The sequence below is a fragment of the Rhodococcus sp. 06-418-5 genome, assembly GCF_002258285.1.
In the GTDB taxonomy this organism is placed as follows: domain Bacteria; phylum Actinomycetota; class Actinomycetes; order Mycobacteriales; family Mycobacteriaceae; genus Rhodococcoides.
Genome location: NZ_NOYE01000031.1, coordinates 170,586 through 228,256 on the forward strand (window position 1 = coordinate 170,586; position 57,671 = coordinate 228,256).

Below are 57,671 nucleotides of genomic sequence, written 5' to 3' on the forward strand. Positions count from 1 at the left end.
TCAAGAAAAGCGGGGTCGTCGCTATCCGACCAGGCGCGCTTCACCGGTCCGAATCGACCCCGACACGATCTGCAACCCGAAATATGTGCCCGACGGCATCCAGCGACTCAACGTAGGGCCCTTGGCGTCCACCTCGACGCGGGCCACCCTGGCCTTGCCCCTCAGACTCGCGACGGCAACGGCCGATCCGCCGGGCACCGGCTGCGCGAAACCGATCGAGCCGAGCATCGGGAACTGCGGTCCGACGCCGCGGGACGTCGTCCGGACCGACCATTCGTCGCCGCTCGCCCCGGCCTCGCCCAGCACGTCGCCCTCGAATTCGGCCAGCACCTTGGGCAGGTGCCAGTTGGTCCGGCCGCCGTGCACCGACGTCGCGGAATCCACGGCGATGAACGGCACCGCCATCCGCGGAACGCGTCCGACGTCCCGGCGCAGGGCCGGGCTCGCCAGGATCTCGCGGTACGGGCCGACCGGCGAGGTGGTGTAGTCGACGATCATGCACATCGTGATCGGCAGCGTCTTGGCTCCGGCCGGCGCGAACTCCGACGACCGGGCCCGATGCCACCAGATGGTGGCGCGGACATTCGCCGGCCACGGCGCTGCCGGGCTGATCGGCCAATCGGTGCGCTCGGTCTCGGATTCGGTGACACTCCACATCATCGATCCCTCCCCACGACGGTCAGCGGGAGCCGCAGGGCACCGGGGGCCGACACGGGCACCACCGGGTGCACCGGCTGTGTGGGTGCGATCTCCCGATACCCCGATCCCACCGCGGGTCGCCGATCGGCTTCACCCTTGTTGGGCCACAACGCCATTGCGCGCTCGGCCTGGGCGGTGATCGTCAGGGACGGATTGACGCCGAGGTTGGCGCTGACGGCAGAACCGTCGAGCACGTGCAGTCCCTCGTAGCCGTAGACCCGCTGGTACCCGTCGATCACCCCGGTCTGCGGCGAGTCACCGATCGCGCAACCACCGAGGAAGTGCGCGGTCATCGGAATGTTGACGATCTCGGCGATAGATCCGCCCGGGTCGCCGCCGATCTTGTCCGCGAGCAGACGAATGGCCTCGTGCCCCTGCGGAATCCACTGCGGCGGTGGATCACCCGCACCGGGCCTGCTGGTGAGGCGACGCCCGAACGGCCCCTTCTTGGATCCGAGCTCGAGCGAGTTGTCGTCGGTCTGCATCACCAGTGCGATGACGGTGCGCTCCGACCACCGATGGACCGACAGGCTCCGCGCCGCAGCGCCGGGATGACGCAACGCGACGCCGAGGGTCTTGAGGATGCGTGGCATCTTGCCGCCGCCGTCGCTGAGCACGGTCTGCAACAGGCCGATGGCGTTGCTGCCCTTGCCGTATCGCACCGGCTCGATGTGGGTGTGATCGTCGGGATGGAACGACGACGTGATCGCCACACCCTCGTGATAGTCGACCTCGCGGCCCCTGGCGGTCGCGGCGAGCACAGCCTCGGAGTTGGTGCGCACGAGCGAGCCGATCCGCTCCGACAGCCGAGGCAACGAGCCCTTCTCCTTGGCCGCGAGCATCAGCTTCTGGGTGCCGTAGGTGCCGGCCGAGAAGATCACCTGATCGGCGGTGATCGTCTTCTCCTTGCGACGCAGCTTCCCGCCCGTCCGTCGCGTCACCACGTCGTAGCCTGCGCCGTTCGGGCGCACGTCCACGACCGTGGTCAACGGAAGAACATGCGCGCCTGCGTGTTCGGCGAGATACAGGTAGTTCTTGACGAGGGTGTTCTTCGCGCCGACGCGGCAGCCGGTCATGCACGCTCCGCACTCGGTGCACCCGGTGCGCTCGGGGCCTGCACCACCGAAGAACGGGTCGGGTGCAGTCTTGCCGCGGTCACCGAAGTAGACGCCCACCGGGGTCGAGGTGAACGTGTCCCCCACGCCCATGTCCTCCGCCACCTCCTTCATCACCTTGTCCGAGGCGGTGATGGTCGGGTTGGTCTCGACGCCGAGCATCCGGCGGGCCTGGTCGTAGTACGGGTTCAGCTCGCGCTGCCAGTCGGTGATCGAACCCCACTGCGGATCCTCGAAGAACTTCGCCGGCGGTTGGTACAGCGTGTTCGCGTAGTTCAGCGACCCTCCGCCGACGCCGGCCCCCGCCATCACCAGCACATCGGGCAGCAGGTGAATGCGTTGCACCCCATAGCAACCCAGGGCCGGAGCCCACAGGTACTTTCGTAGACGCCAGCTGGTCTTCGGCAGTTCGTCGTCCTCGAATCGGCGACCGGACTCGAGAACCGCCACCCGGTAGCCCTTCTCGACTGCGCGCAAAGCGGCGACACTACCGCCGAAACCGGAGCCGATGATCAATACGTCGTAGTCACTCATGCTGTTACCACCTCGTGGTCGGATTCGAGAGTGTCGGACGCGAGCCGATAGTTCGCGACGTCGAACTCGCGCGTCTTGTTGCGGAACTTGAACGTGTAGGTGGGCCACATCGTCGAGTTGCGGCCGTTGGCGTCGAGGTACCAGCTCGAGCAGCCACCGGCATTCCAGACGGTGCCGTCGAGCGCGGAGTCGACCCACGAATTGTGTTGGCGCTGAGCGGCTTCGTTTACCTCGACGGCCGCGACCCTCCGATGCTTCATCTCGTTCAGCGCGGACACCACGTAATTGGCCTGCGACTCGAGCATGTAGACGATGGAACTGTGCCCGAGGTTGGTGTTGGGGCCGTACATCAGGAACAGGTTCGGAAAGCCTGCGACGGTGGTCCCCAGATGCGCCTGCGGACTACCGCCCCAGTGCTCCGCCAGCGTCCGACCGTCGTTGCCGCGCAACAGATGAGACACCGGCGGCTCGGTGGGGGTGAACCCGGTCGCGAAGATGATCGTGTCCACCTCGTGGTTGCGGCCCGAGGCGTCGACGACGCCGTTCTCGGTCACCGACGCCAGGCCCGACGTCACGAGATCGACATCGGGACGATCCAACGTCCGCAGCCAATCATTGGACAGCAGAAGCCTTTTGCACCCGGGTGCGTAATCGGGGGTGAGAGCGGCCCGCGTCGCGGGATCCTTGACCTGCCGCTTCAAGTTGGCCTTGGCGAACACCTTCACCGCGGGCAGCATCCACGGATTGTCCGCCAGCACCGTGACGTAGGCCTCGCGGTAGCCGTAGATGACACCGCGCACCGCGCGATGGGCCGCGGGAATCTTTTCGTACACTGTTCTTTCGAGCCGGCCGATGGTGCGGTCCAGGCGCGGAATCACCCATGCGGGAGTGCGCTGGAAGACGGTGAGCCGTTCGGCGCGGTCGACGATCTCGGGGACGAACTGCACGGCCGAGGCCCCGGTGCCGATCACGGCGACCCGCTCACCGGTGAGGTCGTGCTCGTGATTCCAGGTGGCGGAGTGGAACACGGTGCCGGCGAACGTGTCGATGCCCGGGACGTCCGGGATCTTCGGAGTGGACAGTGCCCCGGTGGCAGCGACCAACACCCTGGCGCTCGCCGACCCGCGAGACGTCTGCACCGACCATCGCTTGGTCGCCTCGTCCCAGGTCGCGGACCGAAGTTCGCAGTTCGTGACGATGCGATCGTTGAGGTCCAGACGATCCACCACCGAACGCAGGTAGTCGAACAACTCCGGTTGCCGCGCGAAGGTGTGACTCCACTTGGGACTGGGAGCGAACGAGAACGAGTACAGCGAGGTCGGCACGTCGCATGCACACCCGGGGTAGGTGTTGTCGCGCCACGTCCCACCCACGTCGGACGCGCGTTCGATGACGGTCACGTCGGCGCTCGGGTCGGCGGCGAGGATCTTGGCCACCGCGGCCAAGCCCGCGAAACCGGCTCCGACCACCAACACGTCGAGTTGTTCGGGAAGTGTTGCGTTCACGCGTCCATCACCTTTTCGGACCAGATCGGAAGGAGCCGCCCGCGCAGTTGCGCGTCGGCTTCGGGAGTACGGAACAGCGCCGAGACGGCCAGTCCGCGGGCGAGTTCGACACTGAGCTCGATGGATTCGGGAGACATTCGACTACCCATGACGATCTGGGCACCGCCCTGAATGGCCTCGGCGACGCGCCGCTCCAGCGGAATCATCGCCTCGTGGAGGGCCGGATCGGTACGGGCCGCCACCCACAGCTCGAGCGCGGCGTGGAAGAGGGGACCGGAGAATGCGTCGGCGAGGATCTCGGGCCCTCGCTCGGGGTCCGGTTCGGCTTCGAGGATCTCCGAGAGACGACGATCGACCAGGTGCTCGACGGCCGCGATCAGCAGGGATTCCTTGGTCGGGAAGTGGTGCAGCTGTGCACCGCGGGAGACACCGGCACGCCGGGCGATCTCCTGGGTGCTGGTCTTGGCGAAGCCCAGCTCGACCAGGCAGTCGATCGCGGCGTCGAGCAGCTTTGCCCGAGTGCCCGCGGTGCGTTCGGCCTGGGTCCGGCGCTCGGTAGGCGCTGCGCCGTCGAGCCCTGTGTCGGTAGTCACACTTTGCACAGTAGCGCTAAATCAACAAACAGTCCAGCCTGACTTTAAGTTGGTCGAGATCGGCGGGCGCAGCCGTGCCTGAACGCATCCACCCGCCGGTCCTGGCGCTACAGAGCCGTGTTTTCAGGTACTACGCGTTCCGATCTCCGCCATCACAGCAGCGAGCCCGTCCCGCAGATCTCCGACGAAGCCCTGGGGATTCTCGAGCGACGGAAAATGTCCCCCGGACTCGGGTGCGTGCCATCTCGCGATACGCCGGAAGCGGTGCCGAGCCCACGCGCGAGGAGTTTTCTCGATGTCGTGGGGGTAGGTCGTGATCGCCGCCGGAACGTCGACCCGCAGATCCGGATCCAGCGAGTCGTGACTCTCGTAGTAGATCCGAGCCGACGATGCGCCGGTGCGGGTCAGCCAGTACAGGGTGACATTGTCCAGAAGCCGGTCCCTCGAGATCGTCTCGAACGGACTGTCCTCGGTGTCCGTCCACTCCGCGAATTTGTCGAGAATCCAGGCAAGCAGACCGACCGGGGAGTCGACCAGCGAATACCCGACGGTCTGCGGACCGGTGGCCTGCTGCTTCGCGTATGCCGAGCGATGCAGCCGGAAATCTCTCGTGTCCTCGGCCCACCGGCGTTCGTCAGCGGTCAGGCCTTCTGTCGTCATCCCCGGCGTTGCCTGCGCGAGCGTGGTGTGAATCCCGAGGACATGCTCCGGGAAGCGGCCGCCGAGGATGGTGGTGACCACGCCTCCCCAGTCGCCGCCATGGGCCAGGAACTTTCGGTACCCGAGCCGTTGCATCAGCTCGACCCACGCGGCCGCGATCTTTTCGGTTCCCCAACCGGTGGCGCTCGGTCTGCCACTGAAACCGAACCCGGGCAGCGATGGGACGACGACGTGGAACGCAGGCGCGCCGGGGTCATCGGGATTCGCCAAAGCGTCCACTACATCGACGAACTCGGCAATACTGCCCGGCCAGCCGTGCGTCATGATCAGCGGAACGGCGTCCACACGCGCGGATCGACAGTGCATGAAGTGAATTCCCAGGCCGTCGATGATCGTGCGGAACTGACCGACGGCGTCGAGACGGTCCTCGAACTTGTGCCAGTCGTATCCGGTACGCCAATAGCCGACGACCTCCTGGAGGTCCGCCAGCGGAACGCCCTGGCTCCATCGTCGCCGGCCGGATTCACTAAGGGACACCGTCTCCGGTTCCGGTAGCCGTGCGGCGCTCAGCCGTGAGTGGAGATCGTCCAGGTCCGCGTCCGATGCGCGGAACTCGAACGCGTGCACATCCGTCGAGCTCGGTGTCGTCATGAAATCTCCTTCGATGGAACCGGCTAAGCCAGTTCTACCTTTCGCGGTGACCGATGCGCAACCGGCTAAGCTGGTTCGCATGGCTGCAGAGTTCCCCGAGTTCCGACCCGGAAGCGTGCTGAGCACCGCGTTCACCGGGACGTTGACCGAGCGACGCGGCGACCCCGTGGAACGAATTCCGGTTCCTCATCGTTTCGTCGATTGGTTGGCATCGAACGGACTCTCCGTCGATTCCTGCACCTCGGCACAACTGGACCTGGCCGTGGAACTGCGCGAAGCGATACACCTCGCCGCGACAGCGGCGGCAGTCCACGAGGCTCTGCCCGCGTCGGCCGTCCAGGTCGTCAACGACCACAGCGTTCGGGGCAACGCGTCGGCGGTCCTGGCACCCGAGGGCACACGGCGATGGACGTTGAACTCGGAGTCAGCCGTCGAAGACGCCCTGGGCGTCATCGCCAACGACGCCATCGACATCATCTCGGGCGAGCGGGACGGAAAGCTGGCACTGTGCGCATCGCCGACTTGCCGAGCGGCGTTCTTCGACACCAGCCAAAGCCGCAGCCGAAAATGGTGCGACATGAACACCTGCGGAAACCGTCAAAAGAAAGCCCGATTTGCCGCCAGCCGACAAAAGCATTCCCACTGACCGCCGACGGAGTCGCCCTTCTCGAGGCAACCCGAGCAGCATCGGTAGCCACCGCAATCTGGACGACGCCGAACCGGGGCAACGAACTCCGTCGCGGTTCGATCGTTGCGCTGGAATCACGTGTACCACTACGGGCGGCAACCGGACTGCCCGAGATGTCCATTCACCGAATTCGCCATCGACGCAGTTGGTTTGCAGGAAACGACCGTGGGCAATTCTGCGGTCATGCCCCTCGCCTCTCACGGACGCTTCGACTACTCCCCCATCGGCGATCGACCACAGTTCGACTGGCCGGGCGGTGCGCGCCTCGCGGTGTACGTGGCCGTCAATTGCGAGCACTTTCCGTACGACGACGGCGAACCCGGCCTCGGATACACGCCCGGGATGGACCAGCCCAACACCTACAACTGGGGGTGGCGTGAGTACGGCAACCGAGTCGGTGGGTTCCGAATCGCAGAGACGGTGCAGCAGAGCGGCATTCGCCCGACCGTGCTCGTCAACACCGAGGTGTACGAGCATGCCCCGCAACTGATCGAGGCCTTCCGCGCCCTCGATGCCGAGGTCGTCGCGCACGGCCGAACCAACGCCGTACAGCCCAACGATCAGAACGAGGACGACGAACGGCGCTCGATAGACGAGGTCACCTCCGCGATCGAGCGTCACGAGGGTGCCCCGCCTCGGGGTTGGATGAGCCCCGGTGCCAACCCCAGCCGCGTGACCGAGGACCTTCTCGCCGAACGAGGCTACGAGTACACGCTGGACTGGCCCATCGACGATCAGCCGGTGTGGCTGAAGACCCGCGGCGGGCCGTTGCTCAGTGTCCCGTACCCGCACGAGGTGAACGACCTACCGGTGTTCGTCCACCAACACCAGACTGCAACGACGTTCGAGCGCAACATCATCGACAGTTTCGACGAATCGAAGGAGAACGTGGAGCGCCAACCATTGGTGCTCGCGATCTCGCTGCACACCTTCCTCACCGGCCAGCCCTATCGACTTCGACGGTTCCGCGCGGCGCTGCAGCACATGACCGACAACGGCGACGGCGTCTGGTTCACAACACCGGGCGAGATCGCAGCGCACTACCGCAGCCTCGTACCCCCGCAGACGCCGACCGGAGACGAATAGTCGAGTCGAAGGGTCGCAGCTGACGCGTGGTCAGGCTGCGCGGTGTTGTCGTCGGTGGTAGCTGGGGATGGGTTGTCGTGTGGGGTCGACGGATTCGGGTGGGATGGCATAGGGGTGTCCGTCGTCGCCCATGAGCAATTGCCAGTGGCCGTGGTGGACGAGGCGGTGGCATTCGCCGCAGACCAGCGCGAGGTTGCTCAGGTCGGTTCTGCCGCCGTGTTCCCAGAACTTCACGTGGTGGGCGTGGCACCACTGTGCGGGGCGGCCGCACATGACGCAGCATCGGTCGCGGATGGTCAGGGCGATGCGTTGGTCGTCGGTGGCGAGTCTGGTGGTGCGCCCGAGCGCGAGCGGGACGCCGTGGTGGTCGACGATCACCGGGGTGAGGTCTGCGTCGCAGGTGAGAAGTTCGGCGAGGGAGCGACTGATCGGGCCGGTCCAGTCGAGGTGGAACGGCCACTCGGCATCGCCAGTCTCGGGAACGGACTTCTCCCTCGCATCACTACCACCGGCAGCGACACCACCGTCGGTGCTGCGACCGACACGACTCTCGGGAGAGTCACCCGTGCATGAACGGTCGCCGGCACCAGAACTCCCTCTGGCGCGTTGACCGCGGCCGGTGGCTCGATCGGGACCGGCGTCGGTGTCATCGGTTCGTGAACCGTCGCCAACAGCACTCTCGCTGACGCGGCGACCGCCGTCAGCACCGGCGTCGTTATCACCGGATTGGGTAGCGCCGTCGGCACTGTGTGTTGCCGAACCCGTTGCTGCGCCGTCGTTTTGCTTCTCTTCGCGGTCGCTGAGCAGGTCGCGCAGCGGAACGATCAGGTGCACCGACGCCCTCGACCCGCCCGACGCCCCGCGGCTGCCACCGCGTAGGTGCCGGTCGAGAATCCGATCGAGTGCATCGGCCCGCCGCTTCGACGGACTCCGCGAGTCGCGTTCCCCACCCGGGCCCGGCCGCGGAGCCGTCAACGGCGACAGGGCGGTGAGCAGTTTCTCGGCCAGCAGCCGGTCGACGTCGCCGCCGACGCGAAAACGCCCGTTGGCCAGAGGATGGATGTCGAATCGGTTCAGGTTCGGGTTCTCCGACATCGGCACCGGCGGAGGCCCCGACGAAACAGGTTCGGGCCCAGCAGGTTCGGGCCCTGCGGCACCCAAGCCGCCTGCATCACCCGGGCCACCTGCGTCTCCGGAGCCGCCGGCATCATTCGAACCACCAGCATCGGCTCGGCCCGCCTGCTCTTGCTCGCGCTCTCGTTCCTGCTCTAGTCGTTTCTTCTCGGCCTGCTCGTGTCGAGCTCGGGCGTCCTCTGCCGCAGAATGCGCGAGTGCCTGAGCACGGGAGCTGACCTGCCCGGCGGTGCCGCGCATCGCGGTCTCGAGCAGTTCCGCGACGACGGCGTCGCGGCGCCGCTCGTCGAGGGTGGGGTCGGCGACCACCACGGTGGCGTAGCCGTCGGCGATCGCCGACGCGTGCGCAGCATGGATCTCACCACCTGCGAGGGCGTCGAGCACGCTCGGCCACTGGGTGAGCCATTGCCCGAGTTCCATCTGACGCGCCGCGGATCCGTCGGTGATGCGCACCGACCTCGCGTACCAGCGGGTGACGGAGGAGTGCCCGAGTTTCATCGCCAAGCCACGCCGGTCGATCTCGGCGAGCAGCGTCAATCTCGCTGCAGCCAAAGCGTTTTCGTGGGAAGACACGTCGGCGAGCTCGGAGACCAATTCCTGGTCCGCGAGCTCGAACACATCCCCCCATGCCTTCACCCCACGAAAGCTATACCCACCCACCGACAGGTTTCTCGGTGTCTGCGCTACAACGCGCGCATGCTGTTGTTCCGCGCGTTGTGGGTGAGCTCGGCCAGGCCGAGTTCTTCGAGGAGCGGCGGCAGGTACATCCCGAACCTGCCGCGGTATCCGTTCCTGAGCCCGTACCAACCGCCGACCGGGTTGTCCTCTGAGCGCCCCCACGCTTCGACCGTGTCAGCAGCAGCCGTCTTCTTCTCGTCTGCGGCACCGAGCAACACCCAGTCGGCGCGGGCGACGAGCCACGCGTGCAGATCCTCGACCGCCTCGATGCGGTATCGCAGGGTCGTCGACCCCACCTGACATACGAGGGCGGGTGGCTCGTGGTCGGGATCGCGGTACATGGTGTATTCGGAAGTACCGGGGGCGGTGGTGAGTGCCCAGGGCTCGGATTTGGTTCCGCTGGTCATGGCCGAGGTCCGTTCCATTGTCGAGAGCGTGCGGCAGGGTCAGTGTGAGCCGACCGGACGGTGAACGCAACCAACTCCCGGCCCCGGACAGGTTCGGAAAAACTACGTCACGGAGCGACGGTGCGGTACCGCAGCATCATTTCGTGGTCCTCGTGATCGAGCATGTGGCAGTGCCACATGTAGCCCTGCACCTCGCTCGACCCACCCATGTCATGACCGCTCATGTCGTGACCGCTCATGTCGTGACCGCCGTGGTGCGCAGCCGGTCCCGCGAAGGTGGCGTCGGGGTCGAAGCCGAGTTCGTCGGCAGTCGGGAATCGGACCAGGATCTGCGTGACGGTGCCCGGGTAGGTATTGACAGTGTCCTTCCACCCGGCTTCCCACGCCGCCGGCGGCACCGATGGACCGGTGAGGAACCTCTCCACCGGCGGAGCCCATCTCGTACCGAATGTCGGCCGGGGGAAGTCGCGTTGGTACGCGGCCAGGTCGATGGGGATGCGTCCCAATGTCCGAAAGTGCGCCAGGTGCAGGTGAATCGGGTGCGGCTCGACCGTCGTGTTGACGATGTTCCACATCTCCACGGTCCCCTGCTCGGGCATCTCGATGTCCGGGTCCGAGTACCGCAGGTTGTTCAGGTTCATCAGCGTCATGTCCAGGTTCAGCCCACCGGACGGCTGGTTGACCGTGACCGTTCGCGTGAACGTGGGGGTCGGCAACGGCGGCAACACATCCGGCTGTCCCTTTCCACCGCGCAGCAACGACGGCATCCCGCCGCGGAACCCGGCTGCGGACGCGACGCGGAACTGGCAGAACAGTGGCATCGGCACCGCTCCGAGGGACGCGGCCTGCGCCGGTGGCGGCTCGTCGTTGAGCAGCTCGATCAGTGCGCCCGGTTCGACGGCACCGAAGTCGACGAGGATGTCGGCGCGCTCGGCAGGCGCGAGCCGAATGCTGGTGGCTTCCACCGGGGCGTCGAGCAATCCACCGTCGTTCCCGATGACCCAGAAGCGAAGCCTGTTGGTGAAGAACAGGTTCCACACGCTGTACGACCCGGCGTTGACGACTCGTAGACGGTACATACCCCGGGCGACTTCCATCGTCGGCCAGATCTTGCCATTGACGACGCCGACGTCTCCGGTGCCGCCGCCTTCCCATTTGCCTTGCGGCACGGTGATATTGGAGCGGATGCTCATGCTGCCGTCGGGATTCATGATCTTTTCCTGCAGTACCAGTGGCAGCTCGAACTCACCCGAGGGCAGACCGAGCGCATTGTCGGATGTGCCGGTGTCCCACCGATCACGGACGAGGTTCATGCCGAGCAGGCCCGCATAGACGTTGATGCGCGTCATCGACATGGCGTGGTCGTGGTACCACAGTCCCGCGGCGTCGTTGAGTCCCGGGAAGTTGTGCGTCATCGACTCGCCCGGGCGCACCAGCATCTCGGAGTGCCCGTCGCTCGCCGGTTCGGTGATGCTGCCGTGCAGGTGCAGCGACGTCGGCGTCATCGTGCGGTCCATCTCGCTCATCCCGTGCAGCGAGGTGTCGATGTCCGCGGCGAGCGGGTTACCTGCGGTGGTGTTGGAGTACTTCAGCGTCCAGGGCTGGCCGGTCTGCGACTCGATGGTGGGGCCGAGGTAGTCGCATTCGCCGTATCCGAAGGTGGGCGCGGGCCGTAGATCGGCGTGGAAGGCGTGGGTGGAGCTGTGCGCGTCGAGCGAGATCTCCGTGCCGCCGATCAGCGGCAACCGCGGCAGTTCGTCCCGGAACGGCGTCAGCGGCGGTGAATGGAACAGCAGGGGGCTGTGGCCCCGGAGGAAGTCGTCGGCCAGCGCGCGGCGCGTCGTCGACGCCACCGGGAGGGCGGCAGCACCGGCGGCCACTGCGGCCACGGCCAGCCCTCGCAGGGCGGTTCGTCTGGACACAGAGCCGCTCACCCGGCCACCTCTCTCCTCGTTGTGATTGGGGCCATACTATGTGCCCGTCGGCTCCCGCCGTCACCCCACACTCGGATCGTCCGGCACGTTCCTGCCGGTGGAGGGATCTAATTCGTCATGGCAACTATCACGTTCGAGCGTACGACCAGGCTGTTTCCCGGCTCCGACGCCCCCGCGGTGAACGAGCTCGACCTGCACATCGAGGACGGTGAATTCCTCGTTCTGGTCGGTCCGTCCGGCTGTGGCAAGTCGACGTCGCTCCGGATGCTCGCGGGGCTCGAAGAGGTCAACTCCGGCCGCATCCTCATCGGCGGCAAGGACGTCACCAACTCCGAACCCAAGGATCGCGACATCGCGATGGTGTTCCAGAACTACGCGCTGTACCCGCACATGACCGTCGCCGAGAACATGGGGTTCGCCCTCAAGCTGGCGAAGGCGAACAAGGAGGACATTCGTACTCGTGTCGAGGAGGCTGCGAAGCTGCTCGACCTGGAGCCGTACCTCGATCGCAAGCCCAAGGCACTCTCGGGCGGCCAACGTCAGCGAGTTGCCATGGGGCGCGCCATCGTTCGCCAACCCCAGGTGTTCCTGATGGACGAGCCACTGTCCAACCTCGACGCCAAACTTCGGGTGCAGACGCGCACGCAGATCGCTCAGCTGCAGCGCCGGCTCGGGACGACGACGGTGTACGTCACCCACGATCAGGTCGAGGCCATGACGATGGGCGATCGGGTCGCGGTGCTCAAAGGTGGTGTGCTGCAACAGTGCGCCACCCCGCGCGAGCTGTACCGAACCCCGGTCAATGCGTTCGTCGCCGGGTTCATGGGCTCGCCGTCGATGAACCTGTTCCGCGCTCCGGTCACCGACGGCGGTGTCCGCCTGGCCGATCAGGTGGTTCCGGTTCCGCGGCAGACTCTCGGGTCGGCCACGGAGGTGATGTTCGGTATTCGGCCCGAGCACATCGAGATTGCCGACAGCGGAATCTCCCTCGAGATTGACGTGGTGGAGGAGCTCGGCTCCGAGGCGTTCGTGTTCGGCCGCGCAGACATCAACGGTAGGACCGAAACCATTGTGGCTCGGGCCGATTGGCGCAGCCCGCCCGAGAAGGGCGATCGCGTTCACGTCCGCATCGACGAGGCCCACGCCCACATCTTCGACGCCTCGGCCGAGGGCCGTCGCCTGAACTGACCACCCCGTCGTGCGCGTCGTGCGTAGCTCCGGCTGTGCACGACGCGCACGAGGTCAGACCAGCAGTTCGGCGATCTGGATGGTGTTCAGAGCGGCACCCTTGCGCAGGTTGTCGCCCGAGACGAACAGTGCAAGTCCGCGGCCGTCGGGAACGCCCGGGTCCTGACGGATACGACCCACCAGAGAGTCGTCCTTGCCCGCGGCCTGCAGCGGCGTCGGCACGTCGACCAACGACACGCCCGGTGCCGATGCGAGGAGTTCGCGGGCACGCTCCACCGAGAGCGGGTTGGCGAACTCGGCGTTGATCGACAGCGAGTGTCCGGTGAACACGGGTACGCGGACGCAGGTGCCGCTGACGAGCAGGTCGGGCAGGCCGAGGATCTTGCGCGATTCGTTGCGCAGTTTCTGGTCCTCGTCGGTTTCGCCGGATCCGTCGTCGACCAGCGCACCGGCCAGCGGCAGAACGTTGAAGGCGATGGGCGCGACGTACTTGTTCGGGGCCGGGAAATCGACCGACGAGCCGTCGTGCACCAGCTTCTCGGCGTCGCCGATGACGGCGCGGGCCTGGGTGACGAGTTCCTCGACGCCGGCGAGTCCGCTACCGGAGACGGCCTGGTAGCTCGAGACGATCAGCCGCTGCAGGCCGGCTTCGTCGTGCAGCACCTTGAGCACCGGCATGGCGGCCATGGTGGTGCAGTTCGGATTGGCGATGATGCCGCGGGGCGGGTTCTTCGCTGCCTCGGGGTTGACCTCGCTGACCACCAACGGAACATCGGAGTCCTTGCGGAATGCCGACGAGTTGTCGATGACGGTGGCACCAGCTGCGGCGAATCGCGGGGCCTGCTCGCGAGAGAGCGTGGCACCGGCCGAGAACAGCGCGATGTCGATTCCAGTGAGGTCGGCGGTGGACGCGTCCTCGACGATGATCTCCTCGCCCCGGAACGGCAGCTTCTTGCCGGCCGAGCGAGCGGAGGCGAAGAATCGAACGGTGTCGGCGGGGAAGTTGCGCTCCTCCAACAGGGTTCGCATGACGGCACCGACCTGGCCGGTGGCTCCTACGACTGCAACTGTGGTCATCTTCTATCGTCCTGTTCCTGCGTGTACGACGGCTTCTTCGTCGCCACCGAGATCGAAGGCGGCGTGCAGCGCGCGTACTGCTTCGTCGAGCTGAGTGTCGCTGCACAGCACCGAGATACGGATCTCCGAGGTGCTGATCAGGTCGATGTTGATGCCGGCGTCGGCGAGGGCCTCACAGAACGTCGCGGTGACGCCGGGGTGGCTCTTCATGCCGGCACCGACCAGGGAGACCTTGCCGATGTGATCGTCGTAGAGCACCTGCGCGAAGCCGATCTCGGCCTGCAGCTTGGTGAGCTTCTCCACTGCCGTCGGGCCGTCGGCCTTGGGGCAGGTGAAGGTGATGTCGGTCTTGCCGGTGTCGATCTTGGACACGTTCTGCAACACCATGTCGATGTTGATCTCCGAGTCCGCCACGGCGCGAAAGACCTTGGCGGCGTAACCGGGAGTGTCGGGCAAGCCGACGACGGTGACCTTCGCCTCGCTGCGATCGTGTGCGACGCCGGTGAGAATTGCTTCTTCCACTGGAATGTCCTCCATAGATCCGGAGACGATCGTTCCGGGTTTCGTGGTGTACGACGAGCGCACGTGAACGGGAACGTTGTAGCGACGGGCGTATTCGACGCAGCGCAGCATGAGCACCTTCGCGCCGCAGGCAGCCATCTCCAGCATCTCCTCGAACGAGACGGTGTCGAGGTGCCGGGCGTTGGGCACGATCCTCGGGTCTGCGGTGAAGATGCCGTCGACGTCGGTGTAGATCTCGCAGACGTCGGCGTTCAGGGCTGCGGCGAGCGCAACGGCGGTGGTGTCCGAACCTCCGCGACCGAGCGTGGTGACGTCCTTGCTGTCCTGGCTGACGCCCTGGAATCCGGCGACGAGCACGATCGAACCCTCGTCGAGGGCGCTGCGCACGCGTCCCGGGGTGACGTCGATGATCTTGGCGTTGCCGTGCACGCTGGTGGTGACGACGCCCGCCTGGGAGCCGGTGAACGACCGGGCCTCGGCACCGAGCGAGTGGATGGCCATCGCGACCAACGCGTTGGAGATGCGTTCACCCGAGGTGAGCAGCATGTCCATCTCGCGGGCCGGCGGGGCCGGGCACACCTGCTGGGCCAGGTCGAGCAGTTCGTCGGTGGTGTCGCCCATGGCCGACACGACCACGACGACGTCGTTGCCTGCCTTCTTGGTCTCGACGATCCGTTCAGCGACGCGTCGGATGCGTTCGGCGGTCCCCACCGACGATCCACCGTACTTCTGGACGATGAGAGCCACGCGTGTTTACCTCCGCTGGATAGCCGACAATCGGGCGATTGTTCCGGGGTTACCCTACCGATCCGGCACCCCGAGCGGTGGCCCGGGTAGCTCCGAGCTGGGACTTTAGGGGGGCTCGCCTGCGGATACGCCTGTCCTAACATTGTCGGGTGACCCTTCCCGAGCATCACCCGCCGCCACCCCCTCGAGGTCTGCGGGTGCTCTTCGGGCTCCCCGCCGTCGGGCGTCGCTGGCCGGGTGGACTGCGCTCGGCTCTGGCGTTCGGCGTCCCCGCGATCGCGGCGTGGGTTCTCGGGTTCCATACCGAGGCCTTACTGGTGGTCTCGGGCAGTTTCGCCGTCATCTACGGCGAGGGCCGTCCCTACCGTTCACGATGGTGGGTCGTCCTGACCGCGGGCGGCGCCCTGGTGGCATCGGTGTGGCTCGGCGCGACGGCCGGGCAGATGGAGCTCGATCTCGGAAGCACCGGATGGGCGCGGATGATCCCGGTGACCCTGCTCTCGCTCCTCGCTCTCGTCGCGGTCTACGTCATCGCCGCGCTGCGACTGGGACCGCCGGGGGCGTTCTTCTTCGTCCTGGTGTGCGCGGTGTCGTCGTACATTCCCGGAGCCGGCGTCAGCGCCGCTCACGGAGCGGTGTGTGCGGCTGTCGGTGTCGCGTCGGCGCTGGTGGTGTCGATGTCCGGAGTGCTGTGGGATCCACGAGGACCCGAGCGCGAGGCCGTCGGAGCCGCGGTGGGCGCGATCGAGAGATACACGAGTTCGCCGACGGCGTCTGCCGCCGATCGTCATGCGGCGGCGGCGCGTCTGCACGCGGCCTGGGCTGCCGTGTACGACGCGGGTGCCGCACGGTTGTCGTCGAGGCCGGCGCTGGTTCAGAGATTGTTCGATGCGCACCGGGCCTTCGCTGCGACAACGGCCGTGCGGGCGGATCCGGATCGTGCGGTCGACTTCGTATCCGATCAGCTGCCGCTGGCTCGGCCCGGCCTCGGGTATCGATTGCGGCGCTCGCTGCATCGGGATTCTCATGCGGCGTCCACGGCCGTGCGCGTGTTCTGCGCGGCAGCGGCCGCGGGCGGGGTCAGCGTCGCACTGGGCCTGAGCCGACCGGACTGGGCGATCCTCGGTGCCGTCCTGGTGCTGCAGCAGGGTCCCGATCGGGTGCACGGCACCTACCGGGGACTGCAGCGGCTCGGCGGAACCCTTGCCGGCGTCGCCCTGTTCTCGGCCATCTATCTCTCCCCGCTGACCGGCTTGGCCGTCATCGTGGTGTTGATGGTGCTGCAGTTCGCGATCGAGGTGTCGGTGGCGCGGAACTACGGGTTGGCCGTCACGTTCATCACCCCGCTCGCTCTGCTGATGGGCACACTGACGCATCCCGGGGCTGTGCTGGAGGACATCGTCGTCGACCGGATCGTGGAGACGACGGTGGGCGTGGCCTTCGCATTCGCGGCGCTGTGGCTGCTGCTCCCCGGAGCATTCCGTCGCACATTGCTGTGGTCCGACGGCCGAGTTCTGACGCTCGGCACGCATCTGCTGACGGTGTTGCGGACCGAGGACGTGGCCGCGCCGGCAGCTCTCGCCATGCGGCGCGACGTCCAGTTCGAGCTCGTCGGGTCCGCTCTGGCCGGGGCCGAGGCCGCGCACAACGATCGAACCTGGACGCATGGGGTGTGGTCGCAACATGCCGAGGTCGATCGGCTCGGATACGAACTCCTCGCGTACTGCTGGACGATGACCGACGTCGGACGAACGGATGACATCGAACGTTGGCAACGTCGACTCGACGCGGCGGTCACAGAATTCCACTCGTCAACCCTGGGGTAGGCCGTCGGCAGGCGGTAGTACACTCAGCCCATGCTGCGAGCTCTCCTTCTTAACAGCCGCGACGGGGTCTGAGACCAGACTGGCTTCCCGTCGCGGGGTTCGTTGCGCCGGTCGAACACATTGCTCTGATCTGTACGGAGAGACGAAGACCATGTCACCAGCCGACGCATTCACCTCGGGATCTCGCACCATCACCCCGCCCTCGCGGCCCGCTCCCAGCGACCAGCCCGCTTGGAACACCCAGAAGAACTCCTCGATGCCCACCTTCCGTTATCGGCCGTTCGCCGAGGAAGTGGAGCCCATCACCCTCCCCGACCGCACGTGGCCGGACAAGATCATCGACCGGACGCCGCAGTGGTGCGCAGTCGATCTGCGCGACGGCAACCAGGCGCTGATCGATCCGATGAGCCCGGCCCGCAAGCGCCGCATGTTCGACCTGCTGGTGCGCATGGGTTACAAGCAGATCGAGGTCGGCTTCCCGTCTGCCAGTCAGACCGACTTCGATTTCGTCCGCGAGATCATCGAGGACGGCGCGATCCCCGACGACGTCACCATCCAGGTACTCACGCAGTGCCGTCCCGAGCTGATCGAGCGCACGTTCGTCGCATGCGAGGGCGCGCGCAGCGTCATCGTTCACTTCTACAATTCGACGTCGATCCTGCAGCGCCGCGTGGTGTTCCGTGCCGAGCGTGACGTCATCAAGAAGATCGCCACCGACGGTGCCCGTAAGGTGCTCGAAGAAGCAGCCAAGTTCCCCGATACCGACTGGCGCTACGAGTACTCCCCCGAGTCCTACACCGGCACCGAACTCGCCTACGCCAAAGAGGTGTGCGACGCGGTCACCGCGATCATTGATCCCACCCCCGACAAGCCGCTGATCCTGAATCTGCCTGCCACCGTCGAGATGGCGACACCCAACGTCTACGCCGACTCGATCGAGTGGATGAGCCGCAACCTCGACCGTCGCGACAGCATCGTGCTGTCGCTCCACCCGCACAACGACCGCGGAACCGGTGTTGCCGCAGCCGAACTCGGCTACCAGGCCGGTGCTGATCGCATCGAGGGTTGCCTGTTCGGCAACGGTGAGCGCACCGGCAACGTCTGCCTGGTCACGCTCGGGTTGAACCTGTTCACCCGCGGCGTCGATCCGCAGATCGACTTCTCCAACATCGACGAGGTCCGTCGAACGGTGGAGTACTGCAACCAACTTCCCGTCGCCGAGCGCCACCCCTACGGCGGCGACCTGGTCTACACCGCCTTCTCCGGCAGCCACCAGGACGCCATCAACAAGGGCCTGGACGCGATGAAGGTCACTGCGGACGAACTGGGTTCGGACATCGGTGACGTCACCTGGCAGGTTCCGTACCTGCCCGTCGACCCGAAGGACGTCGGTCGCACCTACGAGGCCGTCATCCGTGTCAATTCGCAGTCCGGCAAGGGCGGCGTCGCGTACATCATGAAGTCCGATCACGGACTGAACCTGCCGCGTCGACTGCAGATCGAGTTCTCCCAGGCCGTCCAGCGCATCACCGACGGTGAGGGCGGCGAGGTCTCGCCCAAGGAGATGTGGGACGTCTTCGCCGAGGAGTACCTGACGCCGATCCGTCCGCTCGAGCGCATCAAGCAGTCGGTACAGGCTGCCGAGGTCGACGGCGGAACCGACACGATCACCGCAACGGTCAAGGTCGACGGCGTCGAGCAGGAGATCTCCGGATCCGGCAACGGTCCACTCGCCTCGTTCGTCGATGCGCTGTCGACCATCGGCTACGACGTCAGCGTCCTCGACTACTCCGAGCACGCCATGTCCGCGGGCGACGACGCTCAGGCCGCGGCCTACGTCGAGGCCTCGGTCACCTCACCGTCCGGTGTGGCCACCACGGTCTGGGGCGTCGGCATCGCGACGTCGATCACCACCGCGTCACTGCGCGCCGTGGTCTCGGCCGTGAACCGCGCGCTGAAATAAATCCTCTACTCGACGAAAAGCCGCCCATTCGTTACGAATGGGCGGCTTTTCGCTGTGCTCACAGCGTTCGGTTCCGCGCCTCAGCGCTGCTCGACAGTTCTGGAATGCCTGGCCGCGATGGACACCGCCACAGTGAGGGATGCAATGACGATCATCGCGCCGAGGGTGCGGCCGTATCCGGTCAAGAGCTGATCCACCGCGGCTTCCGACACGTCACTGACGGTTCCTGCGAACACGAATTTGCGCAGTTCGAGGGGCATCGCACTGGTTACCACCGACAGGATCACCGCTGTCCCGACCACAAATCCGCTGGTCTGCAACAGCAGGCGCATGGCGTTGGCGATGCCGAGACGTTCGTCGGGAAGATCACGCATCAGGGCCGTCGCATTCGATGGCATGAACAGACCGGATCCGAATCCTGCGAGCGCGAGCCCCGACAGCACGACAGCGGAATGCATTCGCCCCGTTGTCGACACCAGGAGGATCAGCAGTGCGAACACCGTCAGGATATTTCCGGCGACGGACAGCGACGACGCAGAGATCTTGCGCTGCAACGGCCCGGATCCGAGTGATGCGACAAGCGCGGCGACGGCGACGGGCAGCACCATCAGTCCGGCTTCGAGTGGGCTCACTCCCGACACGGCTTGGAAGTACAGAGCGAACAGCAGCACTATCCCGCTCTGCGAAATCGAGTTCATGAAGGACGCCAGGAGGCCGAACCCGAAAGGCCAGTGTTTGAACAGAGCGACGTCGATGAGCGGGTTGGGAACACGGCGCTCGAACCACAGAAACAGTGGTACCACCACCACGGCCACCGCGAGACCGCCCACCACGAGTGGGTGCGACCAGCCCAACGACGTGGCTTGCGACAGCGCAGCCAGACCACTGGTCAACGCGACGAGAATCATTGCGTTGCCTCGCAGGTCGAGCGAGTAACCCTTCGCACCACCACGGGGCGGAGACTTCAGCGCGATGGCACCCCAGACGAGACAGAGAATCCCGATCGGAACGTTGAACCAGAACACCCAGCGCCATCCCGCTTGCTGCGCGATCAATCCACCCAACGTAGGTCCGCACAACTGCGCGATAGAGAACGACGCGAGGTAGATGCCCATCCCTTCCCCGAGTCTGTGACGAGGAAATGCTGCGGTCACCAGAGCTGCACTGTTGGTGAGCAACATGGCACCTCCCGCCGCCTGCAACACGCGAAAAGCGACGAGCCACCACGCATTCGGAGCAAGACCGCACAAGATGCTGCCGGTGGTATACAGGCCGAGGCCTGTGAGATACATGGTTCGACGGCCGAACATGTCGGCCATTCGTCCGAACGCGACGAGAAGCACGGTGTTGGTCAACAGGTACGCGAGCAAGATCCAGCTGGCCGCCACACTGCTCGCGTCGAAGTGGCGAACGACCGTCGGCAACGCAACGTTGAGTGCGCTGCCTGACATCCCCGAGACCATGCTGGCGAACGCAACCACCGACAGTGTTCTCCACGCGTCGTGCATCACCTGACGCTCCGACCGTGGTTCGGCCTCCGGCCGCGTTGTCGTGCATTCGGTTTCGGACCGAGCCGTCATCGTCTGCGCCCCGAATCCGTTGCCACCGAGTCGAGGCCCGAGTCCAGAAAGACGACCATGGACTCGACCGACGAGTGTGCAGCTTTCAACACGTCCGGGTCCTCGATGTGCCGGTACATGGCGACAACCAGATCCTCGATCTCCGTCGTACCCGAATGCCGAAGAGCGGCAACCTGTTCGATACGTCGTCGTCGGGCGGCAACTCGATGCAGTGCCGCGGCCTCCAGATCTGCGATCACCGGACCGTGCCCTGGCAGTCCGATCACCGATCCACCGCGGCCGATCTCGGCCAACATGCACAGGCTCCCGAGCATGTCCGACAGCAACGCAGGATGAACGACCGGCGAGCCGGCCCCGAGCAGGGTGTCGCCGGTCAGCACCACGTCGTCGTCGGGCAAACTCAGGCACACCGAATCCCGGGTGTGCCCGGGCGTACCCAGGACACGAGCCATGACGCTGCCTGCCAACACAATTCGCTGCCGGTGCTCGATCGGGGTTCGCCCGAACACCGCACGCTGCGCCAGCACCGTTGCCTTCGTTCGCTCGGCGAGCGCGTGCGCGCCGTCTGCGTGGTCGTTGTGCCCGTGCGTCAGCACGATTTCCGTCACCGTCCGACGGCCGGCCGCCGCGACGATCGAATCCAGGTGTCCGCAATCTGCCGGCCCCGGATCGATCACCGCGCACTGCATGGCATCGGGTGAACCGATCAACCATGTATTGGTGCCCTCGAAGGTCCACGCCCCGGCATTGGGAGCCAGCAGTCGCTCGACCCGGGGTGCAACCCGAACGGCGACACCGGGTACAGGTATCGCCCCACTCGACTCAGACATACGCGCCCTCTCTAGAAGCAACTTCTAGAATCGTACTCTCTAATTCGTACGCGGACTGCCGGAACCGACACCACGATCGAACCTGGAAGTCCAAAAAGCCCGGTGCGCAAAGAAATTGCGTACCGGGCTGTGAGGTCGAGATCTAGTCGGAGGCGATCTTCCGAATCAAGCTGCACATGATATCGGCAACGACACCTGCTTGCTTCTTCGTACGACAGTTCAGAATCACCTCGCGGGACGATTCGACGATGATGTCGGTCAACACCCCGACGGTAATTCGTTGCGCACTGTCGTCACCCGGCCCGAGCAGCGCCGAATTCTGCCTGATCCATTCGATGCGATTGTCCCTACGAAGCTTCTCGAAGCCGGGTGGCCCGTCGTTGTCCACGAAGACCAATGCAACGTCGCGGCGCTGCCAACTCCCGTTGAGGAAAGCGCGTGCGCCGACGCAGAACAGATCGAGCGGATCCGTGGTTCCGCCCCTACGCTCGGCGATGACCGACGCCCGGACCTGTTCGAGGTGCGCCGTGTTGTGCCGATCCCACAGCGCGGTGAACAGCTCGGACTTGCCGCCGAAGTGGTGGTACAGGCTGCCCGTACTCGATCCGGCCCGCTCGACGATGTCGGAAATGCTGGCATTGACGAAACCCGCCTCGGCGAACACCTCTTGGGCCGCATCGAGGAGCTTGCGCTGGGTCTCGCCGGTCTTGCTCCACTGCCAGGTCGTCGAACCGGCCCGTTCGGTCATGATCCCCACCAATCCTCTTCGCCTTCGCCCGCCCGAGGGTAAAGCGTAATTCTAGAATTGGAGCCGGGTCAAGCCGAACCTGCTCGCCGCCGTCAGGCCGCCGCAGCGAGGATCAGGGTGGAGCCTGCCGCGAACATTCCACCGTTGCCCTGAACCAAGCTCGTCCGTACGCCTGCTACCTGCGCCGGAGCCGTTCCCCGTAGTTGACGGACCGACTCCATGATGGCGAACATGCCGTACATCCCTGTGTGGGTGTACGACAACCCACCGCCGTTGGTGTTCATCGGCAGCGTGCCACCTGGGGATGTGTGGCCCGCCCGGACGAACTCGCCCGCCTCGCCCCTTCCGACGAAGCCCAGGTCCTCGAGGCCGTACAGGGGCAAGTGCGCGAACGCATCGTAAATCATCAGATGGTCGATATCGGCGGGCGTCATCCGCGCCGCACGGAAAGCGTCGGCAGCCGAATTCTTGAATCCTTTGAACGTGGTGAAATCCTCCATCATCGATATACCCGAGGCTTCGTAGCCCTCACCGGTGCCCAGAACACGAACCGCCGCAACGTCGAGATCCTTCGCCCGTTCCTCGGTGGTCAGCACCAGAGCACCACCACCGTCGGTGACCAAGCAGCACTCGAGGAGGTGGAACGGCCAGGCGATGACCGGAGAATTCTGCACATCGTCGACCGTGATCGGGTCACGAAACTTCGCGCGTGGATTCATCGCAGCCCACTTCCGTTGCGCAACTGCCACATCTGCGAGATGCCGTGCCTGCGTTCCGGTCTCCTTCATGAACCGGAGGAACGGAACGGTGAATCTGCTCGGTGGTCCGGTCACGCCGTAGGGAGCCTCGAACTGTCCGACGACCGATGCCGGATCGGGGGTGTAGCGAGGTGCACCGACCTGTGATCGACCGGATTCACCGTGCGTGATCAGCACGACGGAGCAATGCCCGGCTTCGAGTGCAGCCACTGCGTGCCGAACATGAGTGAGGAACGACGTCCCTCCGACGCTGGTGGTGTCCATCCAGCGTGGTTCGATCCCCAGGCTGTGTGCCACCGAGATCGGCCCCGGCATCGATACGCCCGCGATCCCGTCGACCTCGCTCTTGTCGATTCCACAGTCCTGTAACGCATTACGTGCAGCCTCGGTATGCAGCCTCATCGTCGAGTGGTTCGGCAGAGTTCCGATCTCGTCGGTTTCCGCCGCTCCGACGATGACCACCCCGCCGCTCATGCCGATGCTCCCGCAGGCGCGAACACGGGCACCCACATCTCACCGCGCGGCTCGAACTGCACGGTCACCTCCATATCCAGCGGCAGGTTTTCCGGAAGCGGTTCGACGCCGACGATATTGGTCATCATGCGCGGCCCCTCCTCGAGTTGAACGACGGCTACGACATACGGACCGTCGTTCTCGAACCCCGGCCCGGGTCGATGTTCGATCACGTAGGAGTACAAGGTCGCACGGCCCGAGCAGTCGATCCACTCCACGAGGTCCGAACTGCACACCGGGCAGAAGTCTCGCGGATAGAAGTACACGTGGGCGCAGGCCCGGCAGCGCTGGACGGACAGACGCCCGTCCGCCGCCGCATCCCAGTACGGTCTCGTTTCGGGGGTGGCCGATGGAGCCATCTTCGCCCGTGGTCGCTTGACCCCCGCGGTCTTGCCTCGGATCTCTTCGATCGTTCCGGTCATGATCGGTCGCTCGATTCTGTCGTCGAATTCTTTTGTACTGCAGGAAATGTGCTCAATAGGGAAGGGCTGCGGACGCAGCCGTCCCGATACGGCCAACAGTGTCGTGCAGCGCGCACACCGACACCGACACACCGCCGCTTCGGACGTGGTCGAGGTTCTCGAAGCCGATCCACGGCCCAACCGGGAGACGGCTGCAATAGAGGGTCACGTCTGCGTTGATGTACGCCAATCGGTCCGCCCCCATGTTGGTGAAGGGACTGACCCAATCCGCCGCAGCAGCCAACGTCCCGAACGGGGTGTCCCGGTGGCCCTCGAGCAGCTCGCACGTCTCGCGAAACCAGGAGAAACGACGACCACCGACCGACTGTTCGACGCGTCGGACCTCTCCGAAATGCTTCGGTGCCACCCGAGGCGGTGGGCCGATCGTCTCCGGGGATGGAGCGGCGTAGTACTCGGGTACCCAGGCGACGTCAGGACCGGGCGGGCCGGACCGCAGGATCTGCACGCTCGACAGCGCGACCGGCACATCACCCGACCGCACGGTGACTTCGACAACGATCAACCGCTTGCCCTCGCGACGGATCACGGTGTCGATCGTGAACGGCGACATGGGGATCGGTCTGAACAGATCGGTGGTCATCCGCGCGGGATGCAGATCGGCCCCCATGTGCAGTCGTTCGACCTCGCGTGCCATCAATCCCGACACCAGTCGGCCGTGAACGAGATCCTCGGACCACGGACTGCGCGCATGAGCCCGGGGGACGAATGCGCCGCCGACGGATTCGAAGAAAGCCTCCCCCGCCGAAAGGGATTCGGATCCTCTCGACACGATTTCGTCGGCCTGTGCCGTTGCGTCGATCATCGGATTTCCACCGTTCCCCGGTCGATCACCGTCGTGCCGTCCTCGAGCGAGGTTCGGAAGCGGATCCCGTCGGTGGTATCCCAGATGGAGACCGTGACGTCCTGACCGGGGTACACGGGGTGGGTGAACCGGCCGGCCATCGATCGAAGTCGCGTGGGGTCCGATCCGCACAGTTCGTGCAGCAGCGCCCGTCCGGTGACACCGTAGGTACAGAGTCCGTGCAGGATCGGGCGCGCGAAACCCGCTCTGGCGGCGAACTTCGGGTCCGAGTGCAACGGGTTTCTGTCGCCCGACAGTCGATACAGAAGAGCCTGTTCCGGACGGGTGGAATACGTCACCTGCGAGGCGGGGGCGGTATCGGGCATCGGAGCCGGCGATGCCGACGACCCGCGACGACCACTGCCGCCCTCCCCGCTGATGAACACCGAGGAGCGCGATGTCGCCAGGACTGCACCAGTTTTCGCGTCGAGAGCCTGGGCGTCACTGACCACCAGGGCCCCCGACCCCTTGTCCTCGATCGCTGTCACAGTGGACGTCACGTCGACGCATCCCTCCACCGGGAGGGTCCCGAAGAGTTCGAAGGCCTGTTCTGCGTGGACAAGCTTGGCCGGATCGAAGTCACCGAGTGTTCGGCCAGACGGGGCCTGGGTGGCCAACACGGCGAAGGTCGGAAGCACCAATTGCTCGATGTCGGCGGAATTTTCGGTCGTGAATGCCAGTTCGTCCAGTGCCGAGTCCTGACCTGCCCCCACTCCTACGGCGTACAGGAGCGCGTCTTTCGACGTCCAGGCCTTACGCCTCGGTGAGCTCGGTGTGCCGATGACCCCGTGATCGAGTGCCATCAGGGCACCTGCTCGGGCACGCGCCCGTTCATCGCGGCATTTTCCGCCGCCTCCGACACGAGGCGAGGAATCACCTCACCGAGCTCACCCGGTGCCCACTTGGCACCTTTGTCCATCTCCGGACCGGACTTCCAGCCCTCCGCAACACTTATCCAACCTCCCCGCACGTTGAACACCCGCCCGGTGATGCTTCGCGACTCCTCACTCCCCAGCCAGACCACCAAGGGGGAGATGTTCTCCGGCGCCGCCGCATCGAACTCTCCTGGCTCAGGCACCGAACGTGAGAGGTTACCGTTCAGATTTTCGGTCATTCGGGTCAGCGCGGCCGGCGCGACGGCGTTGACCGTCACGCCGTACCGAGCCAACTCCATCGATGCGATGATGGACAGGCTGGCGATTCCCGCCTTGGCGGCACCGTAGTTACCCTGCCCGATATTGCCGTAGATCCCCGACGACGACGTCGTGTTGATCACCCGTGCGTCCACTACGGATCCGGACTTGTGTTGTGTCTTCCAATGATTCGAGGCGTGACGCAGGGTCAGAAAGGTGCCCCGTAGGTGCACTCTGATGACATCGTCCCATTCTGCGACGGTCATGTTCGTGATCATGCGATCGCGCAGGATCCCGGCATTGTTCACCAGCACGTGCAGGTCCCCGTAGTGCTCGATGGTGCTCTCGATCAGACGTCGTGCGCCGTCGTCGTCGGAGACATCGGACCCGTCCACCCGAGCCTGCCCGCCGGCAGCACGAATCGTTTCCACGACCTCACCTGCCGGCCCCTCGGCGCTTCCTGATCCATCGACCTCCGCACCGATGTCGTTCACCACGACCGACGCACCTTCCCTCGCGAACTCGATTGCGTGAGCTCGGCCGATTCCGCGGCCGGCACCGGTCACCACGACCACGCGGCCGTCGCAAATTCCCGTCATGACACTGCCTCCGTCTCGCTACCTGTCTCCGACCATGTGATCAGCGCATCGAGCGCCTCGCACTCGCCTCCGCGCACCATCAGTGGATTGATCTCCAACGCCTGCAGTCGATCTCCCAGTCGATAGGCGAAGTCGCCGATCTCGGCCACGCACGTCGCGAGCGCGTCGATATCAACCGGTTCGGAACCTCGGGTTCCTCGCAGAAGAGCGATTCCGCGCAGGCTTTCTATCGCATCTCGAACGTCTGCCACGCCCACCGGTAGCACCCGAATCGCCGCGTCCGCCAACACCTCGACCCACACACCGCCCAGACCGACGGCCAGGGTCAGGCCCCACACCGGATCGCGGACCACGCCGACGAGCATCTCCAGGCCGACGAGCATCTCCAGGCCGTTCGACGGCCGCTGCGGCTGTATCAGCGCGGCAGTCCCGGTGGCACCTGCATCGGCGAGCGTGGCGAGTACCGAGTTGTAGGCCTCTGCCACATCGTCCGCCGATCGTAGATCGAGGCGAACGCCGCCGATGTCGCTCTTGTGGCCGAGTCCGTCGGCAACCGCCTTGAGGACCACCGGATACCCGTACGCAGCTGCGCGCTCCTGAGCCTCCTCCACGGACCCGACAAGACTCGATGGAACCACCGGTATTCCGTTGCGAGAGAGCAATTCCGAGGACCGATACTCGGTCCAGATCCCAGTCGGCTCGGTGTCGAAGTCTACCGGCACCACAACAGGATCGAGCTCTTCCGGCGTCGCAGACGCGACGGCGCGAAGCGCAGACCACCGAACTGCGTTGCCCAGCGCGGTCAAGCCGTGTTCGATCCCGCCGACTACATGCGGGAATTCGGTTGTGTCGGCGACCGAGCGACCGTACTCGGTCACGTCGGTCAGCACAGTGCTCAGTACCACGGTCGGCACCGCGGTCTCGCGAATGTTGCGAGCGGACTCGCCGTAGGCGGTCATCGTCAGCGATTGATCAGCCGCCGGCACCCGAGGCAGTTCCGAGAGCAGAACTGCGAAGTCCACGTTGGGATCCTGAGCCACCACGGCGAGCGAGCGCCGCATCAACGTGCGATCGATGACAACGTATCCGGTCACGTCGAGTGGGTTCTGCACCGTTGCGAAGGCGGGCACGATCTCACCGAGCCTGGTGGTGGTCTCCTCCGAGAACCCCGGCAGCACCAGCCCTTCGTCTTCCGCACGATCGGCGATGATCTCGGAGGCTCCACCGGACGGCGTCACCACTCCGATTCGTGGCCCCGGTAGTCCACCACCGAGGCTCGCCATGAGACCGGCGGTGGTGATCAGATCTTCGAGTGAACGAACTCGGATGACCCCCATCTGCTCGAAGGCCGCGTCGATAACGGCATTGTCACCCACCAACGCCCCTGTGTGAGCAAGGGCGGCACGGGCACCTAGAACGCTGCGGCCGATTTTCAACGCGACGATCGGCTTGCCGGCGCGCAAGGCGCGCAGAGCAATTCGACGGAATTCGACCGGGTCACGGACGGACTCCAAGAACAATGCAATGACCGAGGTGTTGGGATCGTCGACCAGGTAGTTCATCACGTCGGTGACCGACATCAGGGATTCGTTGCCCATGGCCGTCAGGAAACTGACCCCGACGTTCCGCGACTGGGCAAACTGCAGAACCGAACTCGCCAGCGCACCACTCTGCAGTACGAAGCCGACCGTTCCTTCGATCAGCGGACGACCTATCGGCAGACCGTACGGTGTGATGTTCTCGGCGGCATTGATGAAACCGTTCCCGTTCGGCCCGAGTACGGTCAAACCGCTCGATCGAGCGAAATCTATGATCTCGTCTTCCATCTGTTGCCCTACGGCACCGGTCTCGCCGAAACCCGCCGTGAGGATGACCGCGGCCCGTACACCGTGTTCCACTGCCACGCGCAGGGTCTGCAGCACCACGGTGGTGGGAACCATGACAAAGATCAGGTCCACCACCTCGGGCAGGCCTGCGATCGAGTCGAATGTTCTCTCTCCGTGCACGATCGGGCTGGTGGGGTTGACGAGATAGACGCTTCCCCCGAATCCACTGTCCTTGATGTTCTGGTAGGTGTTGAGCGACCACGGTGATTTGTCCGTGGCTCCGATCAGCGCGATGGACCGGGGTTCGAACAGTGCGCGTAGGTCCATGCCCTGAACTGTCGCTTTGGTCATGAAGAATCCTGCCTTCGTGTGACTACGAGTTGTGAGCCAGCATGTCTGTGGTCAGTGTCCGAAGCCGTCGGAATTGACATATCCCTTGATCAGATTTCGAGCGATCGTCCGACGCTGGATCTCGTCGGTCCCCTCGAAGATCCGTAGCAGGCGCAACTCGCGATACCAGCGCTCGATCGGCAGTTCCTTCGTGTAGCCCATTCCGCCGTGGATCTGCAGTACCCGGTCCACGACGTTGTTGGCCATGATGCTGCCGTGCAACTTCGCCACCGATGAGACGTGGCGCGCGTCGACACCCTGCGAGACCGCCCAGGCCGCCCGTAACGTCAGCAGCTTGGTCGACTCGATCTCCACGTGGGAATCCGCGATCTGCCACTGAATTGCTTGATATTCGGCGATGGGATGGCCCATGGAAACGCGATTCTTGGAATGTTCGATCGCCATGTCCAGCAGCCGCTCGGCCGAGCCGATCGCACGTGCCGGAATCATGTATCGCCCCTGACCGATCCAACTCATGGCCAGATCGAAACCCTTTCCGACCTCACCGAGAACATTGCTCTCGGGTACCCGAACGTCCACGAAGGACAGCGCAGCAGGACCCCATTGACCCATGGTGGGGATGGGAGTCGATGTCCACCCCATGTCGCGGTCGACGATGAAGCACGTGACGCCGCCGTTGGCCCCCTTCTCCTTGTCTGTCACCGCGAAGACCATGACGAAATCGGCTTCGTTACCGCCGGTGATGAAAATTTTCTCGCCGTTGATGACCCAGTCCGATCCGTTCTTGACCGCGCGCGTCTTGATGCTGCGAGCATCGGAGCCGGCACCGGGCTCGGTGATGGCGAAGCAGGATCGGCGTTCACCGGCGATCGTCGGAATCAGGTATCTCTGCTTCTGCTCCTCGTTGGCACCGTAGAGAATGTTGTCGGCCGAGCCACCGAAGGAGAACGGAACGAAAGTGCGGCCGGCTTCAGCAGCGATGATTGCACTCATGACGGGGCCGAGATTTGCACCGCCGTATTCCTCCGGGGTGTTGATTCCCCAGAATCCCGACTTCTTCGCTTTCTCCCGCAATGCTTTGATCTCACCGTCGGGCAACCCGGGTCGACCCTCGCGTTCGTTCCTGAGGACCTCGTTCTCCAGGGGAAAAACTTCCTTTTCGAGGAATGCACGCACCGACTTGCGCATCAATTCTTCTTCTTCGTTCAGGGCGAAATCGACCATGTCCTGACTTCCTTTCGATCGGCGGCGAGGATGCATGCGGCGCATCCAGAATACGATTCTAGAACTGGAATCTAGCAAATCGTGACCGACATGTACCGCCGTTGTCAAGACCCCCATGTCCGGTTCATACCAATTCGGCCGAACCCTTGACAGTCCCGATGTTTTAGAACATCCTTCTAGAAATCGCCTATCACACAGGCACCGACCACCGGTGAAGTCTCGACGGCCAACCCTCCCAGTCGATCTGGGAACGCCGCCTCTTCACCGCCCGACCGGGACGTGGTCCGTTGCATCGAATTGGAGGGTCAATGTCGGCCAGGCCGCTGTTCACCGTCGCAGTCTCGATTCTCACCGTCTGCCTGTTCGGTACCGGTTGCGCGGGAATCGACCAACGCACGTTCGACCCGAACGCGTTGGATCGCGAGGCCGAAGTCGTCTACGGACAGATCGTGGTGCCCAGCAGCCTGGACCCGCATCGCGGAGTCACCGAAAACGACCTACCACTGCTCGCGGTCATCTACGATCGAATCACCGACGTCGACACTGACGGCAACCCGATTCCGATGCTCGCCGAGAGCTGGTCGCTAGACGAGCCCGGCAAGACCTTTACGCTCGTAATGCGCTCGGATGCAACATTTTCCGACGGAACGCCTGTCGACGCACCGGCTGTGAAGGCCAACTTCGATCGGATCCTGACCGACCCGCAATCGACGATCAAGGGACAGATCGCCACGACGATCGGTTCGGTGGACGTCCTGGATTCACGCACCGTTCGCCTCAATCTGGTCGGACCGGGTGGAGCGCTCCCCACGCTGCTCGCTTCTCGTCCGGGAATGCTCGTGTCGCCGGCCGCACTGGCCAACCCGGACCTCGATCAAAACCCCGTCGGTGCCGGAGCATTCACGATGACCCGCTCCATCCCGGGAACCGCGTACTACTTCGAACGCCGCCAGGATTATTGGGATGACGACGCGTACCGATTCAGCAATCTGACCTTTCTGATCCAGCTGGATACCGCTACTCGTATGAACTCGCTGCAGGCAGGCGAGTCCACGATGACCGGTGTCGTGGGCCCGCAGAAGGAAGAGGCCGCGGCCGGCGGACTTCAAGTGTTCACCGCCTCCGGCGCAAGCACCAGCATGGCTCGAATCTCCCTGAACTCCGAACGCAGTGAATTCGCCAAGAAAGAAGTGCGTCAGGCGATGAATCTCGCGATCGATCGTGAGGCGATATCGAGGGTGCTGTATTCGGGCGATTGCATCCCCGGGGCTCAGCCGTATCCGGAAGGATACTTTGCGCACAGTGACGAATTGGACGATTCCGGTTGGTCCTCCTACGACCCCGATCGCGCCCGGGAGCTGCTCAGCGAGGCCGGACTGCCGAACGGGTTCACTTTCACCGCAGCCGTCCCCAGCCTCTCGATCTACCAGAACAATGCGCAGGTCGTTCAACAGAATCTTGCCGACGTCGGCATCGACATGCGGATCGAAGTGATGGATGCGACGCAGGCGAGGGCCAGATTCGTCACCGGCGACGCAGATGCACTGGTCGGGCAGTACGGGGGTGGAACCGACCCCGGCCTCTACGTCCAGTCCGCATACATGCCTGGGGGTGGCGACAACCCAGGCAACCTCTCGACTCCCGAAATGGCCGAGCTGTTCGCCGAAACGGCCCGCTCCACCGACGTCGAGCAACGCTCGGCAGCGTATGCGGAGCTGCTCGCCGAGGCATTCGACATGGGGCCCGCCCAGATCGTTCTCTGCCACTCCGTCACGTCGGTCGCGACGCAGGGAAATCTCGCCAACTACGAGTTCTACAAGACCGGTGGAACCGGCCTTCGCACCCTCGACATCAGCAAGTAGCTGTCCGCCGCGCACGAAGAGAAGGTGATCGAATCGTGTTGATCTTCATGGTCAAACGAATTCTTGCAGCCATTCCTGTCCTGTTCATCGTCACGATACTGAGCTTTTCGATGATTCATCTGATTCCCGGTGATGCGGCGGTGGTCGCGGCCGGGGATGCAGCCACCGCCGAGCAGATCGCAGCCACCAGGAGCCAACTCGGCCTCGACGAGAACATCGTGGTGCAGTACTTCGGCTGGATGGGTAACCTGCTGACCGGCGACCTGGGCACCTCGTTGCTGAGCAGCCACCGCAACATCGATGCGATTCTCGAGGCACTTCCGGTCACGTTGTCGCTGGCATTCGTCGCACTGACCTGGTCACTCGTCGTCGGTGTCCTCGCAGGTGTGTTCGCCGGGCTACGCAGAGGTACCTGGATCGACCGGACACTGACCGGCCTGACGACCCTCGGCATCTCGATGCCGAGCTTCTGGCTCGGCCTGTTGTTCGTGACCTTCTTCTCGCTGCAACTGAGACTGTTCCCCGCCACCGGATACTCCCCGCTCAGCGACGGATTCTTCGCCTGGTTCGCACATCTCGCGCTGCCCGCCTTCGCGCTGGGAACGGTCACCGCCGCCGAGATTGCCCGCCAGGCTCGCGCCGGCGTGATCGACGTCCTCGAGCGGGACTACATCCGGACGGCAACGGCCAAGGGACTCCCGCGGTGGAAGGTTGTCGTCAAACACACCGCCAAGAACGCAGCGATACCGGTCGTCACCGTCTTCGGGCTGCAGGCCGCCGCACTCGTCGGCGGTGCGGTGATCATCGAGCAGGTCTTCGGAATGCCGGGATTGGGTTCGGTGGCGCTCAAGGCGATTCTGGAACGAGACTTCCCCGTCATCCAAGCGTTCGTCGTGGTCATCACGTTGTTCGTGCTGCTGATCAATCTGGCCGTGGACATCTCTTACGCGTACTTCAACCCGAAAGTCAGGCAGGCATGACCATCAGTCGTTCGATACCGCGCGTTGCACCGAGTGTCCGCAGAGCTGTGGGCGCACCGATCGGCGCAGTGCATTCCAATCCCGCACCGCCGTCTCCCGGACGGGTGTTCGTCCGTCGAATCCTCAAGTCCCGCACCAACGTGGCCTGCCTGATCTTTCTCGGACTGCTTGCTGTGGTGGCCGTGGCTGCACCGTGGATCGCACCCTACGATCCTGCTTACCAGAAGTTGGCCTCGGCGTTTCTTCCACTGTTCTCGGATAACCACCTGCTCGGAACCGATCAGCTCGGACGAGACACGCTCAGTCGACTCATCTACGCGACCCAGATATCACTGGTTGCACCACTGATCGCGGTCGGATTCGCTGCTGTCACCGGCTTGCCGCTCGGCCTGCTGGCCGGGTACCTCGGGGGCAAATTCGACTGGATCGCCGGACGGGTGGCCGACGCCCTCATCGCACTGCCTGCTCTGGTTCTCGCGCTCGCGATCATCGCGATCTTCGGACCCGGGTTGACCAACGCCATGCTCGCGGTGGGGGCGGCCACCGCTCCTCGATTGTTTCGCGTCGTCCGTGGTGCTGCGATGAACGTTCGGGAAGAGACCTACATCGAGGCGAGCAAGGTGGTCGGGTGTTCAACGTCGCGAACGGTTCTGGTCCACGTACTGCCCAACGTCAGGTCTCCCCTCTTGGTGCAGCTGACCCTGATGTTGTCCTTGGCACTGCTCGCCGAGGCAGGCCTGAGCTTCCTCGGCCTCGGTGTACAACCACCGACCGCCAGCTGGGGCTCGATGCTGCGCGGCGCATTCGACAACAGATTCCAGAGTCCGTGGATGGTGGTACCACCCGGGCTTGCCATCATGCTCACGATCTTGTCGCTGAACATGCTCGGTGACGGCATTCGCGATGCCGTCGGGCAGGAACGGAGAAAAGCATGACCGCGCTCGACATCAAGGACGAACGGCTCGAGACCGACAGTCTGCTCTCGATACAGGATCTTCAGGTCGAGTTTCGCACCGAGAAGGGCTGGACACCCGTTGTTCTCGGAGGACAGCTCGATCTCGGGCGGGGCGGTACAAGGGCTCTGGTCGGTGAATCGGGTTCGGGCAAAACCGTGACCGCTCTGTCGATTCTGCGCTTGTTGCCGGCGCACAACAGTCGAACTACGCACGGTCGCATCGATTTCTGCGGTGCGGACCTACTACAGAAATCCGAGCGACAGATGCGCGCGATCCGCGGCCGCGAGATCGCGATGATCTTTCAAGAACCGATGACGAGTCTGAATCCGGTCTTCACCGTCGGCGAGCAAATCGCGGAGACCGTGCGGATCCACTTCGGAAAGTCGCGAAAGCAGGCGTGGAACCGTGCCGTAGAAGTGCTGGACCTCGTCGGAATACCCGCTGCAGCCAGACGGGCGAAGGACTACCCACACAGCTTCAGCGGGGGAATGCGGCAGCGAGCGATGATCGCGATGTCGATCGCGTGCGATCCGAAACTTCTCATCGCAGACGAACCCACCACTGCCCTCGACGTCACTGTCCAGGCCGGCATTCTCCAGCTGCTACGCAGACTCCAGGAAGACATGGGCACCGCCGTCCTGCTCGTGACGCACGACCTGGGCGTGGTGGCCGACTTCTGCGATGAGGTCACTGTGATGTATGCGGGTGAACCCGTCGAACTCGCCCACGCCGAGGAACTTTTCACTCGACCACTGCATCCCTACACTGCCGCCCTCCTCGAGTCACTGCCCCAACGTATCGAACCCGGGAACGACCTCATTGCGATTCCTGGAATGGTGCCCAGGCCCGACAACATGCCACCCGGATGCCGGTTCAGTCCACGATGCACCTATTCGGTACCCGGACTGTGCGATTCGGATCATCCGCCGCTCGTTGCGATGGGCGACGAGCGAAGCACCCGGTGCATCCGTGTCGCCGACGGCACCGTGACGACACTGGTACCCGAGATTCCCACCCCACAGGCCGACACGTCAGCGGAGAGAACGACCATGGTCGACTCCGAAAGGAAGGGTCAACTGTGACCACCATCGAAAAGCCCGTGTTGTTGGACGTCGTGGGGCTGTCGAAGTCGTTCGTACGCTCGCGTGACCTTCTCGGTCGTCCACGCGAGACAGTTCAGGCAGTTCGAGACATCAGTCTTGCTGTGAGACAGGGCGAAACGTTGGGGATCGTCGGCGAGTCGGGGTCCGGCAAATCCACTCTGGGCAGGTCCATCCTGCGGCTGGAGAAGCCCGAGAGCGGCAAGATCGTCTACGGCGGCGACGACCTCCTGACACTCGGACGTAGAGCCATGCGCAGGAAACGCCGAGACCTCCAGATGATCTTTCAGGATCCGTTCGCCTCCCTCGATCCCAGCAAGACCGTAGGAACCTCGATTGCCGAGCCGCTTCGGATATACGATCACGCCGATCGGTCCACGTGCGAGGCGAAGGTTGCCGACCTGTTGGCGAAGGTCGGCCTGCGCAACGATTTCGCCGCTCGCTACCCCGCCGAAATGTCCGGTGGGCAACGCCAGAGGGTGGCGATCGCCCGAGCCCTGGCCCTGGATCCCAAGATGATCATTGCGGACGAGGCGGTCTCGGCCCTCGACGTGTCGACGCAGTCCGAGGTGATCAACCTTCTGGTGCACCTGACCGACGAATTCGATCTGACGTGCATCTTCATCTCCCACAATCTCAGCGTTGTTCGGCACATCAGCGATCGAATTGCAGTGATGTACCTCGGCAGAATCGTTGAACTAGGAACCGCAGCAAAGGTGTACGAGCAACCTTCGCATCCTTACACCAAGGCTCTTCTGTCGGCCATCCCGGTTCCCGACCCGGCAATCCAACGTGCGCGCCCAAGAACGATCCTCGAGGGCGACTCTCCCGACCCAGCCCATCCACCCACCGGTTGCGCCTTCGTCTCGAGATGTCCGTACGCGGTGGACCTGTGCCGACAGGTGGAACCGCTGCTCGAGAAGCACGCCGACGGCTCGATGTCCGCGTGCCACCTCGTCGATTCCATGGAACCGCAACCCACTCCGGGGGCTACGAATGGCTACTGATCGGTCGAGCCACCGCCGCGAAACGACAGCGCACTTCGAGGCCGCGTGAGAGAATAATTCTGCCGTCGGGGCACACAATGAAAATGGAAGTTTCGCCATGGACTCTTTCTGGGATTTTCTTTGGCTTCTCATCGTCGGATTCGCGTTCGTTGCGTACCTGATGGTGATGTTCTCGATCATCGGAGACCTCTTCCGTGACCACAAGACATCCGGGGTCGTCAAGGCCCTGTGGGTGTTCTTTCTGATCGTTGCGCCGTTCCTGACCGCGCTGGTCTATCTCATCGTGAACGGCAGCAACATGGCCAAGCGGCAAGTTGCTGCCCTGCAGCACGCCAAGGACCAGCAGGAGGAGTACATCAAGGAAGTGGCCGGGAGGTCGGCGTCGGAAGAGATTGCCCACGCAAAGGTGTTGCTGGACAACGGAACCATCGATCAAGACGAGTTCAGGACGCTGAAGGCCAAAGCCCTGTCCTGAACGTCGCTTCGGCCCTGAACGCGTCGAGCACAGCCGCGATCGCCGGCAGCCGATGGGCGTCGGGTCGCGTCGCGAGCTCGTAGATGCGACCCGCCCGCACACCGGACAGTTCTCGGCGTACCAGTCCCGGATGGACGACGGCATAGCGCGGCATCAACGCGACGCCGTGCCCGGCCGCCACCAACGTCTCGGTGACGCGGAAGTCGTTCACTCGCTGCATCACTCGCGGTTCGACACCGGTGGCGGCGGCCACCGAGAGCAGTACGTCGTCGACCGGGAATCCGCCGCGAACACTGATCCATCGTTCATCGACCAGATCCCGAAGGTCTATCGATTCATGTTGCGCCAGAACATGACCGGGTGGCAACACCAGATCGATGGGCTCACGCATCAGGGTCGTGACCTCGATGCGCGGGCCCGCGGTCGTCGGCGCTCGGTCGTCGCGGTGCGTGAGCACCACGTCGTAATCCGCCAACAGTTCCGGCACCGAGGACGCGGGCAGGTCCTCGTCTCGGGCGTCGATGTCGACGTCCGAGTTCGCCAACCGCGTCAGCAACCCGGGCAGCAGCAGCGCGGCACCGGACGGGAACAGCGCAACTCGGACCCGTCCCCGCGGGTACGCCCGGTATCGATCCATCTCGGCCGCGGCGCGGGCGAGGGCGGCGAACACATCATCGGTCCTGAGCACCAACGCGCGCCCGGCGTCGGTGAGCCGAAGTCGACGCCCGTCGGGTTCGAGGAGCGTCACCCCCGCCTCCTTGACCAGCAGCTTGAGCTGCTGGGACACCGCCGACGGCGTCATGGACAGCGCCTGGGCGACGGCAGCGACGGTCCCCCGGTCTGCGAGTTCTCGAAGGATCCGGAGCCGCTCCACATTCATGTAGTGAATCTTAACTATTACTATGGATATATTCGATTGTGCTGATCATTTGCCGCAGTCACGATGGACGGCATGAGCACCCGCGACCGCCTCCTCGGACTGACCGTCGTCGTACTGTGGGGACTGAACTTTCTCGCCATTCGCGTCGGACTCGATCACTTCCCGCCGTTCTTCTTCGCCGCGCTGCGGTTCCTGGTCATCGCCGTCCCCGTTGTACTGTTCGTTCCCCGCCCCAAGGTGCCTCTGAAGTGGTTGCTGCTCTACGGGTTCGGGTTCGGGTTTCTCCAGTTCGCCTTCCTGTTCGCGGCGATGGCGGCCGGTATGCCCACCGGATTGGCGTCGCTCGTGCTGCAGTCGTCCGCGCCGTTCACGGTCGTTCTCGGCGCAATCCTGCTTCGCGAACACGTCACCCGCAGGCAAGCGATCGGTATCGGAATCGCCGTGCTCGGCATGGTGCTGATCGGGTGGGATCGCGCTCAGAACGCCACCTTGCTCCCGGTGATCCTCACCCTGCTCGCCGGACTCGGTTGGGCATTCGGCAACCTGGGGAATCGACTCGCGAAGTCCGAATCGCCGATGACGCTGATGCTGTGGATGACCGTCGTGCCGCCGGTGCCGATGCTGGCGCTGTCGGCGATGGTCGAGGGTCCGAGCACCGGCTGGCAGGCGTTGGCGGCTTCGTTCGGCCCGCAGGGTTGGCCCGGCCTGGTTGCGTTGGCCTACATCGTGATCCCTGCCACGATCGTCGGCAGCGGCCTGTGGAGCATTCTGATGAGCCGCAACCCTGCTGGACTGGTCGCGCCGTTCTCGCTGCTCGTTCCCGTCGTCGGCATCGCCGGTGCCTGGATCTTCCTGGGCGAGAACCCATCGGTGCTCGCGCTGATCGGTGGCGTGGTCGTCATCGGGGGATGTCTCTGGGGTATGGCCGTCCGGCGGCATGTCGAGGTGCTGGAGAAAGTACCGGTGTGAGGGGCAGGACTGGAGCCCGCGGAACGACCCGGGGGAGCCACCGCCGACGTGAAACTGCACGCTCTTCTGTGCCAGACTCGGCGGATGGTTGAAGTGGGTGAGCGCAGACGTATCAGCGCGCGTGGCCGCGTGGCACTGCGTGCGGCGGAGCTGGCGACCTGGGCGTCCCGCAAGGCAGGCCGGGGCAAGGGATCGATGATCGGCGGATTGATCGCACTCAAGATCGACCCGGACATCCTCGGCGGACTGGGCCGAGGTCGACGCACCGTCATCGTCACCGGAACCAACGGCAAGTCCACCACCACCCGAATGACGGCTGCGGCGCTGGCCACCCTCGGTGACGTCGCCACCCAAGCCGACGGCGCGAACATGGACGCCGGCATCGTCGCCGCACTGCACGCCAATTTCGATGCCGAGCTGGCCGCTCTCGAGGTCGACGAACTGCATGTCCCCCATGTGTCCGACGCCGTCGATCCCGCTGCCATCGTGTTGCTCAACCTCAGTCGCGATCAGCTCGACCGCGTGGGCGAGATCAACATGATCGAACGCAAACTGCGCGCAGGCCTGGCCCGGCACCCCGAGACCGTCGTCATCGCCAACTGCGACGACGTCCTCGTCGCCTCCGCCGCCTTCGACGCACCGAACGTCGTCTGGGTCGCGGCCGGTGGTGGATGGGCAGGCGACTCGGTCAGCTGCCCGCGCACCGGCGAACCCATCGTGTGGGACGGCGAGCATTGGTACAGCACCGGTAGTGACTTCAAGCGTCCGACGCCGGATTGGTGGCTCGACGACGAGAATCTCTACGGACCCGATGGACTCGTCCTATCGATGACGCTGTCTCTGCCCGGAAAAGCCAACCGCGGCAACGCAGCCCAGGCCGTCGCCGCCGCAGTGACCCTGGGCGCGAGCGCGGAAGATGCCGTCGCGGCCGCGTCGAGCGTCGACGAGGTGGCCGGGCGCTACTCCACCGTCCAGTACGGATCGCATTCCGTCCGAATGCTTCTCGCGAAGAACCCCGCCGGCTGGCAGGAAGCACTGTCGATGATCGATCCCACCTGCGACGGTCTCGTCATCGCCGTCAACGGTCAGGTACCCGACGGCGAAGACCTGTCGTGGCTGTGGGACGTCCGCTTCGAGCACTTCGAGAACGTCGCCGTCGTGGCCGCCGGTGAGCGCGCGACCGACCTCGGGGTGCGTCTGCTGTACGCCGGCTCGCAGCACACCACCATCGCAGATCCGTTGCGGGCCATCGCGTCCTGCCCACCGGGACGCGTCGAAGTGCTGGCCAACTACACCGCGTTCCGCGATCTCGGGCGAGCGCTGGCACGTGAGGTGAAAGATGTCTGAGTCCACCGTTCGCATCGGCCTCGTCCTGCCCGACGTGATGGGCACCTACGGCGACAACGGCAACGCACTCATTCTGCGACAGCGACTGCGGATGCGAGACATCGACGCCGAGGTCGTACAGATCACGTTGAACGACCCCGTTCCCGATTCACTCGACGTGTACACCCTTGGCGGAGCCGAGGATTCGGCCCAACGCCTCGCGACCCGTCACCTCACCCGTTACCCGGGACTGCAGAACGCGGCTGCCCGCGGGGTGCCGGTGCTCGCCATCTGTGCCGCGATCCAGGTCCTCGGTCACTGGTACGAAACCTCCGCCGGTGAACGCGTGGAGGGTATCTCCCTGTTCGACGTGACCACAGCACCGCAGGCAACTCGGTCCATCGGTGAGGTCGTCACAGAACCTGCACTCGACGGCCTCACTCAGAAGCTCACCGGCTTCGAGAACCATCGCGGCGGAACGACTCTCGGCCTGGATGCATCCCCCTTGGCCAAGGTCACCCACGGTGTGGGCAACGGTGTCGGCGACGGACGCGAAGGCGTCGTGCAAGGGTCCGTGATCGGCACCTACATGCACGGACCGGTACTGGCCCGAAACCCGGAGTTGGCGGACTATCTGCTGGAGTGCGCATTGGGTACGACTCTCGCTCCACTCGAGCTGCCCGAGGTGGCTCGCTTGCGCGAGGAGCGGCTCCGGTAGTGCCTGCGGCAGTGGTGCGGTCAAGTGCCTTGGGCGGCACTCAACCGCACCACAGCGCAGCACTTCTCGCACGGGTACGACGCATCCGTCCAGCCCTCCCGCACCAAAACGTCACGGACCTCGCGGTATACCCCACACGGGTCGGTGGACACCTCCTGCCACCCATAGACCAGCCGAGGGCGATCACTGAGCTCGGCAGCGTTGTCTCGCAGCCGGTCTCGAAATCTGACATTCCTTGCGGAGTGGAATTGCTGACCGTCGAGGCGAACGATAAGACCACCTTCCGAATATTCGACATCCTCGAACAGCACCCGATCACCAACGTGATGGGGTGCTTGACGGGCCCCGGAAGGCAGCCCGTGTGCCTGCTCGACATCGGTTGCGTACCGAAACTCCAGAACGGACTGGACGCCACCCGCCAGAAGTGTCAGGGCGTCGAGCAGGATCTTCTTGTACCGCCTTGGCCGCCGCAGTTCGATTTTTCGACGCATCGCCGAGACCGAGACTCGCCCGTTCGTCATTGCCGAGACGAAAGCAGCTGCCCCCTCGTGCGCCGTCGGAGCGGACACAGCCAAGTCCAAGACTGTGTCTTCTTTGCTCGTCCGACGCGGATCGGTGTCGACACCGATGTGTTCGATGGCCAACGAACGATGCACCACAACACCTGGATGGATACATGCGTTGCTCAGCGATGTCGGCCGTCTCAGCACGTGACGCATCGTCGGCGGTTGACTGATGGCAGAGCACGCGCGCGGCACAGTCAGATGGATTGGCCCGGCGGACTCTCGCAGCATCCCCCACTGGTGCGCGGCGGTGTTGTGACTCAGTATCGCGCGGCCGCCTCCATAGAGCAGTGCGGCCTGCAACTCCATCTCCCGGTTGAGTGGACCATTCGTCACACAGATGACGTTCCGAAACACTCGCAGCCATTGGCCGGTCTCGACGCGGTGGCGGATGGCCTTCGGAGTGAATCCGCATGCGCGGAGCTGAACAGTGGTCACTATGCCGTGTTGAGCGTCGAGCAGCGAGCGGAACAGCCGGGTCTCATCGTTGTCCATGGCGGGATGATGCACCAGCGGTACGACAGGTGCGCTGCGCGCAGTGGTGCGAGTAGGTGCCGCCCAGGGCACTTAACCGCACCACTGCCGCAGGCACTCACATCCGTCGACGGCCGGTCAGCGCGCGGCCCAGCGTCAGTTCATCGGCAAATTCGAGGTCTCCGCCCATGGGCAGGCCGGAGGCGAGGCGGGTAATGGCCAGGCCGGGGAAATCACGCATCATGCGCACCAGGTACGTGGCCGTTGCTTCGCCCTCGGTGTTGGGGTCGGTGGCGATGATGACCTCGGTGACGTCGACACCGTCGTCCTGAGTTCCCACGCGAGTCAACAACTCTCGGATACGCAGCTGATCCGGTCCCACTCCGTTCAGTGGATCGAGCGCCCCACCGAGCACGTGGTAGCGGCCCTTGAACTCTCGCGTACGTTCCACGGCCTGAACATCTTTGGGCTCTTCGACGACGCAGATCATGGATCGGTCACGCCGCGAGTCCGAGCAGATTCGGCACAGCTCCTTGTCCGAGACCGTGCCGCACACGACGCAGAACTGCACACCGTCACGAATGCGTTGCAGCGCGCGCATCAACCGGTCCACCTCGGGAGGTTCGACGCCGAGGAGGTGAAAGGCTATGCGCTGAGCGCTTTTCGGACCGACCCCGGGGAACTTGCCGAGTTCGTCGATCAGATCCTGAACCGGACCTTCGTACACTCTTCTCGCCTAGAAGCCGGGTAGTCCGAGTGAGCCGCCGCCGAGGCCACCGGCGAGAGGGCCGAGCTTCTCGCTCGCTACGTTCTGAGCCGCCTTCGACGCATCGGCGATCGCACCGATCACCAGATCCTGCAGAGTCTCGACGTCGTCGGGATCGACGACCTTCGGATCGATGGTCAGGCCGACCACCTCACCGGTTCCCTTGACTGTGGCAACGACGAGTCCGCCGCCCGCCTGGCCGGTCACTTCGGTTTCCGCGATCTCGGCCTGCGCCGCCATCAACTGCTGCTGCATCTGCTGGGCCTGCTGCAGAATCGATGCCATGTCGGGCTGTTCACCGGGTTGCACTGTGCCGTCCTCTCGCGTGGGTCGAAGCGAACTCAAGCGTAGCCGCACCGTGGATCGCTGTGATTCACTGCGCGTCGAATCGACATACCGACCTTAGTGTCTACAATTTCGCGGCAGACACGGGATCGCGCCTGCGGTGACGAATAGTGGACACTCAGCGCAGTGCCTTCGGGCGATGCCGCACGACGGTTCGCCCTCGGTAACGAGAATCAGCGTTGCTCCGCGCGATGGTCGTATCCGGCGGGGAGGAGTTCGCCGGCGAGAACGCTGACGAGGCCGTCGGGCGAATCGATGATCACGCGCATCCGGGGATAGAGGTCGGCAAAGATCTGACGATCCTTGCCGCACGGGCTCTTCACTCCGCGCCTGTGGTTACCGACCGCCACGATGTGAGTCGGCTCGGTCGCACCGGCGGCCCGAGCCGCTGCAAGCGCGATGGTCTCTGCGCACGGGCCACCGGTGAAGTGATAGAGATTCACCCCGGCGAAGGTTCGGCCGTCCGCCACTCTCACCGCCGCACCCATCGTGTGGATGCCGTCCTCATCAGGTCCCGCATCCGTCGATGAATCGATTGTCTGCCTGGCCAGTTCGACCAGCGTCCGATCACCGTCAGTCGCGGGTAGTGCGGACGAGAAGGACACGATGCGATTCTAGAGCCCCGCGCCTGAACATCCGTCAGTACTGAGCGCCCGTAGTCTCGTGGAATGGATCAGTCGGCGGCCCCCGAAGGACGCCAGTCCCCTCGCAAGCGTCGGGTGACGCCCGAGACCATGGCCGAGGCGGGCATTGCGCTGACGCTGCCCAAGGTGACGGTGAAGTCGGTGGCCGAGAGTCTGGGCGTCTCGATCGTCGCGATCTACAACAACATCGACGATCTCTGCGCCCTCAAGGCCCTCGTGGCGGAGGAGATTCTGCGCCGCTGGTCCCCGCCAGTCCCCGCCGACGACGAATCGATGCACGACGCGTTGCTGACACTCGCCTCCGCGATGCGCGAGTTGGTTCACTCCAACCCCGGGATCGCGGAGTATCTGATCGGCCTGACTCCCAGCTCGATCGATGCTCTTCGTATGGCCGACGCCGTCCAGACGCGCTACCGACTGCGCTACGACCTCACTCCGAAGCAGGCGACCTGGGCCGTCATCACCGTCGTCGAGCACGCTCTGGCCTTGGCGGAGATGGTCTACAACGATGTCCGCCGCGATCGTGAGTACGACGACGCGATCGCGGCGCGCACCGACCTCGACACCCTGCCCGGGGCCTACGACACGGTCGACCGTGGGCCCGACGGGATGTTCCTGTGGTCGATGCGCACCGTCGTGGTCGGGACTCTGGCGCTCATCCAGGCTCCCGACTTCGAGCGGGTCTAGATCAACTCGCGACGCAGGTTCTCCAGCGTCGCGGCCTGGATCTTCTTCAGTCCGAGAGGTGCGAAGGTCTTCTCGAAGAATCCGCCGATTCCGCCTGCACCCTTCCATTCGGTCGTCGTGGTGACCGTGGTGCCTGCGCCTTCCGGGGCGACCGACCAGGTGGTGACCATGGAGGAATTGGCGTCGCGTTCGGTGATGGTCGACCCGGCGACGGTGACTGTCGCGGCGACGTTGCGCACTCGCTTCTCGGTGGCCTGCAAGGTCCACGTGGCCACGGTTCCGTCTCCTTGCCCGCCCTGGACCACCTCGTAGTCGCGGTACTGCTCGGGCAGGATGCGTGGGCGCACCGTCTCGTAGTCGGCGAGCGCGGCGAGCACCCGATCCGGTGTGGCAGCGATGGTGGCGGAACTGGATGCACTGACCTGAGCCACGAAGACGTACTCCTTCTCTAGCGGACGGGATGTGTATCCATCCTGCCTCTCTCCGGGACCACGTTCGACATCGCGCCGACTCATGTGTGATGCGCTTCACAGAACAATTCTGGAGGCGCAAACCACATGCATGACGCAACCATTTGTCCGATTTACTCCGATTCCTCACCCGGATTCGGCAACAGTTGCGTGAAGTTTCACCGGTCGGACGCCGATGCCGGTGGATACCGTGCGGTACGAGATATAGCGTCTGAATGTGGCTTCAGTGAATGCTCTCCTCGGACGACGGCCAGAACCGAGGGAGAGCGGTTACGCAGCGCACCGGTCGGGTGTCGAGCAGCTGCTTCGCAGCTACCGCGCAATTCCGACCGATGCGACGGTGCGTCTGGCGAAGAAGACGTCCAACCTGTTCCGGGCCAGGACGACCACCACCACCCCGGGGCTCGACGTATCGGGCCTGAGCAAGGTCATCTCCGTCGATCCCGACTCGCGCACAGCCGATGTCGCCGGCATGTGCACGTACGAGGACCTGGTCGACGCGACGCTTCCCTACGGTCTCGCGCCCCTCGTCGTCCCGCAGCTCAAGACGATCACCCTCGGTGGAGCCGTCACCGGCCTGGGCATCGAATCGACGTCGTTTCGCAGCGGTCTCCCGCACGAGTCGGTACTCGAGATCGACGTCCTCACCGGCAGCGGCGACATCGTCACCGCAACGCCCGAGGGCGAACATTCCGACCTCTACTGGGGCTTCCCCAACTCGTACGGCACCCTCGGCTACTCGACCCGGCTGAGGATTCAGCTCGAGCCCGTGCTGCCGTATGTCGCGTTGCGCCACCTACGATTCCATGATCTCGACACCCTGCAGTCCACGATGGACGCCATCGTCACCAGCCGCGAGTACGACGGCATCGAGGTTCAGTACCTCGACGGTGTGGTGTTCAGCGCCGACGAAAGCTACCTCACCCTCGGCGTTCAGACCGACGAACCGGGACCGGTCAGCGACTACACCGGTGCCGACATCTTCTATCGCTCGATCCAGCACGCGTCGGACACACCGAAGACCGACCGCCTCACCGTTCACGACTACCTGTGGCGCTGGGACACCGATTGGTTCTGGTGCTCCCGGGCCTTCGGAACACAGAACCCGAGAATTCGACGCTTCTGGCCACGCAAGTACCGGCGCAGTAGTTTCTACTGGAAGCTCATCGGCTTCGATCGCAAGTACGACATTGCCGATCGACTCGAGAAGCGCAAGGGAAATCCGCCACGCGAACGCGTCGTGCAGGACGTCGAGGTTCCGATCGAACACACCGCCGGCTTCGTGGCGTGGTTCCTCGACAACATCCCGATCGAGCCGTTGTGGTTGTGCCCGTTGCGTCTTCGCGAGCCTGCCGCGCCAGGTGCGAATCCGGCCCGGCCGTGGCCGCTGTATCCACTCGAACCGAAACGCACCTACGTCAACATCGGCTTCTGGTCGTCGGTCCCGATCGTTGCAGGCGAACCCGAGGGTGCCGCGAACCGCGCCATCGAGAAGAAGGTGACCGAGTTCGACGGGCATAAATCGCTGTACTCGGATGCTTACTACACCCAGGATGAATTCGCTGTGCTGTACGGCGGCGAGAGATACACACAGCTCAAGAAGAAATACGATCCCGAATCCCGATTGTTGGATTTGTACTCGAAGGCGGTGCAACGCAGATGACGACGTTCAAGGACTCCGGCAATCGCACGGTGAGCGGTGCCCAGAAGCTCAAGATCTCCGAGATTCTGGAACTGATCTCCGACGGCAACATCCCACTGCGTTTCACCGCATACGACGGCAGCACCGCAGGACCCGAGGACGCGAGAATCGGCCTCAACCTCAAGAGCCCTCGCGGAACCACTTATCTCGCAACCGCTCCCGGCGATCTCGGCATGGCGCGCGCGTACGTCTCGGGTGATCTGGAAGCAACGGGCGTTCATCCGGGCGATCCCTACGAGTTGCTGGCACTGATGGGAGACGAACTGCACTTCCGTCGCCCGTCGGCGATGACACTGACGTCGATCGCCCGTTCGCTCGGCTGGGATGTGTTGCGGCCCATCGCTCCCCCGCCTCAGGAGGCGATTCCGCGGTGGCGTCGCATCGCGGAAGGTCTGCGCCACTCCAAGACTCGCGATGCAGAGGCGATCCACCACCACTACGACGTGTCCAATGCCTTCTACGAGATGGTGCTCGGCCCCTCGATGACCTACACCTGTGCGGCGTTCGAGAGCGCAGATCACTCGTTGGAAGCAGCGCAGGAGAACAAGTACCGTCTGGTGTTCGACAAGCTCGGACTGAAGCCGGGTGATCGTCTGCTCGACATCGGCTGCGGTTGGGGCTCGATGGTGCGCTACGCCGCGCGCAGGGGCGTCAAGGTCATCGGCGTGACGCTCTCTCAGGAGCAGGCGTCGTGGGCACAGAAGGCCATCGCCGACGAGGGTCTCTCCGACCTCGCCGAGGTGCGCTTCTCCGACTATCGCGACGTGCCCGAAACAAATTTCGATGCCGTCTCGTCCATCGGACTGACCGAGCACATCGGCGTGCACAACTACCCGTCGTACTTCGCGTTCATCCAGTCCAAGCTGCGGGACGGAGGCCGACTGCTCAATCACTCGATCACCCGGCCGGACAATCGCGCGCATGCCAAGGCAGGCAGTTTCATCGACCGCTACGTCTTCCCCGACGGCGAGCTCACCGGCTCGGGCCGCATCATCACCGAGATCCAGGACGTCGGACTCGAGGTGCGGCACGAGGAGAACCTGCGCGAGCACTACGCGCTGACCCTCGCCGGATGGTGCCGGAACCTCGTCGAGAACTGGGATGCGTGTGTCGCCGAGGCCGGTGAGGGAACAGCCCGCGTCTGGGGCCTGTACATGGCCGGCTCCCGGTTGGGATTCGAGCGCAATGTGGTTCAGCTGCACCAGGTTCTGGCGGTCAAACTCGGGCCGAAGGGTCAGGCGAACGTTCCCCTGCGGCCGTGGTGGAACGGCTGAGCCTTGTGAGTGGAACTTCGTAGCAGGCTACGAAGTTCCACTCACGTGGGAGCTAGCGACCGGTCGCCCGCAGGATGACCCGCGCTGTCTCGGTCGGCTGATCCCAGTGCGGGAAGTGTCCGCATTTCTCGAACCAGTGCAGCGTGGCGTCGGGGAATCGCTCCAGCGCCACCTTCGCCTGGCTGGGCAGCGTCACCTTGTCCTGGCGACCCCAGCCGATGAGCAGCGACCCCTGCAACGTCCCCTTCGGCGCACCGATCTGCTTGGGCCCGTTGATCAAGGCTTTCCGGGCGGCGTCCAGCGAGGGTGATGTCTTGGTGGAGAAGCCTTTGAGCTCCCGCTCGACCAATCCACTCGGCAGCTTCCACGGCGCAGCCGAGAACTGAGCCAGCGCAGCCGTTCTGGTCACCGGGTTGCCGGCCAGGAACGGCACCAGTGGCTGCACGTTCTTCATCAGGGCCAGCGACGCGGTGATCGTGGCTCCGAAGATCTTGACCTGGCGGTCGTTCCAGAACCCACCGGGATCGAGAGCCACCATCGACCCTCGGTGACCACGGCGGCCGAGCTCGACGACCATGCGCGCGCCCATCGAACTACCGACGAGGTCTGCGTCGGACAGCCCCTCGTCGTCGAGGTATTCACGCAACGCATCGGTGAGCGTCTCGATCGACACCTCCGACAGAGGCGGAGTCTGCCCGAATCCGGGCAGATCGAGGGCAATGACCTCTCGATGCGCGGCCAGGGCGGGGACGATGGGGTCCCAGTTGCGGTGCGAGGAACCGAGACCGTGCACGAGGATCAGCGGCTTACCGGATCCGGTTCTGGAGTTGTACATGAACTGCCATGTACCCACGGCCGGTGGTTCTACACATTCGGGCTGTAGTGCGAGGGGTCCGAACGACGTTCCACCGGCGGCAGATTCCGCGCCGGCGTGTGCACCAGCGGTGCCGTTCTCCCGATCCGACCCGTGACGCGGTCCCATCCGGCGCGGCCGCGCGGGTGCAGTCGTCGTCGCGGCGGCACCAACCCGAACACGAGGTTCACCGCCTTACCGAACAGCGCGAAACGACTCTCGTCCCGAGCGGACCAGCTGTAGCCGAGCAGCTCACGCACCGGCCGGTCGTAGAGTCCGACGGTGATCCAGACGAACAGCCTCGCCACCGGTCGCCTGAGCGCCGCCCACACTCGTTCGGGCAGCCAGGATGCGTAGGGCGGTGGTCCCAGCTTCGACAGGTCGAGCACACCTCGGGCAGCCATGTTGTCTTCCAGGACGTTTCGGCACATGTGATCCCAATACTTCTGGAACTCGGGCCAGGTTGCGGGTACCGGCCGCATGCTCATGCCGTAGAGCCGGTACCACTGCACATGCTCGTCGAACAGAGTGACCTTCTGCTCCTCGGTCAGGCCGCCCATGAAGTGGTCTGCAGTCAGCACGGTGCCCATGAAGAAGGTGGCGTGTGCCCAGTAGAAGGTGTCGGGATCGAGCGCGTGGTACTTGCGGCCCTTGGCGTCGATTCCCTTGATGTTCGTGTGATATCCGCGGACCTGCAGTGCGGTCTCCTCGGCCCGATCGCCGTCGAACACGACCCCGCCGATGGGATACAACGATCGATACAGGCGCTGCCAGCGCTCGTCGAAGAACGTCGAGTGCTGCTCCACCCCGGCTCCGAGCCCTGGATGCATGTTCTGCATCGACCCTGCCCAGATGCCCTGCAGCATGCCCCGCCAGTCGCCGAAGTACTTCCAGGTGAGTGAGTCGGGACCGAGCGGAACGGGTCGATCGGACTGACTACGCATGTTGTCACACTAGAGTTGACAACATGCGTAGTCAACAGTTGGAGGAACGCAGATCCAGGCGGTACGACGCACTGCTCGCCGCAGGGGTCGAGCTCCTCGGCGCGCCCGACGGACCGGCAGTGAACGTGCGAGCCGTCTGCCGTACCGCCGGGCTGACCGAGCGGTACTTCTACGAGAGCTTCTCCGATCGCGACGCGTTCGTCCGGGCCGTGTACGCCTGGGTGGGATCGAGAGCCCAGAAGACGTTGATCGACGCCGTCGCGACGGCAACCACCCCCGAGGACACCATCGCCGCGCCCGTGCGCGCATTCGTCGAACTGATCATCGACGAACCACGAACGGGACGGGTTCTGCTCATCGCACCGTTGGCCGAGCCTGCGCTCAGCCGACGCGGACTCGACCTGCTGCCGGGCTTCGTCGAACTGGTGCACGCCCAACTGCCCGACTCCGCCGACCGACAGCTGATCGCCGTCGGAACCGTCGGGGCGCTGACTGCCCTGTTCATCGGCTGTCTCGACGGCACGCTCGCCGTCACCGGCGAAGCCCTCGTGGCGCACTGCATTCGGCTTGTTTCCGATGCTGCCGTGCAAGGATGGCACCACCTCTAGCAGAAGGAGTTCTTCCATGTCCGATCTCGACCAGTCGTTCGCCGACGCGCAGGTGGACGTCAAGAAGCTCACGTCCAAGCCGAGCAACGACGACCTCCTGCGCCTGTACTCGCTCTACAAGCAGGGTTCGATCGGTGACGTCTCGGGTAAGCGGCCGGGACGACTGGACATGGTGAACCGTGCGAAGTTCGATGCCTGGGCGAAGCTCGAAGGCACGAGCCAGGATTCGGCGAAGCAGCAGTACGTGGATCTGGTGACCGAACTCCTCGCCGGCTGAGCCGAAGGCTATGGTCGAGTGCGGGGGTAACGCAACGAAGGGACCCGCATGAGACGCACCGACAGCGACGTCGACGAGGCCGAGCTCGATATCGAGAAGCCGAAGACCCATGCCGCAGGTGCCACCGCTGTCGCGGTGTCGATGAAGCGAGCACTCGGGCACATGGGGCCCAAGCGCACCGCGCAGACGCTCCTCAAGCTGAACCAGGCCGAGGGTTTCGACTGCATGAGCTGCGCGTGGCCGGACCCGGATCCGGGCCATCGGCACGCAGCGGAGTTCTGCGAGAACGGAGCCAAGGCCGTTGCCGAGGAGGCGACGACGACCCGGGCAACCCCGGAGTTCTTCGCGCAGCACAGCATTGCCGAGCTCGACGGTCACACCGAGCACTGGCTCGGCCAGCAGGGCCGGATCACGCATCCGATGATCAAGCGGCCCGGTGGCACGCACTACGAACCGATCGAGTGGGACGACGCGTTCCGCCTGATCGGCGACGAGCTGAAGTCACTTGCCAGCCCGGACGAAGCCATCTTCTACACCTCAGGCCGCGCCTCCAACGAGTCCGCGTTCACCTACCAACTGTTCGCCAGGGCATTCGGCACCAACAACATGCCCGACTGCTCCAACATGTGTCACGAGTCGACGTCCATCGCGCTGCAGGAGTCCATCGGTATCGGCAAGGCCAGCGTCACGCTCGACGACGTCCACAACGCCGAGCTGATCATCCTGGCGGGCCAGAACCCCGGCACCAATCACCCGCGTATGCTCTCGGCCCTCGAGCTGGCGAAGCAGAACGGCGCAAAGATTCTGTCCATCAACCCACTTCGCGAAGCGGGTCTGCTCAACTTCAAGAATCCACAGACTCCGCGCGGCATGGTGGGACCGGGAACGGACCTGTCGGATCTGCATCTTCCGATCAAGCTCAACGGCGACCTCGCACTCTTCCAGGCCATCGGCTCGCTGCTGGTGAAGTGGGACGCGCTCGATCACGAGTTCCTCGACACCTACACCGTCGGTTTCGACGCGTGGAAGGCGCACGTCGCCGAGGTCGACTGGGATCTCGTCACCGAGGTGACCGGATTGTCGGTAGCGCAGATCACCGAGGCCGCCGAGATGCTGCGCGACTCCAAGGCCACCGTCTTCTGCTGGGCGATGGGCCTGACGCAGCACCGCAACGCCGTCGCCACCATCAAGGAAGTCACCAATCTCGCGTTCGCGCAAGGCAACATCGGAAAGGCAGGTGCGGGTCTGCTGCCGGTTCGTGGCCACTCGAACGTGCAGGGCGACCGCACGATGGGCATCTGGGAACGCCCTCCGGTGAAGTTTCTCGACGCGATGGCCGCGGAGTTCGACTTCGAGCCGCCGCGCGAGCACGGCTTGGACACCGTCGATTCCATCCGGGCCATGCGCGACGGCAAGGCGCACTTCTTCCTCGGACTCGGCGGAAACTTCGTCCAGGCAACTCCGGACAGTGACGTCACCTTCGAGGCGCTGCGCAAGATGCGGATGACGGTGCAGATCTCCACCAAGATCAACCGTTCGCACCTGGTCTGCGGCGAGACCGCACTGATTCTGCCGACCCTGGGCCGCACCGAGAAGGACGTGCAAGCCAGTGGCGAGCAGTGGATCTCGGTCGAGGACTCCACCTGCTCGGTGCACTCCTCACGCGGACCGCTGAAGCCCGCGAGCGAATTCCTTCGTTCCGAGGTCGCCATCGTCAGCGGTATCGCCGAGGCGACCCTCGGTGACCGATACGGTCTCGACTGGAAGGGTTTCCGCGACGACTACCGCAACATCCGCAAGCACATCTCCCGCGTCGTCGCCGGTTGCGAGGGCTACGAGGTCAATGTTCGACGCCCCGGTGGCTTCGTTCTTCCGCACCCCCCGCGCGACAGTCGGACGTTCGAAACCAAGAGCGGCCGAGGTGAATTCGCGGTCTCACCGATCGACGTGCTGCAGGTTCCGCCGCGCCATCTGATCCTGCAGACGCTGCGCAGCCACGATCAGTTCAACACCACCATCTACGGCCTCAGCGATCGGTACCGCGGTATCGAGAACGGCCGCCGCGTCATCTTCGTGCATCGCGAGGACATCTCGTCTCTCGGCTATCGCGACGGTGACATGGTCGATCTAATCACCAAGTGGGACGACGACGACGTGGAACGATGCGCGCCGTCGTTCCGCATCGTCGAGTACGACACCCCGCGTGGGTCGGCTGCTGCGTACTACCCCGAGACCAATCCGCTGATTCCGTTGGATTCGACTGCGCTGCAGAGTAATTGCCCCACCTCGAAGTCTGTGATCATCTCGATGGTTCCGGCGGGGACGGGCGTGCAAGGCACGGTGAACGGTCACCAGGACGACGAGGGATCGGACGAGGGGCACAAGTCGCACCCGCAGCCGCACCACCTCAGCTGAGGCCTCGAGCTAGACCAGCGCCCGGCCCGAGCGCATCCGTCGCCGGACATCGTGCAGTAGAAGGTTGAACGGGAGTGCACGAACGGCGGGCGGCAACATCCGGTTGAGCAGGGACGCGCTGCGCAGAACAAGCGCAAACCGTCCCTGCTTGACCGGATCCCACGGCAGTTCCATCTCGTCTCGGAAACGCTGGGGCAAGAATCCAGTGGTCACGAAACGGAAGAACGGCCCGATCAACGGGTGCAGCACTGCGGGTCGGGCGAACGTTGCCGAGGCAATGCCGTGCAGGTAGCGCCGGATCGTCGGGTCGATGTGAATGTCGTCCAGTGCTGCTTCCCAGTACTTCTCGAACGCCGATCGATCGGTGGGCCACATCTCGGGCGGCATCTGCAGTGTCGATCCGAGTACGTGACACGACCGGTACATCTCGTCCGCGTCGTCCGGATCGAGCGGCCCGTACAAGGCGACATACACATCCTCGAACCCTCGGTAGAGGCACGCCGCGACCCACAGCTGCAGGTTCGGGTCGAAGGCGTTGTACTTCACCGGGCTGTCCGCCGTCGAGCGCACAGCGGCATGAGATCTGTTGGTCGCCTTCCGGTACGCGGCCTTGGTCCGATCGTCTCCCATACCCGCAACCGCCAGGTAGGACAACGTCGTTCGGGTGCGCTTGATCGGGTGCCGGTTGATCTGCCCGGATTCCACGCGGCTTTCGAAAACCCCGTATCCGACGGCGGGATGCCCGAGTTGCATGATGACGTTCGCCGAACCGGCGAGCAGGCCGACGCCGGTCATGGACTTGCGTAGAAGGTCGTTGTCGACAGTCATGACGCAGTCGAGCCCTCCCCTGTCGGCAATCTGAGTACGTGCGTGTTCAGATCAAGCTAGGCGCGGGTGCCGAGCGGTGTCAAGATGTGTTCATGCCCGATTCACCCCGTACCTACGGCGGCGTGGACGGTTCGGCCCGAGTCGCCGACCGTCGACGCATCCTCATCGAGACCGGACTCGATCTGCTCGGAACTGCCAAGCCCGACTTGACGGTTCGAGGGGTGTGCCGCCGGGCCGGCGTCGCGAGCCGCTACTTCTACGAGAGTTTCGCGGACCGGAGTGCGCTCATGGAGGCCGTGTACGACCACGTCGTCGAGGAGGTCGCAGCCATCGCGCTCGACGCGGTCGCCGCAGCACCGAGGGACGCCCGAGAACGGGTACACGCCGGAATTCGTGCGATCGTGCGCGCAGTCGCGGACGACCCCCGCCGTGGGTTCCTCCTGTTCTCCGTCACTGCGGTCGGCGACATCGTGGTGGCGAAACGGGCCGAGTCGACGAAGATGTTCGCCCGTCTGCTCGCCACTCAGGCCACCGAGTTCTACGGCACGACCGGAGACCACGATCTCGATCTGACAACCTATTTCGTCGTCGGCGGATTCGCTCAGGTGCTCACTGCGTGGCTCGGCGGCGAACTCGAGATGGACGAGGAGGCCGTGGTCGTCCGCTGCGCCGAGCTGTTACTGGCCGCATCACCCCGTTAGCCGGGTCACCAGCTCGGCTCCGGAGAGGAAGTGCCGGCACGTCAGGTCACCGACCAGCTCGACGTCGCGCCGCTGGAATGCCTCGATCAACTCTTCGTGATGGCGGACCGCGTACTCACCCCATTGCCTGTTCGACGCGTACAGCCGCGAGGGTGTGTATCTCACGGCACCGAGGAGAAACCAGGCCAGCTTGGTCCCTCCGGCGAATCTGTTGATGTACCTGTGGAATTCGAACTCGCAGGACTCCACCGATTCGAAGTCGGATCGGGCCACGGCGTCACGCAATCGATCGTTCACGGCGCGAAGCGCCTCGATCTGTTCGTTCGTGATGTGCTGCGCGGCACGGCGGGCCAACGCTGCCGCGATCGTGCCCTGCAACCAGAAGATGTCCTCGATGTCGCGTTCGGTCAACTCGTTGACCCGGTAGCCCCGACGCGGCACCAGTTCCACCAGACCTTCACCGCGCAACGCCACCAACGCTTCTCGCACGGGAGTGGCACTGACCCCGAGCTCGCCCGCCGTATCGTCGATGCGCACGAAGGTGCCCGGTGTCAGTACACCCGTGACGATCTGCTGGCGAATACTTGCGGCGACGTCCTCCGAGAGCTGCGGGCGGCGATGCAGCACGACTGCCTAGAGTCCGTACGTCTTGCCGATGATGTCACGCTGAATCTCGTTGGTACCGCCGTAGATCGAGGACACGAGAGTCGTCCGCACATGCTTTTCCATGTCGAATTCGGTGGCGTAACCGTAGCCGCCCATCATCTGCATGCCCTCGAGGGCCACCTTCTTCGCGGTCTCGGTGAGCTTGAGCTTGGCCATCGAGGCTTCTCGCGGGAACAGCTTCGTCGGGTTCTCGTCGACCAACCGAGCGACGTGGTAGACCAGCAGCCGTCCGCATTCGATCTCGGTCGCCAGATCGGCGATGCGATGTCGCAGTGCCTGGAACGTCCCGACGGGCCTGCCGAATTGCTGTCGCTGGGTGACGAAGTCGAGTGTGTCGTCGAACGCTCGTTGCGCAGTGCCGAGCATCATCGCCGCGAGAATGAGACGCTCGATGTTCAGGCCGGTCATCAGCTGCGACCATCCTTGACCTTCCACTCCGACCACCGCGTCCTCGGGCAGTGCACAGTCGGTGAAGTAGAGGTCGTTGACTTCCTTGCCGCCCATCGTGTCGATGCCGACGATGTTCAGGCCCTCGACATCGGCCGGGACGTCGAACATCGTCAGACCCTCGTGCTTGCCACCTTCTCTGCCCGTACGTGCGACGAGCAGGATCCGATCGGCGAAATGCGCATTCGAGCACCAGGTCTTCTGGCCGTTGATCAGCCAGCCCGAGTCGGTCTTCTCGGCGCGGCAGGTCAGATTTCCCACATCCGAGCCGGCTTCGGGCTCGGACATGGAGATCGAGTAGCTTCGGCCGGCGACGATGCCACCGAGAACTGTGTCCTTCTGCGCCGGCGTGCCGAACTTCTCGTAGGCCGCACCGGTGATCAAGGTGGGACCGATGCCGCCGATGGGAGCCATGGCCTTCGCGGACTCTTCGAGCAGAATGCACAGATCGACGGTGCTGCCGCCCGCTCCGCCGTGCTCCTCGGAGATGATCGCGCCCAACCAGCCCAGCTCGGCCATCTTGTCGTAGAGCGCCTGGTTGTGACTGTGCGCGCCGTGCTCGGTGAGCGCGTCCCGCTGCGCCCTGGTGCCGGCCTCCTTCGCGCAGAACGACGCAACCGCCTGCGCGAAGGCGGTCTGTTCCCGAGTGAGATCGATGCTCATGAATTGCTCCTGCACGTCGAGGCAGCGGGGGTTGTCGCAACCGGACACGACGCATAGTGTGTCCTGGACAACATTGAATCACATCAAATATATGTGATGCGATCCGCTGGAGGATAGAGCCCATGACGGACCAGATCGAACGAACGACCGAGAGCAGCTTCGAAAGCCTCGATCCCCGAACGGGTGTCGCACTCGCCACGTATCCGATCGCGGGCCCCGCAGAGGTCGACATCGCCGTCGCTCGAGCCCGGTCGGCCGCACGCTGGTGGGACGTACAGGGCTTCGTCGGACGCAAACGATGGCTGCTGGAATTCAAGTCCGCCATCGCCAGGGACGCCCCGAGCCTCGCCGCCGTCATCGCCGCCGAAACCGGCAAGCCCGACGAGGACTCGCTGCTCGAGGTCATGCTCGGCGTCGAACACCTGGACTGGGCGGCCCGCAACGCCGAGAAGATTCTGCGGCAGCGCAAGGTCGGATCGGGCCTGCTCGCGGTGAACCAGAAGGCCTACGTCGGATACCGACCGTTCGGCGTCGTCGGAGTCATCGGCCCCTGGAACTACCCGCTCTACACACCGATGGGTTCCATCGCGTACGCCCTCGCCGCAGGCAACACCGTCGTATTCAAACCGAGCGAACTGACGCCGGGCGTCGGCACCTGGTTGGCCGAGAAGTGGGAGTCACTGGCCGCTCCGCACCCGGTGTTCCAGACCATCACCGGCGACGGATCCACCGGTACCGCCCTCGTCGAATCCGGCGTGGACAAGATCGCGTTCACCGGCTCCACCGCCACCGCCAAGAAGGTCATGGCAACCTGCGCGAAGTCGCTGACCCCGCTCGTCGCCGAGTGCGGCGGCAAGGACGCGATGCTCGTCGACGCAGACGCGGACATCGCTGCCGCAGTGGAATTCGCGACGTTCGGGGCGATGGGCAACGCCGGGCAGACCTGCGCAGGCGTCGAACGCATCTACGTCGCGGCTCCGGTGTACGACCGGTTCGTCGGTGAATTCACCGCCGCGGTGAAAGCGCTGAAGCCCGGCGGAACAAAGACCTCGTCCTACGGCCCGATGACACTCGGCAAACAGAGCGACATCGTGCGCGGCCAGATCGAGGACGCTCTGGCCAAGGGCGGCAAGGCCGTCGTCGGCGGCCTCGAGTCGCTGCACGGGCCGTACATCGACCCGGTGGTTCTCACCGACGTACCCGAGGATTCGACGGCGATCACCGAGGAGACCTTCGGTCCGACCGTGGTGGTCAACAAGGTTCGCGATCTCGACGAGGCCATCGAGCGGGCCAACGCGTCCAAGTACGGACTCGGCGCATCGGTGTTCACCCAGGACGGAGCAGCGGGCAGACGCGCCGCCGAGAAGCTCGATTGTGGTGTCGTGACGGTCAATTCGGTCCTCGGATTCGCCGGTGTTCCAGCGCTGCCGTTCGGCGGCACGGGCGACTCGGGATTCGGCCGCATCCATGGGGCCGACGGCCTGCGCGAGTTCAGCACCGTCAAATCGTTGACCGTGCAGAGTTTCGCAGCTCCGATCAATCTGCTGACGATGAAGCGCAAAGCGCGAAACATGAAGCTCTCCGTGCTGGCACTGAAGCTTCGGCACGGACGAGGCTGATCATGGACATCACGCCGAAGAGGGGGCGCTTCGGCTGGCTTCGACGCATCGAGGAACTCGACCCGGTGCGGGATTGTCACACCATCCACCGCATCACGGCCGGCTACGAGTTCCCGTGGGACTATCAGCGTTCACTCGAGTTCGCGCTGTTCCGTACCTACTGCGTTCCGACCATCTCGGCACTGTTGGCCGAGACCGGCGAATTCGAGAACCGCCCCCAGAAGCGCTACGACGACACTTCGCTACTGATGGCCGAACTGCTCGAGCACGGATACGACTCCGAGCGGGGGCGTGAATCGCTTCGGACGGTCAACCGAATGCACGGTCGGTACGACATCTCAAACGACGACATGCTCTACGTGTTGACGACGTTCGTCTACGAGCCGATCGAATGGATCGACACCTACGGATGGCGTCGCCTGCACCCCAAGGAACGACTCGCGACGTTCCACTTCTACCGCGAAGTGGGAAAGCGAATGGGGATCAAGAACATTCCCGAGTCGTACACCGAGTTCGCGCAGTTCAAGCTCGACTACGAGGAGCGGACGTTCCGCTTCACC

General features: G+C 64.4%; 54 protein-coding genes (1 of these 54 only partly in view). 23 read left to right on the forward strand and 31 right to left on the reverse strand.

Translation table 11 applies throughout. From position 1 onward, the window contains the following. Positions 1-21: 21 nt before the first annotated feature. The 5 genes from CH274_RS22135 to CH274_RS22155 form a co-directional block, all read right to left on the reverse strand. Positions 22-657, reverse strand: a complete 636-nt coding sequence (locus CH274_RS22135; protein WP_094658945.1) for an acetoacetate decarboxylase family protein — start codon at positions 655-657, stop codon at positions 22-24. Continuing rightward, positions 657-2,348 (reverse strand): GMC oxidoreductase, encoded by a 1,692-nt coding sequence (locus CH274_RS22140; RefSeq protein WP_045198384.1) that lies wholly within the window; start codon positions 2,346-2,348, stop codon positions 657-659. Before CH274_RS22140 ends, CH274_RS22135 begins: the two co-directional genes overlap by 1 nt. Beyond that, positions 2,345-3,853 (reverse strand): flavin-containing monooxygenase, encoded by a 1,509-nt coding sequence (locus tag CH274_RS22145; protein ID WP_094646650.1) that lies wholly within the window; start codon positions 3,851-3,853, stop codon positions 2,345-2,347. Before CH274_RS22145 ends, CH274_RS22140 begins: the two co-directional genes overlap by 4 nt. Continuing rightward, positions 3,850-4,455 (reverse strand): TetR/AcrR family transcriptional regulator, encoded by a 606-nt coding sequence (locus tag CH274_RS22150; RefSeq protein ID WP_373453941.1) that lies wholly within the window; start codon positions 4,453-4,455, stop codon positions 3,850-3,852. Before CH274_RS22150 ends, CH274_RS22145 begins: the two co-directional genes overlap by 4 nt. 114 nt (positions 4,456-4,569) lie before the next feature. Then, entirely contained in the window at positions 4,570-5,757 is a 1,188-nt protein-coding gene (locus tag CH274_RS22155; protein ID WP_094658946.1) for an epoxide hydrolase family protein, read from the reverse strand. 79 nt (positions 5,758-5,836) lie between these two features. Between CH274_RS22155 and CH274_RS22160 the strand changes: the two genes are divergently transcribed. Both CH274_RS22160 and CH274_RS22165 read left to right on the forward strand, forming a co-directional pair. Next, the gene (locus tag CH274_RS22160) at positions 5,837-6,403 is read left to right on the forward strand and encodes a CGNR zinc finger domain-containing protein (RefSeq protein ID WP_094659140.1); all 567 of its coding nucleotides are present in this window, start codon (positions 5,837-5,839) and stop codon (positions 6,401-6,403) included. Positions 6,404-6,628: 225 nt separating this feature from the next. Next, positions 6,629-7,531, forward strand: a complete 903-nt coding sequence (locus tag CH274_RS22165) for a polysaccharide deacetylase family protein (protein WP_094659141.1) — start codon at positions 6,629-6,631, stop codon at positions 7,529-7,531. A gap of 30 nt (positions 7,532-7,561) precedes the next feature. On the opposite strand, the gene CH274_RS29805 is transcribed toward CH274_RS22165, so the two are convergent. The 3 genes from CH274_RS29805 to CH274_RS22185 all read right to left on the reverse strand — a co-directional run bounded on the left by CH274_RS29805 (position 7,562) and on the right by CH274_RS22185 (position 11,684). Further along, a complete protein-coding gene (locus CH274_RS29805; protein ID WP_256993665.1) occupies positions 7,562-9,301 on the reverse strand; it encodes an HNH endonuclease signature motif containing protein in 1,740 nt (579 codons plus the stop codon). Between the two features lie 47 nt (positions 9,302-9,348). Next, positions 9,349-9,750: a DUF6855 family protein gene (locus CH274_RS22180; protein ID WP_094659142.1), complete on the reverse strand. Its 402-nt coding sequence runs from the start codon at positions 9,748-9,750 to the stop codon at positions 9,349-9,351. A 107-nt stretch (positions 9,751-9,857) separates the two neighbouring features. Continuing rightward, a complete protein-coding gene (locus CH274_RS22185) occupies positions 9,858-11,684 on the reverse strand; it encodes a multicopper oxidase family protein (protein ID WP_094658947.1) in 1,827 nt (608 codons plus the stop codon). Between the two features lie 117 nt (positions 11,685-11,801). On the opposite strand from CH274_RS22185, the gene CH274_RS22190 reads away from it, so the two are divergent. Further along, positions 11,802-12,872 carry an ABC transporter ATP-binding protein gene (locus tag CH274_RS22190; protein WP_094658948.1) on the forward strand — a complete coding sequence of 357 codons (1,071 nt, stop codon included), beginning with the start codon at positions 11,802-11,804 and terminating at the stop codon, positions 12,870-12,872. 54 nt (positions 12,873-12,926) lie between these two features. On the opposite strand, the gene CH274_RS22195 is transcribed toward CH274_RS22190, so the two are convergent. Continuing rightward, positions 12,927-13,949: an aspartate-semialdehyde dehydrogenase gene (locus tag CH274_RS22195; protein WP_032395286.1), complete on the reverse strand. Its 1,023-nt coding sequence runs from the start codon at positions 13,947-13,949 to the stop codon at positions 12,927-12,929. Between the two features lie 3 nt (positions 13,950-13,952). After that, positions 13,953-15,218, reverse strand: a complete 1,266-nt coding sequence (locus CH274_RS22200; protein WP_032395287.1) for an aspartate kinase — start codon at positions 15,216-15,218, stop codon at positions 13,953-13,955. A gap of 149 nt (positions 15,219-15,367) precedes the next feature. Between CH274_RS22200 and CH274_RS22205 the strand changes: the two genes are divergently transcribed. Beyond that, entirely contained in the window at positions 15,368-17,044 is a 1,677-nt protein-coding gene (locus tag CH274_RS22205; protein ID WP_143546628.1) for an FUSC family protein, read from the forward strand. Positions 17,045-17,195: 151 nt separating this feature from the next. Beyond that, positions 17,196-19,007: a 2-isopropylmalate synthase gene (leuA, locus tag CH274_RS22210; protein WP_032395288.1), complete on the forward strand. Its 1,812-nt coding sequence runs from the start codon at positions 17,196-17,198 to the stop codon at positions 19,005-19,007. 80 nt (positions 19,008-19,087) lie between these two features. Here the strand turns inward: leuA and CH274_RS22215 are convergent, their stop codons facing one another. The 10 genes from CH274_RS22215 to CH274_RS22260 all read right to left on the reverse strand — a co-directional run bounded on the left by CH274_RS22215 (position 19,088) and on the right by CH274_RS22260 (position 29,892). Further along, the gene (locus CH274_RS22215) at positions 19,088-20,587 is read right to left on the reverse strand and encodes an MFS transporter (protein WP_094658950.1); all 1,500 of its coding nucleotides are present in this window, start codon (positions 20,585-20,587) and stop codon (positions 19,088-19,090) included. Further along, positions 20,584-21,417 (reverse strand): MBL fold metallo-hydrolase, encoded by an 834-nt coding sequence (locus CH274_RS22220; protein ID WP_094658951.1) that lies wholly within the window; start codon positions 21,415-21,417, stop codon positions 20,584-20,586. Before CH274_RS22220 ends, CH274_RS22215 begins: the two co-directional genes overlap by 4 nt. Positions 21,418-21,559: 142 nt before the next feature. Beyond that, positions 21,560-22,165: a TetR/AcrR family transcriptional regulator gene (locus CH274_RS22225; RefSeq protein ID WP_094658952.1), complete on the reverse strand. Its 606-nt coding sequence runs from the start codon at positions 22,163-22,165 to the stop codon at positions 21,560-21,562. Between the two features lie 92 nt (positions 22,166-22,257). Beyond that, positions 22,258-23,397, reverse strand: a complete 1,140-nt coding sequence (locus tag CH274_RS22230) for a thiolase C-terminal domain-containing protein (RefSeq protein WP_094659143.1) — start codon at positions 23,395-23,397, stop codon at positions 22,258-22,260. Further along, positions 23,394-23,858 carry a Zn-ribbon domain-containing OB-fold protein gene (locus tag CH274_RS22235; RefSeq protein WP_218829235.1) on the reverse strand — a complete coding sequence of 155 codons (465 nt, stop codon included), beginning with the start codon at positions 23,856-23,858 and terminating at the stop codon, positions 23,394-23,396. The genes CH274_RS22230 and CH274_RS22235 overlap by 4 nt, the downstream gene beginning before the upstream one ends. Before the next feature lie 52 nt (positions 23,859-23,910). Beyond that, positions 23,911-24,720, reverse strand: coding sequence for an acyl-CoA thioesterase domain-containing protein (locus CH274_RS22240; RefSeq protein WP_094658953.1), 810 nt, complete (start codon positions 24,718-24,720; stop codon positions 23,911-23,913). Then, positions 24,717-25,562: a MaoC/PaaZ C-terminal domain-containing protein gene (locus tag CH274_RS22245; RefSeq protein WP_045198364.1), complete on the reverse strand. Its 846-nt coding sequence runs from the start codon at positions 25,560-25,562 to the stop codon at positions 24,717-24,719. Before CH274_RS22245 ends, CH274_RS22240 begins: the two co-directional genes overlap by 4 nt. Beyond that, positions 25,562-26,491 (reverse strand): SDR family oxidoreductase, encoded by a 930-nt coding sequence (locus tag CH274_RS22250; protein ID WP_094658954.1) that lies wholly within the window; start codon positions 26,489-26,491, stop codon positions 25,562-25,564. The genes CH274_RS22245 and CH274_RS22250 overlap by 1 nt, the downstream gene beginning before the upstream one ends. Then, a complete protein-coding gene (locus tag CH274_RS22255) occupies positions 26,488-28,668 on the reverse strand; it encodes an acetate--CoA ligase family protein (RefSeq protein WP_094658955.1) in 2,181 nt (726 codons plus the stop codon). Before CH274_RS22255 ends, CH274_RS22250 begins: the two co-directional genes overlap by 4 nt. 51 nt (positions 28,669-28,719) lie before the next feature. Further along, entirely contained in the window at positions 28,720-29,892 is a 1,173-nt protein-coding gene (locus CH274_RS22260) for an acyl-CoA dehydrogenase family protein (protein ID WP_045198358.1), read from the reverse strand. A gap of 308 nt (positions 29,893-30,200) precedes the next feature. Between CH274_RS22260 and CH274_RS22265 the strand changes: the two genes are divergently transcribed. From CH274_RS22265 to CH274_RS22290, 6 genes are all read left to right on the forward strand, one after another. Next, positions 30,201-31,754 carry an ABC transporter substrate-binding protein gene (locus tag CH274_RS22265; protein WP_094658956.1) on the forward strand — a complete coding sequence of 518 codons (1,554 nt, stop codon included), beginning with the start codon at positions 30,201-30,203 and terminating at the stop codon, positions 31,752-31,754. A 35-nt stretch (positions 31,755-31,789) separates the two neighbouring features. Continuing rightward, on the forward strand, positions 31,790-32,734 hold the full coding sequence (locus tag CH274_RS22270) for an ABC transporter permease (protein ID WP_235386978.1): 945 nt from the start codon (positions 31,790-31,792) through the stop codon (positions 32,732-32,734). Further along, positions 32,731-33,669: an ABC transporter permease gene (locus tag CH274_RS22275; RefSeq protein WP_256993666.1), complete on the forward strand. Its 939-nt coding sequence runs from the start codon at positions 32,731-32,733 to the stop codon at positions 33,667-33,669. Before CH274_RS22270 ends, CH274_RS22275 begins: the two co-directional genes overlap by 4 nt. After that, a complete protein-coding gene (locus CH274_RS22280) occupies positions 33,666-34,772 on the forward strand; it encodes an ABC transporter ATP-binding protein (protein ID WP_094658958.1) in 1,107 nt (368 codons plus the stop codon). Before CH274_RS22275 ends, CH274_RS22280 begins: the two co-directional genes overlap by 4 nt. Further along, positions 34,769-35,797, forward strand: coding sequence for an ABC transporter ATP-binding protein (locus CH274_RS22285; protein WP_179275823.1), 1,029 nt, complete (start codon positions 34,769-34,771; stop codon positions 35,795-35,797). The genes CH274_RS22280 and CH274_RS22285 overlap by 4 nt, the downstream gene beginning before the upstream one ends. Before the next feature lie 97 nt (positions 35,798-35,894). Beyond that, positions 35,895-36,272 carry an SHOCT domain-containing protein gene (locus CH274_RS22290; protein ID WP_032395289.1) on the forward strand — a complete coding sequence of 126 codons (378 nt, stop codon included), beginning with the start codon at positions 35,895-35,897 and terminating at the stop codon, positions 36,270-36,272. Here CH274_RS22290 and CH274_RS22295 read toward each other — a convergent pair. Further along, on the reverse strand, positions 36,241-37,152 hold the full coding sequence (locus CH274_RS22295) for a LysR family transcriptional regulator (protein ID WP_094658959.1): 912 nt from the start codon (positions 37,150-37,152) through the stop codon (positions 36,241-36,243). The genes CH274_RS22290 and CH274_RS22295 overlap by 32 nt on opposite strands. A gap of 72 nt (positions 37,153-37,224) precedes the next feature. Between CH274_RS22295 and CH274_RS22300 the strand changes: the two genes are divergently transcribed. The 3 genes from CH274_RS22300 to CH274_RS22310 all read left to right on the forward strand — a co-directional run bounded on the left by CH274_RS22300 (position 37,225) and on the right by CH274_RS22310 (position 40,165). After that, complete coding sequence (locus CH274_RS22300) at positions 37,225-38,121, forward strand: EamA family transporter (protein ID WP_094659146.1); 897 nt, start codon at positions 37,225-37,227, stop codon at positions 38,119-38,121. A gap of 84 nt (positions 38,122-38,205) precedes the next feature. Next, entirely contained in the window at positions 38,206-39,468 is a 1,263-nt protein-coding gene (locus tag CH274_RS22305) for a Mur ligase family protein (RefSeq protein WP_094659147.1), read from the forward strand. Further along, complete coding sequence (locus tag CH274_RS22310) at positions 39,461-40,165, forward strand: type 1 glutamine amidotransferase (RefSeq protein WP_094658960.1); 705 nt, start codon at positions 39,461-39,463, stop codon at positions 40,163-40,165. The genes CH274_RS22305 and CH274_RS22310 overlap by 8 nt, the downstream gene beginning before the upstream one ends. Before the next feature lie 20 nt (positions 40,166-40,185). Here CH274_RS22310 and CH274_RS22315 read toward each other — a convergent pair whose 3' ends face one another. The 4 genes from CH274_RS22315 to CH274_RS22330 all read right to left on the reverse strand — a co-directional run bounded on the left by CH274_RS22315 (position 40,186) and on the right by CH274_RS22330 (position 42,918). After that, positions 40,186-41,223, reverse strand: a complete 1,038-nt coding sequence (locus CH274_RS22315) for a type IV toxin-antitoxin system AbiEi family antitoxin domain-containing protein (RefSeq protein ID WP_094658961.1) — start codon at positions 41,221-41,223, stop codon at positions 40,186-40,188. 97 nt (positions 41,224-41,320) lie between these two features. Further along, entirely contained in the window at positions 41,321-41,929 is a 609-nt protein-coding gene (gene recR / locus CH274_RS22320; RefSeq protein ID WP_045198346.1) for a recombination mediator RecR, read from the reverse strand. A 9-nt stretch (positions 41,930-41,938) separates the two neighbouring features. Then, positions 41,939-42,277: a YbaB/EbfC family nucleoid-associated protein gene (locus CH274_RS22325; protein ID WP_032395293.1), complete on the reverse strand. Its 339-nt coding sequence runs from the start codon at positions 42,275-42,277 to the stop codon at positions 41,939-41,941. Between the two features lie 209 nt (positions 42,278-42,486). Beyond that, the gene (locus tag CH274_RS22330; protein WP_218829236.1) at positions 42,487-42,918 is read right to left on the reverse strand and encodes a hypothetical protein; all 432 of its coding nucleotides are present in this window, start codon (positions 42,916-42,918) and stop codon (positions 42,487-42,489) included. Between the two features lie 63 nt (positions 42,919-42,981). On the opposite strand from CH274_RS22330, the gene CH274_RS22335 reads away from it, so the two are divergent. Beyond that, positions 42,982-43,644, forward strand: coding sequence for a hypothetical protein (locus CH274_RS22335; protein WP_256993667.1), 663 nt, complete (start codon positions 42,982-42,984; stop codon positions 43,642-43,644). Here the strand turns inward: CH274_RS22335 and CH274_RS22340 are convergent. After that, positions 43,641-44,075: an SRPBCC family protein gene (locus tag CH274_RS22340; protein ID WP_032395571.1), complete on the reverse strand. Its 435-nt coding sequence runs from the start codon at positions 44,073-44,075 to the stop codon at positions 43,641-43,643. The genes CH274_RS22335 and CH274_RS22340 overlap by 4 nt on opposite strands. Positions 44,076-44,331: 256 nt before the next feature. On the opposite strand from CH274_RS22340, the gene CH274_RS22345 reads away from it, so the two are divergent. Next, positions 44,332-45,777, forward strand: a complete 1,446-nt coding sequence (locus CH274_RS22345) for an FAD-binding oxidoreductase (protein WP_094658964.1) — start codon at positions 44,332-44,334, stop codon at positions 45,775-45,777. Further along, the gene (locus CH274_RS22350) at positions 45,774-47,090 is read left to right on the forward strand and encodes a class I SAM-dependent methyltransferase (RefSeq protein WP_094632137.1); all 1,317 of its coding nucleotides are present in this window, start codon (positions 45,774-45,776) and stop codon (positions 47,088-47,090) included. Before CH274_RS22345 ends, CH274_RS22350 begins: the two co-directional genes overlap by 4 nt. Before the next feature lie 52 nt (positions 47,091-47,142). On the opposite strand, the gene CH274_RS22355 is transcribed toward CH274_RS22350, so the two are convergent. Together CH274_RS22355 and CH274_RS22360 are read right to left on the reverse strand one after the other, a co-directional pair. Further along, on the reverse strand, positions 47,143-47,925 hold the full coding sequence (locus CH274_RS22355) for an alpha/beta fold hydrolase (protein WP_094659148.1): 783 nt from the start codon (positions 47,923-47,925) through the stop codon (positions 47,143-47,145). A gap of 29 nt (positions 47,926-47,954) precedes the next feature. Then, positions 47,955-48,887, reverse strand: a complete 933-nt coding sequence (locus CH274_RS22360) for an oxygenase MpaB family protein (RefSeq protein WP_094658965.1) — start codon at positions 48,885-48,887, stop codon at positions 47,955-47,957. A gap of 23 nt (positions 48,888-48,910) precedes the next feature. Between CH274_RS22360 and CH274_RS22365 the strand changes: the two genes are divergently transcribed. From CH274_RS22365 to CH274_RS22375, 3 genes are read left to right on the forward strand one after another with little or no spacing between them, the layout of a single operon-like run. Continuing rightward, positions 48,911-49,495, forward strand: a complete 585-nt coding sequence (locus tag CH274_RS22365; protein WP_094658966.1) for a TetR/AcrR family transcriptional regulator — start codon at positions 48,911-48,913, stop codon at positions 49,493-49,495. A gap of 16 nt (positions 49,496-49,511) precedes the next feature. Then, positions 49,512-49,772, forward strand: coding sequence for an acyl-CoA-binding protein (locus CH274_RS22370; RefSeq protein WP_032395297.1), 261 nt, complete (start codon positions 49,512-49,514; stop codon positions 49,770-49,772). 48 nt (positions 49,773-49,820) lie between these two features. After that, positions 49,821-52,187, forward strand: coding sequence for an FdhF/YdeP family oxidoreductase (locus CH274_RS22375; RefSeq protein WP_094658967.1), 2,367 nt, complete (start codon positions 49,821-49,823; stop codon positions 52,185-52,187). A 9-nt stretch (positions 52,188-52,196) separates the two neighbouring features. Here the strand turns inward: CH274_RS22375 and CH274_RS22380 are convergent, their stop codons facing one another. Then, a complete protein-coding gene (locus tag CH274_RS22380) occupies positions 52,197-53,015 on the reverse strand; it encodes an oxygenase MpaB family protein (RefSeq protein WP_094658968.1) in 819 nt (272 codons plus the stop codon). A gap of 92 nt (positions 53,016-53,107) precedes the next feature. Between CH274_RS22380 and CH274_RS22385 the strand changes: the two genes are divergently transcribed. Then, the gene (locus CH274_RS22385; RefSeq protein WP_094632223.1) at positions 53,108-53,716 is read left to right on the forward strand and encodes a TetR/AcrR family transcriptional regulator; all 609 of its coding nucleotides are present in this window, start codon (positions 53,108-53,110) and stop codon (positions 53,714-53,716) included. Here the strand turns inward: CH274_RS22385 and CH274_RS22390 are convergent. Continuing rightward, a complete protein-coding gene (locus CH274_RS22390; protein ID WP_094658969.1) occupies positions 53,705-54,343 on the reverse strand; it encodes a GntR family transcriptional regulator in 639 nt (212 codons plus the stop codon). The two genes, CH274_RS22385 and CH274_RS22390, sit on opposite strands and share 12 nt — an antisense overlap. A 6-nt stretch (positions 54,344-54,349) precedes the next feature. Next, on the reverse strand, positions 54,350-55,492 hold the full coding sequence (locus tag CH274_RS22395) for an acyl-CoA dehydrogenase family protein (protein WP_094659149.1): 1,143 nt from the start codon (positions 55,490-55,492) through the stop codon (positions 54,350-54,352). Positions 55,493-55,614: 122 nt separating this feature from the next. On the opposite strand from CH274_RS22395, the gene CH274_RS22400 reads away from it, so the two are divergent. Both CH274_RS22400 and CH274_RS22405 read left to right on the forward strand, forming a co-directional pair. Next, entirely contained in the window at positions 55,615-57,111 is a 1,497-nt protein-coding gene (locus CH274_RS22400; protein WP_094658970.1) for an aldehyde dehydrogenase family protein, read from the forward strand. Positions 57,112-57,113: 2 nt separating this feature from the next. Then, positions 57,114-57,671 carry the 5' portion of an oxygenase MpaB family protein gene (locus CH274_RS22405; protein ID WP_094658971.1) on the forward strand. It continues 339 nt past the right edge of the window, so 558 of the gene's 897 nt are visible here — the first part of the coding sequence; its start codon is at positions 57,114-57,116; its stop codon lies off the right edge, out of view.

Excerpts from the sequence above, each read along its gene's own strand:
- CH274_RS22290 (WP_032395289.1), top strand. The coding sequence starts at position 35,895 with ATGGACTCTTTCTGGGATTTTCTTTGGCTTCTCATCGTCGGATTCGCG.
- CH274_RS22235 (WP_218829235.1), bottom strand. The coding sequence starts at position 23,858 with ATGACCGGAACGATCGAAGAGATCCGAGGCAAGACCGCGGGGGTCAAG.
- CH274_RS22300 (WP_094659146.1), top strand. The coding sequence starts at position 37,225 with ATGAGCACCCGCGACCGCCTCCTCGGACTGACCGTCGTCGTACTGTGG.
- CH274_RS22335 (WP_256993667.1), top strand. The coding sequence starts at position 42,982 with ATGGATCAGTCGGCGGCCCCCGAAGGACGCCAGTCCCCTCGCAAGCGT.
- CH274_RS22265 (WP_094658956.1), top strand. The coding sequence starts at position 30,201 with ATGTCGGCCAGGCCGCTGTTCACCGTCGCAGTCTCGATTCTCACCGTC.
- CH274_RS22315 (WP_094658961.1), bottom strand. The coding sequence starts at position 41,223 with ATGGACAACGATGAGACCCGGCTGTTCCGCTCGCTGCTCGACGCTCAA.
- CH274_RS22255 (WP_094658955.1), bottom strand. The coding sequence starts at position 28,668 with ATGACCAAAGCGACAGTTCAGGGCATGGACCTACGCGCACTGTTCGAA.
- CH274_RS22230 (WP_094659143.1), bottom strand. The coding sequence starts at position 23,397 with ATGAGCGGCGGGGTGGTCATCGTCGGAGCGGCGGAAACCGACGAGATC.
- CH274_RS22280 (WP_094658958.1), top strand. The coding sequence starts at position 33,666 with ATGACCGCGCTCGACATCAAGGACGAACGGCTCGAGACCGACAGTCTG.
- CH274_RS22395 (WP_094659149.1), bottom strand. The coding sequence starts at position 55,492 with ATGAGCATCGATCTCACTCGGGAACAGACCGCCTTCGCGCAGGCGGTT.
- CH274_RS22220 (WP_094658951.1), bottom strand. The coding sequence starts at position 21,417 with ATGTCTGAGTCGAGTGGGGCGATACCTGTACCCGGTGTCGCCGTTCGG.
- CH274_RS22385 (WP_094632223.1), top strand. The coding sequence starts at position 53,108 with ATGCCCGATTCACCCCGTACCTACGGCGGCGTGGACGGTTCGGCCCGA.
- CH274_RS22375 (WP_094658967.1), top strand. The coding sequence starts at position 49,821 with ATGAGACGCACCGACAGCGACGTCGACGAGGCCGAGCTCGATATCGAG.
- CH274_RS22240 (WP_094658953.1), bottom strand. The coding sequence starts at position 24,720 with ATGATCGACGCAACGGCACAGGCCGACGAAATCGTGTCGAGAGGATCC.
- leuA (WP_032395288.1), top strand. The coding sequence starts at position 17,196 with ATGTCACCAGCCGACGCATTCACCTCGGGATCTCGCACCATCACCCCG.
- CH274_RS22155 (WP_094658946.1), bottom strand. The coding sequence starts at position 5,757 with ATGACGACACCGAGCTCGACGGATGTGCACGCGTTCGAGTTCCGCGCA.
- CH274_RS22190 (WP_094658948.1), top strand. The coding sequence starts at position 11,802 with ATGGCAACTATCACGTTCGAGCGTACGACCAGGCTGTTTCCCGGCTCC.
- CH274_RS22135 (WP_094658945.1), bottom strand. The coding sequence starts at position 657 with ATGTGGAGTGTCACCGAATCCGAGACCGAGCGCACCGATTGGCCGATC.
- CH274_RS22275 (WP_256993666.1), top strand. The coding sequence starts at position 32,731 with ATGACCATCAGTCGTTCGATACCGCGCGTTGCACCGAGTGTCCGCAGA.
- CH274_RS22225 (WP_094658952.1), bottom strand. The coding sequence starts at position 22,165 with ATGACCGAACGGGCCGGTTCGACGACCTGGCAGTGGAGCAAGACCGGC.
- CH274_RS22215 (WP_094658950.1), bottom strand. The coding sequence starts at position 20,587 with ATGACGGCTCGGTCCGAAACCGAATGCACGACAACGCGGCCGGAGGCC.
- CH274_RS22160 (WP_094659140.1), top strand. The coding sequence starts at position 5,837 with ATGGCTGCAGAGTTCCCCGAGTTCCGACCCGGAAGCGTGCTGAGCACC.
- CH274_RS22245 (WP_045198364.1), bottom strand. The coding sequence starts at position 25,562 with ATGGCACTCGATCACGGGGTCATCGGCACACCGAGCTCACCGAGGCGT.
- CH274_RS22400 (WP_094658970.1), top strand. The coding sequence starts at position 55,615 with ATGACGGACCAGATCGAACGAACGACCGAGAGCAGCTTCGAAAGCCTC.
- CH274_RS22305 (WP_094659147.1), top strand. The coding sequence starts at position 38,206 with ATGGTTGAAGTGGGTGAGCGCAGACGTATCAGCGCGCGTGGCCGCGTG.
- CH274_RS22165 (WP_094659141.1), top strand. The coding sequence starts at position 6,629 with ATGCCCCTCGCCTCTCACGGACGCTTCGACTACTCCCCCATCGGCGAT.
- CH274_RS22365 (WP_094658966.1), top strand. The coding sequence starts at position 48,911 with ATGCGTAGTCAACAGTTGGAGGAACGCAGATCCAGGCGGTACGACGCA.
- CH274_RS22195 (WP_032395286.1), bottom strand. The coding sequence starts at position 13,949 with ATGACCACAGTTGCAGTCGTAGGAGCCACCGGCCAGGTCGGTGCCGTC.
- CH274_RS22250 (WP_094658954.1), bottom strand. The coding sequence starts at position 26,491 with ATGACGGGAATTTGCGACGGCCGCGTGGTCGTGGTGACCGGTGCCGGC.
- CH274_RS22350 (WP_094632137.1), top strand. The coding sequence starts at position 45,774 with ATGACGACGTTCAAGGACTCCGGCAATCGCACGGTGAGCGGTGCCCAG.
- CH274_RS22355 (WP_094659148.1), bottom strand. The coding sequence starts at position 47,925 with ATGTACAACTCCAGAACCGGATCCGGTAAGCCGCTGATCCTCGTGCAC.
- CH274_RS22140 (WP_045198384.1), bottom strand. The coding sequence starts at position 2,348 with ATGAGTGACTACGACGTATTGATCATCGGCTCCGGTTTCGGCGGTAGT.
- CH274_RS22295 (WP_094658959.1), bottom strand. The coding sequence starts at position 37,152 with ATGAATGTGGAGCGGCTCCGGATCCTTCGAGAACTCGCAGACCGGGGG.
- CH274_RS22380 (WP_094658968.1), bottom strand. The coding sequence starts at position 53,015 with ATGACTGTCGACAACGACCTTCTACGCAAGTCCATGACCGGCGTCGGC.
- CH274_RS22310 (WP_094658960.1), top strand. The coding sequence starts at position 39,461 with ATGTCTGAGTCCACCGTTCGCATCGGCCTCGTCCTGCCCGACGTGATG.
- CH274_RS22180 (WP_094659142.1), bottom strand. The coding sequence starts at position 9,750 with ATGACCAGCGGAACCAAATCCGAGCCCTGGGCACTCACCACCGCCCCC.
- CH274_RS22370 (WP_032395297.1), top strand. The coding sequence starts at position 49,512 with ATGTCCGATCTCGACCAGTCGTTCGCCGACGCGCAGGTGGACGTCAAG.
- CH274_RS22260 (WP_045198358.1), bottom strand. The coding sequence starts at position 29,892 with ATGGTCGATTTCGCCCTGAACGAAGAAGAAGAATTGATGCGCAAGTCG.
- CH274_RS22360 (WP_094658965.1), bottom strand. The coding sequence starts at position 48,887 with ATGCGTAGTCAGTCCGATCGACCCGTTCCGCTCGGTCCCGACTCACTC.